Source organism: Pseudarthrobacter sp. NPDC055928 (genome assembly GCF_042270935.1).
GTDB lineage: Bacteria > Actinomycetota > Actinomycetes > Actinomycetales > Micrococcaceae > Arthrobacter.
In genome coordinates this window covers 1-57,671 of the sequence record NZ_JBHJZH010000009.1, presented here as the reverse complement: position 1 = coordinate 57,671, position 57,671 = coordinate 1, and the positions used below count along the sequence as shown (strand labels likewise).

Annotated in this window: 47 protein-coding genes and 1 pseudogene (1 of these 48 running past the window's edge); 17 read left to right on the top strand and 31 right to left on the bottom strand. The window is 64.9% G+C overall.

What is annotated here, in order from left to right; genetic code table 11:
- Window positions 1-896, top strand: the end of a protein-coding gene (locus ACFC25_RS12685; protein WP_376045612.1) for a PKD domain-containing protein. It extends 1,858 nt beyond the left edge of the window; only the last 896 of its 2,754 coding nucleotides appear in the window; its start codon lies off the left edge, out of view; the stop codon is at window positions 894-896.
- A 98-nt stretch (window positions 897-994) separates the two neighbouring features.
- Here the strand turns inward: ACFC25_RS12685 and ACFC25_RS12680 are convergent, their stop codons facing one another.
- The 4 genes from ACFC25_RS12680 to ACFC25_RS12665 form a co-directional block, all read right to left on the bottom strand.
- Window positions 995-2,032, bottom strand: coding sequence for a hypothetical protein (locus ACFC25_RS12680; RefSeq protein ID WP_337346586.1), 1,038 nt, complete (start codon window positions 2,030-2,032; stop codon window positions 995-997).
- A 96-nt stretch (window positions 2,033-2,128) separates the two neighbouring features.
- A complete protein-coding gene (locus ACFC25_RS12675) occupies window positions 2,129-3,385 on the bottom strand; it encodes a hypothetical protein (protein ID WP_337350019.1) in 1,257 nt (418 codons plus the stop codon).
- A gap of 802 nt (window positions 3,386-4,187) precedes the next feature.
- Window positions 4,188-5,729, bottom strand: coding sequence for a lipopolysaccharide biosynthesis protein (locus ACFC25_RS12670; protein WP_376045608.1), 1,542 nt, complete (start codon window positions 5,727-5,729; stop codon window positions 4,188-4,190).
- On the bottom strand, window positions 5,726-6,874 hold the full coding sequence (locus tag ACFC25_RS12665; RefSeq protein ID WP_376045605.1) for a glycosyltransferase: 1,149 nt from the start codon (window positions 6,872-6,874) through the stop codon (window positions 5,726-5,728). The genes ACFC25_RS12670 and ACFC25_RS12665 overlap by 4 nt, the downstream gene beginning before the upstream one ends.
- A gap of 318 nt (window positions 6,875-7,192) precedes the next feature.
- Between ACFC25_RS12665 and ACFC25_RS12660 the strand changes: the two genes are divergently transcribed.
- The 3 genes from ACFC25_RS12660 to ACFC25_RS12650 are packed head-to-tail and all read left to right on the top strand — an operon-like array spanning window position 7,193 to window position 11,538.
- Entirely contained in the window at window positions 7,193-8,659 is a 1,467-nt protein-coding gene (locus tag ACFC25_RS12660; protein ID WP_376045602.1) for a polysaccharide biosynthesis tyrosine autokinase, read from the top strand.
- A gap of 33 nt (window positions 8,660-8,692) precedes the next feature.
- Window positions 8,693-9,973, top strand: coding sequence for a hypothetical protein (locus tag ACFC25_RS12655; protein ID WP_376045599.1), 1,281 nt, complete (start codon window positions 8,693-8,695; stop codon window positions 9,971-9,973).
- On the top strand, window positions 9,973-11,538 hold the full coding sequence (locus tag ACFC25_RS12650; protein ID WP_376045597.1) for a glycerophosphodiester phosphodiesterase family protein: 1,566 nt from the start codon (window positions 9,973-9,975) through the stop codon (window positions 11,536-11,538). Before ACFC25_RS12655 ends, ACFC25_RS12650 begins: the two co-directional genes overlap by 1 nt.
- A 99-nt stretch (window positions 11,539-11,637) precedes the next feature.
- On the opposite strand, the gene ACFC25_RS12645 is transcribed toward ACFC25_RS12650, so the two are convergent.
- The 3 genes from ACFC25_RS12645 to ACFC25_RS12635 are packed head-to-tail and all read right to left on the bottom strand — an operon-like array spanning window position 11,638 to window position 13,933.
- Window positions 11,638-11,859 (bottom strand): SCO4848 family membrane protein, encoded by a 222-nt coding sequence (locus ACFC25_RS12645; RefSeq protein ID WP_337346579.1) that lies wholly within the window; start codon window positions 11,857-11,859, stop codon window positions 11,638-11,640.
- A gap of 4 nt (window positions 11,860-11,863) precedes the next feature.
- Window positions 11,864-12,361 carry a DUF2505 domain-containing protein gene (locus tag ACFC25_RS12640; protein WP_337346578.1) on the bottom strand — a complete coding sequence of 166 codons (498 nt, stop codon included), beginning with the start codon at window positions 12,359-12,361 and terminating at the stop codon, window positions 11,864-11,866.
- A gap of 45 nt (window positions 12,362-12,406) precedes the next feature.
- On the bottom strand, window positions 12,407-13,933 hold the full coding sequence (locus tag ACFC25_RS12635; protein ID WP_337346577.1) for an SDR family oxidoreductase: 1,527 nt from the start codon (window positions 13,931-13,933) through the stop codon (window positions 12,407-12,409).
- Between the two features lie 174 nt (window positions 13,934-14,107).
- On the opposite strand from ACFC25_RS12635, the gene mfd reads away from it, so the two are divergent.
- The gene (gene mfd, locus ACFC25_RS12630) at window positions 14,108-17,788 is read left to right on the top strand and encodes a transcription-repair coupling factor (RefSeq protein WP_337346576.1); all 3,681 of its coding nucleotides are present in this window, start codon (window positions 14,108-14,110) and stop codon (window positions 17,786-17,788) included.
- A gap of 6 nt (window positions 17,789-17,794) precedes the next feature.
- Complete coding sequence (locus ACFC25_RS12625; protein ID WP_376045591.1) at window positions 17,795-18,616, top strand: metal-dependent hydrolase; 822 nt, start codon at window positions 17,795-17,797, stop codon at window positions 18,614-18,616.
- Window positions 18,617-18,695: 79 nt separating this feature from the next.
- Here ACFC25_RS12625 and ACFC25_RS12620 read toward each other — a convergent pair whose 3' ends face one another.
- The 6 genes from ACFC25_RS12620 to nirB all read right to left on the bottom strand — a co-directional run bounded on the left by ACFC25_RS12620 (window position 18,696) and on the right by nirB (window position 25,710).
- A complete protein-coding gene (locus ACFC25_RS12620) occupies window positions 18,696-18,941 on the bottom strand; it encodes a hypothetical protein (protein ID WP_376045588.1) in 246 nt (81 codons plus the stop codon).
- A 53-nt stretch (window positions 18,942-18,994) separates the two neighbouring features.
- Window positions 18,995-19,720, bottom strand: coding sequence for a deoxyribose-phosphate aldolase (deoC, locus tag ACFC25_RS12615; protein WP_337346744.1), 726 nt, complete (start codon window positions 19,718-19,720; stop codon window positions 18,995-18,997).
- Between the two features lie 83 nt (window positions 19,721-19,803).
- Complete coding sequence (locus tag ACFC25_RS12610) at window positions 19,804-20,670, bottom strand: FAD-dependent oxidoreductase (RefSeq protein WP_376045585.1); 867 nt, start codon at window positions 20,668-20,670, stop codon at window positions 19,804-19,806.
- A gap of 206 nt (window positions 20,671-20,876) precedes the next feature.
- Window positions 20,877-22,028, bottom strand: coding sequence for a uroporphyrinogen-III synthase (locus ACFC25_RS12605; RefSeq protein ID WP_376045582.1), 1,152 nt, complete (start codon window positions 22,026-22,028; stop codon window positions 20,877-20,879).
- A gap of 14 nt (window positions 22,029-22,042) precedes the next feature.
- The gene (gene cobA, locus ACFC25_RS12600) at window positions 22,043-23,077 is read right to left on the bottom strand and encodes a uroporphyrinogen-III C-methyltransferase (protein ID WP_337346571.1); all 1,035 of its coding nucleotides are present in this window, start codon (window positions 23,075-23,077) and stop codon (window positions 22,043-22,045) included.
- Between the two features lie 2 nt (window positions 23,078-23,079).
- Window positions 23,080-25,710: a nitrite reductase large subunit NirB gene (gene nirB / locus ACFC25_RS12595; RefSeq protein WP_337346570.1), complete on the bottom strand. Its 2,631-nt coding sequence runs from the start codon at window positions 25,708-25,710 to the stop codon at window positions 23,080-23,082.
- Window positions 25,711-25,958: 248 nt separating this feature from the next.
- Here nirB and nirD point away from each other — a divergent pair, with 248 nt between their 5' ends.
- On the top strand, window positions 25,959-26,330 hold the full coding sequence (gene nirD / locus ACFC25_RS12590; protein WP_337346569.1) for a nitrite reductase small subunit NirD: 372 nt from the start codon (window positions 25,959-25,961) through the stop codon (window positions 26,328-26,330).
- Between the two features lie 7 nt (window positions 26,331-26,337).
- Here nirD and ACFC25_RS12585 read toward each other — a convergent pair whose 3' ends face one another.
- Window positions 26,338-28,077, bottom strand: a complete 1,740-nt coding sequence (locus ACFC25_RS12585; protein ID WP_337346568.1) for a phospho-sugar mutase — start codon at window positions 28,075-28,077, stop codon at window positions 26,338-26,340.
- Window positions 28,078-28,200: 123 nt separating this feature from the next.
- Between ACFC25_RS12585 and ACFC25_RS12580 the strand changes: the two genes are divergently transcribed.
- Window positions 28,201-28,686 carry an Rrf2 family transcriptional regulator gene (locus tag ACFC25_RS12580; protein WP_337346567.1) on the top strand — a complete coding sequence of 162 codons (486 nt, stop codon included), beginning with the start codon at window positions 28,201-28,203 and terminating at the stop codon, window positions 28,684-28,686.
- A gap of 6 nt (window positions 28,687-28,692) precedes the next feature.
- Here the strand turns inward: ACFC25_RS12580 and ACFC25_RS12575 are convergent, their stop codons facing one another.
- Window positions 28,693-29,511, bottom strand: a complete 819-nt coding sequence (locus ACFC25_RS12575; protein ID WP_376045576.1) for a purine-nucleoside phosphorylase — start codon at window positions 29,509-29,511, stop codon at window positions 28,693-28,695.
- A 117-nt stretch (window positions 29,512-29,628) separates the two neighbouring features.
- On the opposite strand from ACFC25_RS12575, the gene ACFC25_RS12570 reads away from it, so the two are divergent.
- Window positions 29,629-31,044: an NAD(P)H-quinone dehydrogenase gene (locus ACFC25_RS12570; protein WP_337346565.1), complete on the top strand. Its 1,416-nt coding sequence runs from the start codon at window positions 29,629-29,631 to the stop codon at window positions 31,042-31,044.
- Between the two features lie 31 nt (window positions 31,045-31,075).
- Here ACFC25_RS12570 and ACFC25_RS12565 read toward each other — a convergent pair whose 3' ends face one another.
- The gene (locus ACFC25_RS12565) at window positions 31,076-31,495 is read right to left on the bottom strand and encodes a hypothetical protein (protein WP_376045573.1); all 420 of its coding nucleotides are present in this window, start codon (window positions 31,493-31,495) and stop codon (window positions 31,076-31,078) included.
- 198 nt (window positions 31,496-31,693) lie between these two features.
- Between ACFC25_RS12565 and ACFC25_RS12560 the strand changes: the two genes are divergently transcribed.
- Window positions 31,694-31,879 (top strand): PspC domain-containing protein, encoded by a 186-nt coding sequence (locus ACFC25_RS12560; protein ID WP_267278308.1) that lies wholly within the window; start codon window positions 31,694-31,696, stop codon window positions 31,877-31,879.
- 68 nt (window positions 31,880-31,947) lie between these two features.
- Here the strand turns inward: ACFC25_RS12560 and ACFC25_RS12555 are convergent, their stop codons facing one another.
- The 4 genes from ACFC25_RS12555 to ACFC25_RS12540 all read right to left on the bottom strand — a co-directional run bounded on the left by ACFC25_RS12555 (window position 31,948) and on the right by ACFC25_RS12540 (window position 37,773).
- Window positions 31,948-32,280: a hypothetical protein gene (locus ACFC25_RS12555; RefSeq protein ID WP_337350005.1), complete on the bottom strand. Its 333-nt coding sequence runs from the start codon at window positions 32,278-32,280 to the stop codon at window positions 31,948-31,950.
- Window positions 32,281-32,499: 219 nt separating this feature from the next.
- On the bottom strand, window positions 32,500-34,062 hold the full coding sequence (locus ACFC25_RS12550) for an FAD-dependent oxidoreductase (protein WP_337350004.1): 1,563 nt from the start codon (window positions 34,060-34,062) through the stop codon (window positions 32,500-32,502).
- Window positions 34,059-36,296 carry a molybdopterin oxidoreductase family protein gene (locus tag ACFC25_RS12545; protein ID WP_337350003.1) on the bottom strand — a complete coding sequence of 746 codons (2,238 nt, stop codon included), beginning with the start codon at window positions 36,294-36,296 and terminating at the stop codon, window positions 34,059-34,061. Before ACFC25_RS12545 ends, ACFC25_RS12550 begins: the two co-directional genes overlap by 4 nt.
- A gap of 1 nt (window position 36,297) precedes the next feature.
- Window positions 36,298-37,773: an MFS transporter gene (locus tag ACFC25_RS12540; RefSeq protein ID WP_337346560.1), complete on the bottom strand. Its 1,476-nt coding sequence runs from the start codon at window positions 37,771-37,773 to the stop codon at window positions 36,298-36,300.
- 265 nt (window positions 37,774-38,038) lie between these two features.
- Between ACFC25_RS12540 and ACFC25_RS12535 the strand changes: the two genes are divergently transcribed.
- On the top strand, window positions 38,039-39,451 hold the full coding sequence (locus tag ACFC25_RS12535; RefSeq protein ID WP_337346559.1) for an MFS transporter: 1,413 nt from the start codon (window positions 38,039-38,041) through the stop codon (window positions 39,449-39,451).
- 128 nt (window positions 39,452-39,579) lie between these two features.
- Here the strand turns inward: ACFC25_RS12535 and ACFC25_RS12530 are convergent, their stop codons facing one another.
- The 7 genes from ACFC25_RS12530 to ACFC25_RS12500 form a co-directional block, all read right to left on the bottom strand.
- Window positions 39,580-40,311, bottom strand: coding sequence for a glutamine amidotransferase (locus tag ACFC25_RS12530; protein WP_376045567.1), 732 nt, complete (start codon window positions 40,309-40,311; stop codon window positions 39,580-39,582).
- Between the two features lie 64 nt (window positions 40,312-40,375).
- Window positions 40,376-40,828, bottom strand: coding sequence for a nuclear transport factor 2 family protein (locus ACFC25_RS12525; RefSeq protein ID WP_337346557.1), 453 nt, complete (start codon window positions 40,826-40,828; stop codon window positions 40,376-40,378).
- 20 nt (window positions 40,829-40,848) lie between these two features.
- Entirely contained in the window at window positions 40,849-42,660 is a 1,812-nt protein-coding gene (locus ACFC25_RS12520) for an acetyl/propionyl/methylcrotonyl-CoA carboxylase subunit alpha (RefSeq protein ID WP_376045563.1), read from the bottom strand.
- Between the two features lie 130 nt (window positions 42,661-42,790).
- A complete protein-coding gene (locus tag ACFC25_RS12515; RefSeq protein WP_337346555.1) occupies window positions 42,791-43,438 on the bottom strand; it encodes a nucleoside triphosphate pyrophosphatase in 648 nt (215 codons plus the stop codon).
- Window positions 43,439-43,447: 9 nt separating this feature from the next.
- Entirely contained in the window at window positions 43,448-45,973 is a 2,526-nt protein-coding gene (locus ACFC25_RS12510) for an MMPL family transporter (RefSeq protein WP_376045560.1), read from the bottom strand.
- Between the two features lies 1 nt (window position 45,974).
- On the bottom strand, window positions 45,975-46,664 hold the full coding sequence (locus ACFC25_RS12505) for a TetR/AcrR family transcriptional regulator (RefSeq protein WP_337346553.1): 690 nt from the start codon (window positions 46,662-46,664) through the stop codon (window positions 45,975-45,977).
- Window positions 46,665-46,730: 66 nt separating this feature from the next.
- A complete protein-coding gene (locus ACFC25_RS12500; protein WP_337349999.1) occupies window positions 46,731-47,105 on the bottom strand; it encodes a YbjQ family protein in 375 nt (124 codons plus the stop codon).
- A 164-nt stretch (window positions 47,106-47,269) separates the two neighbouring features.
- Between ACFC25_RS12500 and ACFC25_RS12495 the strand changes: the two genes are divergently transcribed.
- Window positions 47,270-47,827, top strand: coding sequence for a hypothetical protein (locus ACFC25_RS12495; protein ID WP_337349998.1), 558 nt, complete (start codon window positions 47,270-47,272; stop codon window positions 47,825-47,827).
- An 83-nt stretch (window positions 47,828-47,910) separates the two neighbouring features.
- Here the strand turns inward: ACFC25_RS12495 and ACFC25_RS12490 are convergent, their stop codons facing one another.
- The 4 genes from ACFC25_RS12490 to ACFC25_RS12475 all read right to left on the bottom strand — a co-directional run bounded on the left by ACFC25_RS12490 (window position 47,911) and on the right by ACFC25_RS12475 (window position 53,101).
- Entirely contained in the window at window positions 47,911-49,359 is a 1,449-nt protein-coding gene (locus ACFC25_RS12490) for a dicarboxylate/amino acid:cation symporter (RefSeq protein ID WP_337346550.1), read from the bottom strand.
- Window positions 49,360-49,569: 210 nt separating this feature from the next.
- The gene (locus tag ACFC25_RS12485) at window positions 49,570-51,255 is read right to left on the bottom strand and encodes a DUF885 domain-containing protein (RefSeq protein ID WP_376045555.1); all 1,686 of its coding nucleotides are present in this window, start codon (window positions 51,253-51,255) and stop codon (window positions 49,570-49,572) included.
- A gap of 38 nt (window positions 51,256-51,293) precedes the next feature.
- Window positions 51,294-51,521: an acyl-CoA carboxylase subunit epsilon gene (locus tag ACFC25_RS12480; RefSeq protein ID WP_376045553.1), complete on the bottom strand. Its 228-nt coding sequence runs from the start codon at window positions 51,519-51,521 to the stop codon at window positions 51,294-51,296.
- A complete protein-coding gene (locus ACFC25_RS12475) occupies window positions 51,518-53,101 on the bottom strand; it encodes an acyl-CoA carboxylase subunit beta (RefSeq protein WP_376045550.1) in 1,584 nt (527 codons plus the stop codon). Before ACFC25_RS12475 ends, ACFC25_RS12480 begins: the two co-directional genes overlap by 4 nt.
- 207 nt (window positions 53,102-53,308) lie before the next feature.
- On the opposite strand from ACFC25_RS12475, the gene ACFC25_RS12470 reads away from it, so the two are divergent.
- The 5 genes and pseudogenes from ACFC25_RS12470 to ACFC25_RS12450 all read left to right on the top strand — a co-directional run.
- Window positions 53,309-54,196: an NAD(P)-dependent oxidoreductase gene (locus ACFC25_RS12470; protein WP_337349994.1), complete on the top strand. Its 888-nt coding sequence runs from the start codon at window positions 53,309-53,311 to the stop codon at window positions 54,194-54,196.
- A gap of 50 nt (window positions 54,197-54,246) precedes the next feature.
- On the top strand, window positions 54,247-55,167 hold the full coding sequence (locus ACFC25_RS12465) for a biotin--[acetyl-CoA-carboxylase] ligase (RefSeq protein WP_376045547.1): 921 nt from the start codon (window positions 54,247-54,249) through the stop codon (window positions 55,165-55,167).
- A complete protein-coding gene (locus tag ACFC25_RS12460) occupies window positions 55,160-55,756 on the top strand; it encodes a PH domain-containing protein (protein ID WP_376045544.1) in 597 nt (198 codons plus the stop codon). Before ACFC25_RS12465 ends, ACFC25_RS12460 begins: the two co-directional genes overlap by 8 nt.
- Entirely contained in the window at window positions 55,746-56,870 is a 1,125-nt protein-coding gene (locus ACFC25_RS12455; protein WP_337346543.1) for an adenylate/guanylate cyclase domain-containing protein, read from the top strand. Before ACFC25_RS12460 ends, ACFC25_RS12455 begins: the two co-directional genes overlap by 11 nt.
- A gap of 175 nt (window positions 56,871-57,045) precedes the next feature.
- Window positions 57,046-57,671 (top strand): annotated as a pseudogene (locus ACFC25_RS12450) (hypothetical protein); the annotation flags it as partial.

Sequence of the window (57,671 nt, the reverse complement as noted above, 5' to 3'; positions counted from 1 at the left end):
CCGGCGGAAACCAGTCGCCGTCGGCCTCTTTCACCACGTCGGTGAGCGGGCTCAGCGCGGCCGTCAACGGCTCCGCCTCTTCTGACCCCGACGGCAGCATCAGTTCCTACAATTGGGACTTTGACGACGGCGGCACAGCCACCGGCGCGACAGCGCAGCACACCTATGCTGCTGCAGGAACCTACACCATCACGCTGATAGTGACGGACAACGACGGCGCCACAGCGAGCACCACGCGGACTGTCACCGTGAATTCCACTCCAGGCGGGGCGTTGGCCTCCGATGCTTTCGAGCGGACGCTGTCCACTGGCTGGGGCGCGGCCGACGACGGCGGCACTTGGGCGCTGAACGGATCGTCGTCGTACTTCGCGGTGGGAAATGGCCTGGGTGCCATAAACCTGGCCGCAGGCCGGGGACCCTCGGCCTATCTTCCGGGAGTATCGGTGACAGCAGCCGACACCTCAGCAACGCTCTCGCTCGACAAGATCGGCAATGGCGGCGGGACGTTCCTCGGAGTGACCGGCAGGCGGGTGGCCAGCAACGAATATCGGGCCAAGATCAAGGTGGAATCCAACGGAGCGGTGACGCTGCAAATCACCCGGCTGGCGGGTGGCAGTGAAACCACCCTCAGCCAGACCTCGACGGGTTTCTCCATTACGGCGGGGCAGGCAGTCAGGCTGCGTGTCCAGGCGACGGGAACCTCACCTACCACCATCCGGGCCAAGGCCTGGCGTGCAGGAACGGCCGAGCCAGCGGGCTGGATGCTGACCTCGACCGACACAACGGCCGCGCTGCAAAGCGCCGGTTCGGTGGGTCTGTTGGCCTATCTCTCGAGTGCCGCCACGAATGCTCCGGTGATTGCACGGTTCGACGATTTCACTTCGGTGCCCGGCTAGGCCGAAACGCCGAAGCACTCAGGGAACAGGCCGATGGCCCGTTCCCTGAGTGCTTGCAGCAGATCGTCAGGGGGCCGCATTTTCGCGGCACACCTCCGCTAGCTGTCGTAGCGGATGCCCAGGTCCCTTCCTTCTTTGAGGTAGGTGTTGTTGTCTTCCCACCGGTTGTACATGAGACCGGTGACTTTGCTCCTGGAACGGCTGATAACGCGGATGGGGTATTTGGAACCGTTGCCGAAATCGTACTGGTTGCGGCCCAGGAAGTTGCTCTGGACCGTTACCACAATATCGCTGTACTTGCTGCCCACGGCGATATTGATGCTGGTCTGGCCGTCGTCCACCCAGTTCCGCCTGACCAGAACATTAGCGAGTTTGGCGACGTTTTGCTGGAGCATGATACCGATCCCGGCATGCGTTCCGCGGGGGTTCGGTGCGCTGCCTGAACCGGTCACTGCAGAGGCCACCACGGTATTGCCGACGATGGTGATGTTCTCGCCGCCCTGGACCTGGATGCCGTCATTGTGTGTGCCGTCAGAGTGTGCCGGATCGTTGCTCCAGTAAGTGAGCTCATTGATGAAGTTGCCTTCAATGGTGACGTTTGCCTGCACCGGACCGCCCGGACGGTTGAACACGCCAAGGCCATCGTTGGTCCGTTTGATGCGGTTGCGGCGTGCTGTGTACTCGTGGCCCACGATGCCGTCGCGGTAGTAGCTGGGGCGGTCCGGGATGATGGTGCAGTCTTGGACAAGCAGGTTGTAACAGCTACCGCTGTTGGCATCCACGATGCCTGTATTGGAGCCGGGGATATGCTTGCCGCCGCGGAGCCGGCAGTTGCGAATAACGACGTTGCGGGCGCGGACCTTGATGTCGCCGTAGATATCCAGGTTCTCAAGGACCGTGCCGTCGCTGGTAATGATCAGGTCTGTGCCAGCTGTGTTGTGGGGCGTCAGCGCTGTGCCGGTGATAACGCCCGTGTTGGCATCGGTGGGCTTGTATTCGCCGTATATCAAGCCGTCGCGGCTGGTGGCTGCCGTTGCTGGCTGGGCCACCCCATAACCGGCCAGAACGGTACCGAGGGCGCCGGCGAAGCCGAGCCCCAGGGCACGGCGACGGGTAAGAGTGTTCGTTGAGTTCATAACTATTCCTTTTTAAGAACAGGCGGGCAGGCAGGAAGCATCCGTAACGCGGTTGCGCACATCGGCTTGAGACCCCTGGTCCGCGGTGAAGTGGGACTAGCTGTTGTAACGGATGCCGCCGTCGCGGCCTTCAACGAGCAACGCCAGGGTATCCGCCCAGCGGTTGCTATCCAGACCATATACGGTGCTAGCTGAGCGGCTAATGATTCGGATCGGGTATTTTGAACCGTTTCCGAAGTCGTACTGGTTCCGGCCCAGGTTGTTGTTGCGGACCGTTACCGTGATGTCGGCGTATTTGCCGTTGGCGATGTTGATCGAGGTCTGGCCGTCATCTACCCAGTTGTTCTCCACCACGACGTTGGCCAGCTTGGCCACGTTTTGCTGGAGCATGATGCCGATGCCGGCGTGGTCGCCGCGGGGGTTGGGTCCGGAGCCTTCGCCGAGGACGGCGTTGGCTACGACGGTGTTTCCGGCGAGGCGGATGTTCTCGCCGCCTTGGACCTGGATTCCGTCATTGTGGGTGCCGTCGCTGTGTGCGGGGTCGGAGGACCAGTACGTGAGCGAGTGGATATAGTTGCCTTCGGCGGACACGTTGGCTGCCGCGGGACCTCCCGGCCGGTTGAAAATGCCCAGACCGTCGTTTGTTCGCTGGATGTGGTTCCGCAGGGCCTTGTAGTCATGGCCCACAATCCCGTCACGATAGTAGGAGGGCCGGTCCGGGATGATGGTGTTGTCCTGGACAACCAGGTTGGAGACGGCAGAGCTGTTCGCGTCGATGATGCCCGTATTGCTGCCCGGGATATGGGTGCCGCCGTGCAGACGGCTGTTCTTGATGGTGACATTTGCGGCACGGACCTTGATGTCGCCGTAGATTTCCAGGCCGTCCAGGATGGTGCCGTCCTGGGTGATGACCAGGTCTGCCCCTGAAGTGTTGTGCGGCGTCAGCACGGTGCCGGCAGGTACGCCGGTGGTGTCCGCTGACGGCTGGTAGGTTCCGGTGACGAGACCGGAACGGTCGGCTGCATCAGGCTGTGGCGCCGGAGCGGGTTCAACTTTGCCTTGGGGCATAACGGTCAGGGCGGGCTCGGGCTCTTGAGCCGCCGGAGCAGTTGCTTCAACTGCCGTGCCTGCATCCGGTTCCGGGGCGGCCGGCGTCGCTGGTGCTGCCTTTGCTGACGCGGGAGCGGCGGGGCTGCGGGCCGCCGCCGCGTCAAATTCAGGGTTTGCCAACGAACTGGCGCCCACAAGAGACGGCTGTCCGCAGCCCGTCAGGACGAGCGCTGCCACCGTAAGGACGGCTGCGCTCAGCGAATAACTTCTTCGGGTGCGTATGTTTTGTGTCTGTTTCGCCATAATGCAATAACCTCTACGTCTCGTTCTCCGGGCACGGGGAATCGCACAGGCCAGCGCTATGGGACGGCTAATGCCGAGTCTACCAAGGCGCAAAGCCTAGTTAATTGCTTAATGTGCGGCGCCAACGCAGATGCCGAGGCCTGAGACCTAGGCGGGGGGTAACCCAAACGACAACTGCAGTGACTTTCCCGTTGGCATCCCCGACCACGGCTGATGGGTTTACCGTAGTAGAGTCTGGCTAATGTTGCAAAATGGTAACGGTGGTTTCGAGCCTCAAGTCATGCCTTGGGCGCCGATTCGTTTGGCATAAAAGTCGGCGACACGCCGAGGAAAACCCCGGGTTTTGGCGAAGTTTGCACTAACGTGCCGGAGCTGGGAAAGTTGTGAAAAATTTCACTTGCAGCGGTGCTGCTATAAACGTAACCGAACGCCCCCGACGCCATGCCGAGACCCCGCGCCGCGGTCTTCAAGCCACTTGCCCGGTGAGCTGACCCGGGCAGCTGAGTTGCCGCGTGAATAGTGTGTCCGAGCCGCCGCTCAGGCCGAATCGTGCGTCGAATTCGAGCGGCATGGCCCTGATCTGCGGTAGATGCAACAGGAGGTTGTTCGTTGCCGCCACGCTCAGGGGGAATTCCCGTAGCCAATCGCCGGCGCTGGAAGAAGCGTCCGGCGTTGATCGCCAGAAGATCTTTTGGTGCTGCGGGCCGGGGGAGGGCCAGCTTCAGGTCTTCCGCCTGGCGCTATGTCAGGACCGCGATAATTATCCCGCCAGGAGCTGACCCGTCTTTTCCGTCATGCTCAGTCATGGCATTGCTCCATGTGGTTTGGATGTGGCCGGCTTATGTCTGCCCACGAGCGAGGCGGCGTCACGCAGGTACGCCTTCAGCATCCGGCGATGGAAAAGCCACAGGATAGCCACCGCCGAAACGACGAACACTCCCAAGCCTCCGAATAACATTCCCGCAGGCCCCAGGTCCGTGAGCGAGAGTAAGCCGTAGCCCGCGGCACCCCACGCAGCCGCGTGGGCGCCGGGAAAGATGCTGCCAAGTTGTGACCTCGCCGTTACCCCCGTCAGGGACTTCTGGATGCGCAGCAGGACCGGTGTCAGGACAAAGCCGGCAGCCGCATAGCCAACTGCCACCCCCAAGAGCCCGAATTGAAGTCCTATGACGATACCGCCGACCTGAACCACGGCCGCCAGGATCTCGTAGCGGATGATGAGCCGGCCCTGGCCCAGCCCCTTCATGAGGGAGGGCGTGATGTAAAAAACTGTTTCACGTGCCCCGCCGATCGCGAGAACGCTGACCAGCGCCGCGGCAGGCATCCACTCGGGTCCGAGCACAAGGTTCACCAGGACAGGAGCAGCGCAGGCCACGTAGACCATCAGGGGTATGGCGGAGATTGCAAGGATGCGCGTGGCAGCCACCAGCTTCTCGGCTACGAGTGCGGGTTCCTGGGCGGCGCGCGCAAAGGCGGGGAACATCACCCGGTTCACGGTCTGTCCGATGAGCTGTACGGGCATGACGAGGATCCGGTAGGCCATTCCGTAGAGTGACAGCGCGGCTACGCCCAGGAACCTGCCCACCAGAATGCTGTCGAGGTTGCGGGAGAAATAGGCGAGGCAGTCTGTGGCGAAAACACTGGAGCTGAACTTCAGCAGGGGCACCACGGACCGGAAGCTGAAGTTTGGCCGTGGACCCTTACTGGCAATCATCAGCGCAACGCCGCACACGAGGTCAGTAACCACGACTTGGTACACCATCGACCATGGTCCGGCGCCGGCAAAGGCCGCACCGATGCCGGCGGCGCTTCCGGCAGCGGCTGCTGCAATGTCCGAGGCGCCCACGCGATGAAGCTGGAGGTCACGGGACAGCATGGCCCTCGGTGTGATGGCAAGGGCCTTGATGGGGATGGCGAACGCGAGCACCTGCAGGATGGGTTCCAACTCGGACACGCGGAAAAACCCGGAGACCAACGGCGCCGCGAACCACGTTCCGGCACCGAGTAAGCCCGCGATCAGGAGATTCAGCGTGACAGTGGCCCCGGCCAACCGCCGGGTGACCTCGGGCCTTTGGATCAATGCTGCGGACAGCCCCTGGTCCAGGACCAAAGCGACCAGGCTGATGAAGACGGTGGCGCTGGCGATCACGCCGTAACTTTGGGGCCCCAGGATTCGGGCCAGGATTACGGCCGAGAGGATCTGGAATCCCTGTCGGGCAACCACAGCGCCGAAACTCCACCGGACGCTTCGCGCTGTCTTCCGGGCACCGTTGTCCGGTTCTGATTCTGTTGGCGCCGGTGCAGCAGGTCCCTCTGCCTGTGCATCCGGCCTTTTCCCTGTCACGCCGGTCTGCCAGAGGCCTGGGCAAGATAACTGGCCATTAGTGCACCAAACCGCTCCGGGCTGTGGCGGGTGGCGGCTTCCCGGGCGTCGGCGATCGCGGCGGCGCGGAAGTCGGGCCAGCCCAGCGAGACTGACTTAAGGGCCGCCGCGAGGTCGGCAGATTTCCCGGCGGCCACAAATTGAGCTGACTTGTAGCCAGCCGCCGCCTCCCGAAGCCCGGACGTGTTGCTGACCACCACGGGGCGGGAGGCGAGAACCGCTTCAACCGCTGTGTTCCCAAAGGGTTCATCCAGCCGGGAAGGGACCACGACGACGTCGGAATCGGCAAAGAAGGGCCACACATCATCCTGGAAACCGTGGAAAGTCACGTGTTCCGAGGCACCCGCTGCCTGGACCTTTTCTCGGAGCCCGGCCTCATACGCCTCGTTGCCGTGGAATACGGCCCCTACGATCGACAGGTGCGCCGGCACCCCCTGCTGCAGGAGCTGGAGCAGTGCGTCGACGGCGATGTCCACTCCCTTGCGATGGGAGAGCCGCCCGACATAGAGGATCCGCAGTCCGCCGGAGAGCCCGGTCCGGGGCGGGCGGTCCGTTGGTGGCCCGGGCACCCCATTGTTCAAGACGGTGGAACGGCCGCGCAGGATGCCCAGTGAGCTGTCCAAGGTTTCGGTGCTGAACCTGCTGTTGGTCAGGATCCCGCTGGAGAAGATCAGGGGGAAAGCCAAGGCGGCACGTATGGCGCGGGGGGCGTTGGCCTCAGCCTCATGGACGTGGGTGACCACAGGGATGCCGCATAGCCGGCCGACTGCCGTCCACAAGGGAACAGTGATGGTGTTTGCCAGGATGACATCTGGTCGGACACCGCGGATGACCCCGATGCTGCGGAAGAGGCCGTGGACCACGGCTCCGCTGACATTTAGCAGCCCGAGGGGGGAAAGCATGCTCTTGCGCAGGACGGGAGTGGGACAGAGGATGACACGGGCTCCGCGGCGTACAAGCTCAGGAACGAGCAGGCCCGACGACGGCAGGGTCACCACTACCCGCGCGCCGGAGCGCTCCAAGCCCTCGATCGTTTCCAGGAGCACCCGGTCCGAGCCGTAGAGGTCGGCGCTGGGATGCGCCACCAGGACTTTAAGCGATCGCATTGCTTCATTCATTCGCGCCCCAGGGTACGTGGACGGGCCGGGAACAGCCGGTCTCGAAAGGGGGGCCTCGGGACCTTCCGCATAGCGCCTCTGCCCACCTCCGATGAAGCCGCGTTGCCCCGGATTAGGGACAGACTACGGCTGCGCCGACCGTTTGGCTAGGCGCCCGGGGCCCTGACCGGGGACGGCGTTGGCGAAACTGGAAAATCCCGCCCCCAGAAAGCTTCCTACGGGGTGCATTGCGTTCAATAATGGAGCGATAGTCAGGGGGACTGACTATACGTACCGTGTTGGTGTGGCACGGCATGGAAGCCGCAGATGGGGGTTCCTTTGGATCTGGGAGAGTATGTGCGGGCTATAGCCCGGGGCTGGTGGATAGTCCTGGTATGCGTCGCTGCGGGGTTCGGAGGGGCCACCTATGTCACCTCCAACGCCACGCCGATGTACCAGGGGATGGTCCGCTTCTTCGTGGTGAGCCCGGCTGTCACCGGCCAGTCCGCCCTCCAGTCCTTGGAATTGTCGCGCGGCAAGATGGCCTCCTTTGCCAGCCTGGTCAAGAGCGATTCATTCATCGACAAGGTAGTCCAAGCCAGCGGTAACGGGCTGACCGCCGAGCAGACCGCTGAAAGCATGAGCGCCTCGGCAGACAGTGAAACCCTGATGCTCACCGTGACCGTAACCCAGCCGGATATCGATAAGGTGAGGGCAACCGTGACCGCCGTTGCCGAAAACTTTGGCGCTGCAGTGAATGAGCTCGAAGCCGGCCGGACGCTTCCGGGCGGCGCCACCGTTCTGAACGTCGTTTCGGGCCCGGACGTTCTCCCTGACCCGGTCTCCCCGCGGGTCCCGCTCAACCTCGGACTCGGCGTTCTGCTGGGTTTGGCCGCCGGAGTTGTGATCGCTGTCTCGCGCCGGCTGCTGGACAAGTCCCTGAAAACGCCAGAAGAGGTTGAAGTGGCCTCCGGGCTGCCGCTGCTCGCGAGGTTGCCGTACAGCCACGCCACCTCAGGCCGGGCCGCCCTCCTTCTGGGGAAAGGGGCAGGTTCCCTGCTCGACGAGGCAGCACGGAGGCTCCGGACCAACGTTGACCATCTTCCCTCCCTTCCGTCGGCCGAGGTCATCGCTATCACGTCGGCCCGATCCGGCGAGGGAAAAACCACCGTTGCGCTGATGTTGGCCAAAGCATGGGCGGAAGCCGGAGAGCGAGTACTCCTCGTCGAAGCACACCTCCGCCAGCCGGGACTGGCCGCCGACATCAGCCTGGGAAAAAGCATTGGCTTGTCCGATGTCCTTGCCGGGCACCTGCACGTCAGCAACGCCATCCAGCACACCTCGGTAGACGGACTTCACGCCCTCGCGGCCGGCACAATACCGGCCAACCCCACAGAACTGCTCCGGGGTCCTGCGCTTTATGAGGTGCTTGAAGAAATGCGCACCCAGTACACGCGGGTCATTGTGGACGCACCAGCCCTGCGGCCGTTCAGCGACGCTGCCCTGATCGGAGCCGTGGTTGATGGCACTTTGTTGGTGGTCCGCCATGGCCGGGTGTCGGCCGAATTGCTCAAGGCCGCCCTCAAAAACCTTGAGGCTGTCAACACGCAGGCAACGGGAGTTGTGCTCAACGCGCTGCCAGGCCGATTGGCGGAGGAACGTCGCAGGTTCATTGGGAGGTTCGTGCGCCGTATGAGGGTTCGGCGCTCACGGCGGCGTTCCCGAGCGGCGCAGTGGATGCCGGTCAGCCTGTCCGCGGGGGAGCCTGTCAAGCCCGTGACCCGCCGGAGGTAAACGGTGCAGTTGGCGCTTTGGATTGGACTGTGCGTGGCCGCGTCCGTCCTTCTGCGCTCCCGGCCGCGGGTGCTGCTGGCAGCGGTACTCACGCTTTGGTTTCTGGTCCCGGCAGTGGGAAATTCCGTGGTGACCGGTGAAGCTGGCGGTGCATTGGGCTTCCACGCAGCGTCCTGGCTGGTGATCGCAGTTCTGGCCGGGCAACTCCTTCACGATCCGTGGAGCATTAAGGACGCCCTGGCCCGCCACTTTTTTGTCTTCCTGGTCCTTGCCTTGGTGATCGTGGCAGCGTTCCTTGCCTCCAGGACCTCGTCAGAGGGCGGAGGCATGCTGCTGCTGGTGGACCAGATCCTGGCCCCGGTGCTCTTTTTTCTTCTCCTCATTGCGAACAGTGTCCGCCATCCCGGGCTGATAAAGATGCTTCGATCCCTCCTGCTTTTGCTGGTGGCTGTAGTCTGCGCTATCGCGGTGGCGCAATGGCTCAACGGTGAGGCCCTGTTCTACGGCTCCGGGTTCCGGACGCAGTACTGGTTCAATCCGGAAACCCAGCGGTGGATGGGCACGCTGGACCAGCCACTCGCCCTCTCCCTGGTGGTCTGCGTGACTGCGCCCCTGGTTGCCGGGCTGAAACGCAATTCCGTCCAAGCGGTCCTCCTGGTGCTGATGATTGTTGGGGTCCTCATCACTCAGTCGAGGGTGGGTCTGGCCGTAGTGGGCGTGTCCGTAGTCCTTGTGGTGTTCTTCGCCGACCGCAAGCCGTGGGTCAAAGCAATCATGCTGGCCTTCCTTGCAGGTGTTGCGATGGTCGTCATGTCGTCGCCGCTGGTGGTAGGTGTCTCCGAAAGGCTGGCTGATGACACCGGGTCTGCCCAGGCCCGGGCCTTGGCACTGGAATACTTCCTCACCCGCTGGGCTGACTACGCCGTGGCAGGCCAAGGCATCGGGTCGAGCTACCGCGTGGCAGTCCAGGCCGGCCTGGAGACGAGCTTCGAGAATCCTATCCTCATGTACAGCATCGACTTTGGCATCTTCTTCGCCGTCCTCTATTTCGGCCTGATGCTGGTGCTGCTGTTGCGGAACTCGGCGTGGCACGAATACCGGGGCCTGACCTTAGCAGGGCTCTTTGCAGTCGTGATTCCGCAGACCTACAGCTCCCTTGCCACCCGTTCCGTTGCAGGAATTGTTGTTTGGACCATTCTCGCAATGGTGGTCATTGCCGGCGACGAACAGCGGGCGCTGCGGCGAGCAAGGCGGGCGGAACTGGCCGCCGCTGTGGGCCAGGCCAGGGCGCCCGCCGTACCAATGGGCCGCTAATGAAAGCGTGGCCAGGCACCGAATCCGGGCCTAAGATCGGACGCCGGGGCTTCCTGGGGCTCGTGGCCGCCGCAGGCGTGCTGAACGGTACCGGCTGCGGCGAAACCTGTCCCCAGTCCCCTGTCGGCCAGGCGGCGAGGCCAGTGCCCAACCATGTGTCGGCGTCGGAAGCAACTGCCTCGTTGATCGAAGAAGGGGCATTGGCCGCAGCGGGCGACGTTGGACCGTTCACCATGGCGGGGCTGCTCGCTGCCCCGAGTTTCTTCGTGGCGCACAGGGGATCGGGGGATAACTGGCCGGAGCACACGATGCTTGCCTACACCAAAGCGGCCGCTGCCGGCTTGAAGGCATTGGAGGTTTCGGTGGTATCGACAGGGGACGGCGTGCTGGTGTGCCATCACGATCTCAACACTGAGCGGCTGACCGGGACAGACCTCATTATCGCGCGGGCTAGTTATGCTGCGCTGGAATCGTTGCGGAACGATGCCCGTGCCTGGCTGGGACCGGCCGCACCCCTGGAACCGATACCGCTGTTGGAAGATGTACTCCGGACTTTCCTTCCGTCGAGGGTCATTTTCCTCGAAGACAAGCAGGGCACGAATGCCGATGAACTCCTGGAGCTCCTTGAGGCCTATCCCGGGGCCAGGGATCGTGTGGTCTGGAAGCAGCCGGCTTCGTCACCGGGGCACGCCCTGGCCAGGTCCCGGGGCTACACCACGTGGGGATACGTGACGGCGCCGGACTACGACAATCTCGCTGCCCTGATTCCCCGGGTTGACCTTCTGGGCGTTCACAATTGGGCCCCCTCAGCCGTTGTGCGGGAACTCGTGGCCTCAGGTAAGCCCGTTGCCGCCTGGGAAGTCCGGCGCCGCAGTGACTATGCACGGCTCAAAGCGCTGGGCGTCCGGGGCTTCGTATGTTCGAACGTCGTCCACGTCCTGCACCTAGAGGAACGGAGAGCTGAGGATGGCTTTGACACCGGGTTGCGGTACGCCGGGGACCTGCCCCAGGAGGCAGAAGGGGACTGGCAAGGACAGCCGGCACTCCAGCAGGCTGCTGTCCGAATCTCAAGCGAGGAGCCGGCGTCGTACTTGATGGGGTCGATGGGCGGGCTGTCGGGCCCGCAACGTGAGCTCGCCTTCGAACTGCGCTGGCCGGAGGGCCTTCCCGCCGGGACGGGCAGCGCCGGGGTGGCCTTTGGCCAGGATGATGATGCGCCGTACCGCCCGGACGCTGCGGTTTCAGGCTACGAGCTGGAATTCGGCGCGGACGGCAGGCTGACCCTCAGCCGGAGGGACAAGGGGGCGGGACCGGTAGTGCTGGCCGAAGCAAAGGGCGCGCCACCGGGTGCGGGGGAGTGGACGCGGCTGGTACTGACTGTGACACCTCAAAGGGTCATCGCCCGGCGGCCGGACCAGCAAGGGGCCGACGCCGAAACTGATGACACGGCGTACGGCGGAGGGTGGTTTTCGCTGCTGAAGAATTACGACGCCGGCCCTGCCGTCGAGTTCCGGAATGTTACTTTTCGGGAGGCCACTGCAGCGGACGCTTGCGAGCCACGTTGACGGGATTAGGGCCGGCCCCGTCCCCGGTACGTCCAGCCCCCAAGCGCAGGAAGCCGGACCGGAACAGAGACCCTAGCCTCAGCGCGGGCGGGAAAGGAGCTAGCCGAACAGCCCCATGATCCCAATGATGGCCGTGGCAGCCCCCAGCACCATGGAGATGCTGACGAGCACCAGGTGGACGTTGAGGAACTTCGTGGCCTTGCCTGCGGCGTCCCGCGCCCGGGGATCCTTCATCACCCGGCGCAGGAACTGCGGCCAGACCACCAGTGACCAGACGCCGGAGATGACCAGCAGGACGGCCGCGAAGACGGGGAGTTGCATTACCTTAGTGGCTTTCCAGCCAGGCCTGGGCCTGCTGCGACTGGATGTTCAGGGCCTTGGCCACCATGGGCTCGGCCGCATCGGCGATCTTGCCGCCCAGGAACGGAACGGACGAGGTCACGTTGCCTTCCAGTTCCACGCGGGTGCTGCCGCCCTCAGCAACGAGACGCTGGACCGCCGTCACGTCAAGGGGAGCGCCTGCGATCTTCAAGGTGATGTTGCTCTGGCGGGAACCGTCTGCCGCCGGGGCGTCCCAGTTTTCCACCTGCGTGACCGTGAGCTTGTCACCAACGAACTTGCGGGCGATCTCCGGCAGGCGGGTAGTGGGCAGTGTGCGGACCGAAGTGGTGCTGAAAGCTCCGGCGGTGTCGCCGTCCACCGCGAACGACTCCAGCGTGCCGCCAACGTATTCGCTCGTGTGCCGCTGGAAGTCCTCGTTGATGAAAACAGCAGCAACGGTGTCGACGGCGTGCGGAAGGGTGGTGGATGCACTCAGTGCCATGGGTCCTCCAGGATTGGGGTCAGAACGCTTTTTGCTCCCCACATCCTACGGGGAGTGCCTGCTGTTCCTCGAACCGGCCTCCGCACTGGCAAGTTTCTGGGCGGCGGCTGTGATATTGCGCGACATCGCCGGAAAGATGAGGCTGTGGAAGGGCAGGACGGCCAGCCAGTAAAGCCTTCCGCTCAGCCCCTTCGGGAAGAAAATAGCCCTCTGCCGGTAGCGGCTGCCGGCGCCGTCGGGCTCAACGGACAGTTCAAGCCAGGCGCGTCCGGGGGCGCGCATCTCCGCCCTGAGCCGTAACATTTTTCCGCGGTCGATCCGTTCCACCCGCCACCAGTCCACGACTTCGCCTGATGCGAGGTTGCCGGGGTGCCGGCGTCCGCGCAGGAGCCCCGCGCCGCCGGTGAGCTTGTCCAGCCAGCCCCGCACCTGCCACGCGAGCGGGAGGGAATACCAACCGTTCCGGCCGCCGATTCCCTCGATGATGGTCCACACATGAGCAGGATCGACGTCCCCATGGAACGTCCGCTCGTCGACGAACACCGTGTGGCCGGCCCAATCCGGATCGCTGGGCAGGGGATCGGCGTCGGCCCCTGCATTGGCCCAGGTTGTCTCCACCTGACCGTCGCGCTCCTTGCCGAGGGCCAGGGCCACTGCACGCCGGTACGGAGTCAGGCCGCCCTCCGGGACGGGAATAAAGGAATCAATATCGTGCTCCCTGGACACTGCGTCGTGCTGCAGCGACTGGACGAGTGGCAGCGACATGGACAGCGGGATGGGGGTGGTCAGGGCCACCCACATGCCGGCGAGCTTGGGAGCGGGAATGGGCAGGGCCAACACCACTCGGTGCGGCAGGCCGGTTTCGGCGGCGTACTCCTTCATCATGCCCGCGTAGCTCAGTACCTGCCGGCAGCCGATATCGAACGTGCGGTTGATCGTCCCCTGCAGGGATGCGGCGGCCACGAGGTAGTACAGCACGTCCCGGACGGCGATGGCTTCGATCCTGTTGCGGACCCAGCTGGGGGCCGGCATCAGGGGGAGGGCTTCGGACAGGTGCCGGATCATCTCGAATGAGGCGGATCCAGAACCAATCACCACGCCGGCCTGGAAGACTACTGCATCCACGGGGCTGTCCAGGAACACCTTCCCCACGGCTTCCCGGGAACGCATATGGGTGGACAGCTCCACATTGGACGGGTGCAGGCCGCCCAGGTAAACGATCCGGCTGACCCCTGCCTCAGCGGCCGCGTGCGCGGCGGTCTCAGCCATGGCCTTTTCCTTGGGCTCAAAGCCTGCGCCGGCAGCCATTGAGTGGACGAGGTAGTACAGCACGTCGACGCCGCCCAGCGCCGCCCGTATCGCACCGGCGTCGTCAAGGCTGCTTTGGACCACCTCCACTTCATCCAGCCACGGGACGCCGGCGATCTTGGCCGGCGTCCGGACCAGCACCTTCACGGTGTGGCCCGCTTCAAGAAGCCGCGGGACCAGGCGGCCGCCGATATAGCCTGTGGCGCCCGTTACCAGGACCGTGCGGTTTTCGGTGGGCTGTGATGGATCGGTAGTGCCCGTCATGCAGACTCCTTCTTCTCACCAAACCATTCGAAGCGGCAGGCTGTCCGGACGGCCGTGGGTCCTGAAAGCTTAGTGTGGTTCACGGGGGGTAGGCTGGAACTACCCGGGATTCGAAGCGAATTTCGGGTTTTCGCGTTGCCTGCGATCCCCTTGAACACCACAGGAGTTTCTGCCATGAGCCCGAGCGCCTCCCGCACTGGTACCTCCCATCCCGGTCCGTCGCTTGATGGACTGCGCCGTGTCCTGGCCGAAGACCAGACCTTCGCCCGGGTCAGGGCCGAGGCTGCAAGGGGATTTGAGGTACGTGGCCAGGACTACCAGATCAGCGCACCGGCGGGCCTGCGTGCGGTCCTGCTGGCAGAAATGGCAGACGGCCTGGCCGCCGCGGGCACGGCAGAAGAAACGTCCGACGGCGGGGTCCCGGCCGTGGTGTTGGCAGTCACCGCGACGGGACGCGAAGCCGAGGATCTGACAGCGGCCCTGCGCGCGTACCTCCCCGCCGATTCGGTGGCTGAGTTCCCCAGCTGGGAAACCCTGCCACACGAGCGGCTCTCGCCCCGTTCAGACACCGTGGGCCGGCGGCTCTCTGTCCTGCGCAGGCTGGCGCACCCGGAAACTTCGACGGCGGGACCCCTGCGTGTTGTGGTGGCACCGGTCCGCGCGGTGGTTCAGCCCATCGTGGCCGGATTGGGTGACCTGGTTCCGGTCACCTTGGAGGTGGGCCAGGAAAGGCCGTTCTCCGATGTGGTGCGGAGCCTCGCCGACGCCGCTTACGCCCGCGTGGACATGGTCACGCACCGTGGCGAGTTCGCCGTCCGCGGCGGTATCATCGACGTTTTCCCGCCCACGGAGGACCACCCCATCAGGGTGGAGTTCTTCGGCGACGAGGTGGACCAGATGCGATGGTTCGCCGTCGCAGACCAGCGCTCGCTGTCCTCGCCCGGCCTGCACCACCCCACCGCCCTGCACGCCCCGCCCTGCCGCGAAATCCTCATCACGCCCTCCGTGATGTCGCGGGCGGCCACCCTCAAGCAGCAACTGCCGGCCGCCGCTGACATGCTGGAGAAAATTGCCGGCGGGATCACGGTCGAGGGCATGGAATCCCTGGCGCCGGTACTCGTGGACGCGATGGTCCCCTTTGTGGAGCAGCTGCCTGCCGGTTCCATCTCCGTGGTGATCGAACCGGAAAAGGTCCGCACCCGTGCGCATGATCTTGCCGCCACCAACGAGGAGTTCCTCGAAGCCGCCTGGTCCACGGCGTCCGATGGAGGCACGGCGCCCCTGGATTTGAGCTCGCAGGCGTCAGCAGCCCTGCACTCCGCCAGCTTCCGCTCCCTGACGGACACCCGCAGTTCCGCCCTGGACCACGAGGTCTCCTGGTGGTCCATTACGTCCCTTGCCACAGACGAGGAACTGCTGCCGGAAATCGACGTCCTGAACCTCCACGCACGCGAACCCCGCGGGTACCAGGGCGACGTTGCGGAGATGATGGACTTCATCGGCTCGCACGTCCGGGACCAGTGGCGCATTGTGGTGGCCACCGAAGGACCCGGACCTGCCCAGCGCCTTGCGGAACTGTTCCACGACGCCGACATCCCTTGTGCCAGGGTGGACACCCTTGACCAGGAACCCCAGGCGGGCATCATCGAGGTGACCACGGCCGCCGTCGGACGCGGTTTTGTCCTGGACAGCCTCAAGCTGGGCCTGCTGACCGAGGCCGACCTGCTGGGACGCACGTCCGCCGGCTCCACCAAGGACATGCGGCGCATGCCGTCCAAACGCCGGAACGCCGTGGACCCACTGCAGCTGTTGGGCGGCGACCACGTGGTGCACGAACAGCACGGAATCGGCCGTTTTGTGGAGCTGATCCAGCGCAAGGTTGCGGGCGGCGGAGACGGGGTACGCGAGTACCTGGTCCTGGAATACGCCCCGTCCAAGCGCGGCGCTCCCGGGGACCGGCTGTTTGTGCCCACCGACCAGCTGGACCAGGTGACCCGCTATGTCGGCGGCGATACCCCTGTGCTGAGCAAGATGGGTGGCTCGGACTGGGCCAGCACCAAGTCCAAGGCCCGTAAAGCGGTCAAGGAGATCGCCGGCGAGCTGATCCGGCTGTACTCCGCGCGGATGGCCTCCCGCGGCCACGCCTTCGGGCCGGACACGCCCTGGCAGCGGGAGCTGGAGGAAGCGTTCCCCTACGTGGAGACGCCGGACCAGCTGACCACCATCAACGAGGTCAAGGCGGACATGGAGCGGGAGATCCCCATGGACCGACTGGTGTCCGGAGATGTCGGCTACGGCAAGACGGAGATTGCCGTGCGCGCGGCGTTCAAGGCGGTCCAGGACGGGAAACAGGTAGCCGTCCTGGTGCCCACCACTCTGCTGGCTCAGCAGCACTACGAGACCTTCACCGAGCGGTTCTCCGGATTCCCCTTGCGGGTCAAGGCACTGTCGCGGTTCCAGGGGGCCAAAGAGTCCAAGGAGACCGTGGAGGGTGTCAAGAGCGGTTCCGTGGACGTCGTCATCGGCACGCACCGGCTGTTGTCCAAGGACTTCGCGTTCAAGGACCTTGGTCTGGTGATCGTGGACGAGGAGCAGCGCTTTGGGGTGGAGCACAAGGAAGCGCTGAAGAAGATGCGCACCAATGTGGACGTCCTGGCCATGAGCGCCACGCCGATCCCGCGCACACTGGAGATGTCGCTGACGGGTATCCGGGAAACGTCCACCCTGGCCACCCCGCCGGAGGAGCGCCATCCCGTGCTTACCTACGTTGGTCCTTACACGGACAAGCAGACCTCGGCAGCCATCCGCCGCGAACTGATGCGTGAGGGCCAGGTGTTCCTGGTGCACAACCGCGTGTCCACCATCGAACGGACTGCTGCGAAAGTCCGTGAGCTGGTTCCGGAAGCCCGGGTGGAGGTCGCGCACGGGCAGATGTCCGAGAGCCGGCTCGAGCAGATCATCGTGGACTTCTGGGAGAAGCGGTTCGATGTGCTGGTGTGCACCACCATCATCGAAACCGGCTTGGATATCTCCAACGCCAACACCCTCATCGTCGATGGCGCCGACAAGTACGGCCTCTCCCAGCTGCACCAGCTCCGTGGCCGTGTGGGCCGTGGCCGGGAACGCGCGTACGCCTACTTCCTGTATCCGTCCGAGAAGCCGCTGGGTGAGGTCGCCCTGGAGCGCCTGAAGGCAGTAGCTACTCACAATGAGCTCGGTGCCGGCATGCAGTTGGCCATGAAGGATCTGGAGATCCGCGGTGCCGGCAACCTCCTGGGCGGCGAGCAGTCCGGACATATCCAAGGCGTGGGCTTCGACCTCTACATCCGTCTGGTGGGTGAGGCAGTGGCCGACTTCCGCGGCGACGCCGAGGAGAAGGCCGCCGAGATGAAGATCGAACTGCCGGTGAACGCCCACCTGCCTCACGACTACGTACCGGGGGAGCGGCTGCGTCTGGAAGCGTACCGGAAACTGGCCTCCGCCATCACCAACGAGGCCATTGAGGAGGTCCACGCAGAGCTGGTGGACCGCTATGGGGAGCCCCCGCTGCCCGTCAAGAACCTCATAGCTGTTGCCCGCTTCCGCGTGGGCGCCCGCGAAGCCGGACTCTCCGACGTAGCCCTGCAGGGTAACTTCATCAAGTTCTCTCCGGCGCAGTTGCCGGAGTCAAAGGTGATGCGCCTCGCCAGGATGTACCCCGGCTCGCAGCCCAAGCCTGCGCTGGACGCCGTCCTCATCCCGAAGCCTAAGACCGCGAAGATCGGCGGCAGGGACCTGCAGGACGCGGAAATCCTGGAATGGGCCAACGGTGTCATCCGCAACATCTTCTCGGACGCCCCGCTGGCGGTGGGTTGAGTCTTGATGGGAGGACATCACGCCGCGTCGGGAGCCGCGGCGTGGGTAGCTATTGCTTCGACCGGGCCCTACACCCTCGGCTGGTATCCGCTTGACGCCACTGGCATCCTGATAGGTGGCATGGCGACGGCGGGGACCGCGCTGGTGTGCGACTGGGACCACCGGCACAGTACGGTAGCCAACTCATTGCCACCGCTATCGAACGTGATTGCCGTGGGCATTGAGAACGCCAGCGGGGGCCACAGGCAGGGCACGCACTCGGTGCTGGGGGCGGCATTTTTCGTGCTGCTGGCCATGGTGGCCGGCCAGTTCCAGCTGCAGACGGACTGGGGACTGCTGTCCGTGGGCGCCGGCCTGCTGTGCATGTTCATGATTAACATCGCGGCCAAGGCACTGAAGCTGTTCCCCAAGTCCGGTTTCCTCAGCAACTGGGTGTTCGCCCTGACCATGGCCGGGCTTGTCACGTGGTTCGCCCCGGACCAGTGGACCTGGTTGCCTGTGTCGATGCTGACCGGGGTGGTGGTCCATATCGTGGGTGACATGATCACAACGGGCGGCGTCCCACTTCTCTGGCCGATCGTTATCAAGCCACCCAAGTTCCTGCGGAAACTGCCCGTGATCAACGATGTCTGGAGAGCCAATGGCGCCTTTTCCCTGCCATTGTTGGGCCGTGCCGGGTCCAAGCGGGAATGGCTGGTGCTCATACCGGTGAGCGCCTATGCCATGGTGGGCATGTGCGTGGCAGCTTGGGTTTTGGCGAAATCACACTTCCCCGCTGCCCTGTCACTCGGAACGGGCATGTTCAGCCGCCTTTTCGGCGCGACCTGAGACGACCTCTTAAAAGGCTGGGGCCCCGGAAAATCCGGGGCCCCAGCCTGTGTGTTTTAGCGGATGTTTTAGCGGATGCTTAGTGCTCGCCGGCTGAATCGGAGCGGCCGGTGATAGTCTGCGGGATCCAGAATGCCAAGGCGAAAAGGCCCAGGCAGACGGCCATCGGCCACGGGTTGCCGAGCGTCAGGAATGAGAGCGAGTAGATTGCGCCCAGGAAGAGCGCCATCATGACAGCAAACAGGACGATGCTGGTGACGAGGCTGTTCTCGTTTTCCGGGGTCTGGACAGTGTTGACACTGGACGCTGTGGTCTTGCTGGACATTCATTCCTCCTTGGCCCCGCGGGGCTCAAATTGTGGCGGCTTCCGGATCCGTGTCAGTAGCCGGATGAACCCTGTTCACCCTTGACGATCGCAATTCCGGAGCTGGCACCAATACGTGTTGCACCTGCAGCAATCATAGCCTGAGCGTCGGCGAGGGACCGTACGCCGCCAGAGGCCTTGACGCCCAGTTCCGGGCCGACAGTCCGGCGCATCAAGGCGACGTCCTCGGCGGTGGCTCCGCCACCGTTGAAGCCAGTGGACGTCTTGACGAAGTCAGCGCCGGCCTCCACTGCAGCCTCGCAGGCGAGGACCTTCTGGGCATCGTTGAGGAGGGCCGTTTCGATGATGACCTTCAGGATGGCGCCGCTGGCGTGCACCGCCTGGGCAACTGAGGCGATGTCCTCCACCAGGGCGCCCTTGTCGCCGGCCCGGGCAGCGGCGATGTTGATGACCATGTCGACCTCGTCGGCGCCGTCCAGGACGGCGCCCCGGGCTTCAAAGGTCTTGACGTCGGTGGGAGTGGCTCCCAGCGGGAACCCGACCACTGAGCAGGCCAGGACGCCGGATCCCTTGAGCGCCGTCTTGACCGTTTTCACCCAGATGGGGTTGACGCAGACGGATTTGAACCCATACTCGGCGGCTTCGGCGCAGACCTTGAGGATGTCCGCCTCGCTGGCCTCGGGCTTGAGCAGGGTGTGGTCGATGAAGGAAGCGATGTTGCCCTGCGACTGCTCCGTGCCGGCTGACGTCTGCGCGGCGGGAGTGGCTTCGTTGCTCATCATGATGGTCCTTTCCGGGGCCTCGTGGGCCGCAACATGCCACGGTGTCCATGGCTCTTCCGGTGACCATCTTGCCACAGGCGTCAGGCGGCCACCGGAACCCGGTCTTCCGCTGCTACAGCCGTCATAAGCTGCATGGCGCACGCTCCGGCGGCCGAAGCCGCGGCAACCAGCAAGCCCAGCCGCACGCCGTCGAACGCTGCGGCATCGCCGATGGCCCAGACGCCGGGAACTGAGGTCCTGAACTCCTTGTTGATGGCGATTCCGCCGTTGGGAGCGGTGGCGAGTCCGGCGCTGGCGGCGAGGCCATCGCGGGAGACCCGTTCTTCGGCCAGGACCACCAGGTCACCGTTCATGCTGCTGCCGTCCGCAAAGACGATCCCGGCCGCGGTCAGCCCGGTGCCGGCGCGATCCATGGAGTGCACCACGGCGGTGGGCCGGACTGTGGTGCGGATAGGACTGACGCCCCGGGCACGCAGCACGGCTTCAGCCTGTCCGGCTGCGGCGCCGGTGCCTACCAGGATCCCGAGTGGCCGCCTGCCCAGCTCCCGAGTGACTTCGTTGACGGCGTCGCCGATCCGGGCGGCGTCGTCAATTGTGGAGTAGCTCAGGCAGCGGCCGGCTCCTGCAACCGGAGATGAGACCGGGGCCGATCCGGTGGCGATGACCAGCTCGTCGTAGCTGAATTCCATTCCGTCCGCAGTAGTGACTGTGCGGTTGTCCGGGTCGATGAAGCTGGCAGGCTGACCGAAGCGGACCGAGACCTGGGGCAGTTCTGCAAGATCCAGGAGCTCCGCCGGAGCGTCGTCCCGGTTGCTTAGCACGGTGATGGTTCCGCGGAACCTGGCACCGTCCAACTGGCGGACCAGCGCCTGCGCGGCGGGGCCGGCACCGGCGATGACGATGCGCGGGGCCGGGGAGACGGTGGTGGACGGTGCCGGAGCGGACATGTGCTGGCCCTTTCGCTGGCGGCCGCAGAGCGGCCGGGGAATTCGTTGATGGATCCCAGCGTAGGCGGCCGGCTTTTCCAGCGTGTTTCCCCGCTGTTGCCGTCCTGAGAGTGCTTTTTCGCCAACGTTTACCGCCCGGTAACAGAACCCGTGACGCACCTCTCACCACGGTCCCGATTGACACAAACGGGCCGGAGCCCGCGCCGTTAGACGCGGATCCGGTAACCCCTCTTGACCACGGTCTCCACCAGGCGGCCATCCGGCAACGACGACCGAAGGCGGCTGACCGTCATATCCAGGGCGTGGACTGAGCCCCTGAGCTCAAGCAGCTCCGAGAGCGATTCGCGGGACAGCACGGCCCCGCCGGCACCGAGCAGCGCACGCAGCAGCAGCAGTGGCGCGGGGGCCAGCTCAACCTGCTGCCCGTCGATCCGCAGGCTGCGGCCGCGCAACTCGATATTCCCTGACCTCGTGTCCAGGCGGCGCACATGGTTAAGGGCAAGATGCTCGCACACCAGCCTGATGAGGGCGCCCATCCGGAACCGCTCCGGGATCAGCGGGGTCACCCCGGCGTCGAGCAGCGGCTGCGCGGTGACGGGTCCGACCACAGCGGTAGTCACGTTGGTTTTCAGGCTTTCGATCAGCTGCTTGTAGACACCCATCTCATGGGCGGTGCTCCACATGGCATCCACCGCGGGCGCGCTGGTAAACGTCAGGACGTCCAGGTTGCCGCTGCATGCAGCCTCGATGAGCCGGGGGAGTTTGTCCTCGCCGTCGGGTTTGACCCAGCGGTAGGGCGTCACGGTCAGGACGGTTGCGCCGGACATGCGGAGCCGCTCCAACTGCCGGACATCCGTGTAGCCGTGCAGCTGGACGGCCACAGTCTTGCCACGCACGCCTTCGGCGAGCAGCATGTCCACCAGCGTTGCGGTGGTTTCGTCACTGCTGATTCCGACGTCGGCGAGGCCGGCCGCGCGGACGGCGCCCCGGGCTTTGGGTCCACGGACGAACATTCGGCAGGCTGCCAGGGTGTCCAGCAGGTCCTCGCCGATGCCAAAGGAGTCGGCAGCCTCGCACCAGCGCCGCATGCCGTAGGCAGTGGTGGCGATGCAGAGATCCGGGCGTGCGGCGATGATGGCTTTGGTGTCCTCAATGAGGCGGAAGTCCTCCTGCACGGGGGCGATCTTCAGTGCCGGTGCGTGCAGGACTTCAGCGCCGCGGCGTTCGAGGGCCTCGATGAGGTCCCGGGAGCGCCGGTGCGAGGTTACTCCAATCCGGAAACCCTCCAACGGGGAGTCTGCCGCCTCCTGCCCGGAGGTTTCTTCAGCCTGGGGTTCTGCGGGTGCCAGTGCGTTCATGGGGTTCAATCCTTTCATGAACCGAGCAGCGAGGCCGCCAGCCTGTCCAGGTCGGCGGCGGCCTCGGCATGCCCACGGTTGGCCTCAGCCACGCGAACCACCTCGCCGATGACAAGCACGGCGGGGTTGCTGCAGCCGGCAGCAGCGGAGGTGATGGTGCCAAGGTCCGCGATGGTGGTCCGCTGGCCGGGGCGGTATCCGCGTTCGACGACGGCCATGGGCATGTCTGGACGCATCCCGGCTTTGCGGAGTCCGGCGGCGAGCTGGTGCAGGGTTCCGATGCCCATCAGCACCACGATGGTCCCGCCAAGTCCGGCGAGGTGCTTGTGTTCCTTCTCCGTCAGCGGCGCGTGGCCGGAAACAACGGTGAACATATGGCTGACTTCGCGGTGGGTCACCGGGATTCCGGCAGCTGCCGGTACGGAGATGGCGCTGGTGACACCGGAGATGACCCGGACCTTGACGCCGGCCGCGACGCAGGCGGCGACTTCCTCGCCGCCGCGGCCGAAGACGTACGGATCGCCGCCCTTGAGGCGGACCACGTTGTTCCCGGCAAGGGCGCTTTCCACCATCAGCTTTTCGATATCGGACTGGCCCACCTTGTGGTGGCCCGGCTTCTTCCCAACATCGACCAGTTCGGCCGACGTCATGGACGGCAGTTCCTGGTAGGGAGCCAGCCGGTCGTAGAACACCACATCCGCGTCGCGGAGGGCCTTCATGGCGGCGACGGTCAGCAGTTCGGTGGTTCCAGGTCCGCCACCGACCAGGGTGACATGGCCCACGGGGCCGGCGGACGGCTCTGCTGCTACCGGGATGCCGGTTGCACGGCACCGCTCGAGCAGGGCATCCCAGCCGGGCTGGCCGTCGTCGACCGCTGCGACCAGGAATGGACGCTCGGGCAGCGGGCCGTCATGCCCGGCACCCTGGGGGGTGCTGAGGCGGTAGACGACGGCGCCGGCTGCCTCGTAGCGGCGGACCGCCTGGCGTGCGGCGTGGTCCGAGCCGGTGACCAGGACTTCGCGGCCGGTGAGATCAATGCTGAGCTGCATGCCTATACCTCGTTCTCATCGCGGGGCCTCATGGGGATGGAAGCCCCAATGAGGACTTTCCCCTTTTCTTCCGGGGTGGCCGGGCGCATCTGGCCGCGCTCGTCCGAAACAAAGGTGATGGAGTCGTCCTTCTGGTCCGGGGCGTTGACGAAGGAGCGGAACCGGCGCAGGCGCTCGGGGTCCTTCAGGGTGTCGGCCCACTCGTCGACGTAGGTGTCGACGTGCTTGGCCATGGCGGCCTCGAGGTCCTCGGCGATGCCCAGGGTGTCCTTGACCACCACGTCCTCAACGTGCTTGATGCCGCCGTCGAGCTCCTCCTGCCAGCGCGCGGTGCGCTGCAGGCGGTCTGCGGTGCGGATGTAGTACATGAAGTAGCGGTCGATGTACTTGATCAGGGTCTCGTCGTCGAGGTCCTTGGCCAGGAGCTGGGCGTGGGCCGGGGTAGCACCGCCGTTGCCGCCGACGTACAGGTTCCAGCCGTCGGCGGTGGCGATCACGCCAACATCCTTGCCGCGGGCTTCGGCGCATTCACGGGCACACCCGGAGACGCCCATCTTCAACTTGTGCGGGCTGCGGAGGCCGCGGTAGCGGAGCTCGAGCTGGATGGCCATGGCCACCGAGTCCTGGACGCCGAAGCGGCACCAGGTGGAACCAACGCAGGACTTCACCGTGCGCAGGCTCTTGCCGTAGGCCTGGCCGGACTCGAAGCCGGCGTCCACCAGTTCCTTCCAGATTTCCGGGAGCTCTTCGAGGCGGGCACCGAACATGTCGATGCGCTGGCCGCCGGTGATCTTGGTGTACAGGTTGTACTTCTCGGCTACCGCTGCGATGACGCCGAGCTTCTTCGGGGTGATTTCTCCGCCGGCGATGCGGGGGACCACTGAGTAGGTGCCGTCCTTCTGCATGTTGGCCAGGGCGCGGTCGTTGGTGTCCTGCAGGGTACCGCGGCCGGCGTCCAGCACGTAGGCGCTGTTCTGGCTGGCGAGGATGTTGGCGATGGTCGGCTTGCAGATGTCGCAGCCAGCACCGGTGCCGTACTTGGCCATGATCTCTTCGAAGGAGGTCAGTTCCAGGACGCGGATGGCGTCGAACAGTTCCTGGCGGGACAGCTCGATGTGCTCGCAGAGGGCCTTGGAGACCTCGACGCCGGACTTGGTGAGCTCGGTTTCCAGCAGCTTCTTAAGCATCGGGACACAGGAGCCACAGCTGGTTCCGGCACGCGTGCAGCCCTTGAGTTCGCCGAGTTCCTGGACCGGGGCGTTGCCTTCGCAGGCGCCGCAGCCGTTGACGGTGTCGCGGATGGTTCCGGCGGACACGTTGTTGCACGAGCACAGGATGGCGTCGTCCGGCAGTTCGGTGTCCGGGGCGTCGCCGCCGCCAGCGGCCGAGAGGTACGCGCCGGGCTCGGCGCTCAGTTCCCGGCCCAGGAGCGGACGCAGGCTGGTGTAGGGGGTAGCGTCGCCCACGAAGATGCCACCCAGGAGGGTCTTGGCATCGTCCGTGGTGACAATCTTCTGGTAGACGCCGCGGGCCGGGTCGGCGTAGACGATTTCAAGGGCGTGCTCGGTCTTGGCGAACGCGTCACCGAAGCTGGCGACGTCGACGCCGGACAGCTTGAGCTTGGTGGCGGTGTCGAAGCCCGGGAAAGTGGCTTCCCCGCCGTGCAGGCGGTCGGCGACGATCTCGGCCATGGTGTTGGCGGGGGCAACCAGGCCCAGGCACATGCCGCCGAAGTTGGCCACTTCACCGATGGCCCAGATTCCGTCGATCTCGGTTGCGCAGTAGTCGTTGATGACCACGCCGCCGCGCTGGCCCAGCGAGAAGACCTGCTCCTCTCCTTCGGCCGCGCGGAAGAGTTCGTCACGCGGCCGGACGCCGATCGCGACGATCACAAGGTCAGCATCGATGACGCGGCCGTCAGCCATGAGGACACCGGTGACCTGGCCGTCGTCGTCGGAGAGCACCTCAGAAGGGAACACGCCGCCGTGCACTTCGAAGCCCTTGGACTTAATGAGCCGGCCCATGGCCTGGCCCGCGCCTTCATCCAGCTGTGTAGCCATCAGCCACTGCGAACCGTCGATGACGATCGGGTTGGCGCCCAACTGCTCCGTGCCGGCTGCAGACTCGAGCCCGAGGAGGCCGCCACCGATGGTGACCGCGTTAACCTTGCGGCCGAGCTTCTCGGTGAGTTCGGCAATGGCCTTGTTGATGGCCCAGACGTCCTCGAGCGTGCGGTAGACGTGTGTGTGCTCGGCACCGGGGATCGGCAGGCGGGCGGCATTCGAGCCCGTGGCAACCACGAGGTCGTCGTATTCAAAGACGTTTCCGGCCGCGGTTTCCACGGACTTGGCTTCGTGGTTGATTTTGACGACGCGCTCGCCGGTCTTCAGGGACATGGCCTCGTGGTCCCACATGCTCGCCTCGCCGAGGGTGAGGTCGTAGTCCATTTCCGTCAGGGCCTTGCTGAGCGCCACGCGGTCGTAGGGGAGGTGGGCTTCCTCAGTGAGGACCGTGACGTGCCAGCCTTCGAGGCCGCGGGCATACATTGCGTCCGCAAAACGGTGGGCCGCCGGGCCGCCGCCGGCGACGACGATGCGGCGCGGAGTCTCTGTGCTTGAAGTCTGTTCGGTCACTGTGGGCCTTTCGCATGGGCCGCAGACGGTGCTCTGCAGCTTGTCCATCCAGACTAGGCAGCCGCAGTTTCGCTTCAGTTTCCCAATTGTTTCGTGAACTTAACTTCTGCATCACGAACGCATTTCCGGCCGGGTGAGGTCTCTTTTACGCGCCGGACACATTCAGCGCATGCCCATGAAACACCGGACGCCTAGCTTGTTAGTACGGCCATACAGGTGGCCAAGCAAGCACAGGGAGAGGAGCCGACATGACGGCAACACTGGAACTTGGGGCACTCGCCACAGAAACTGACACCGCCACAGGCTGGCACCGCGTCTGCGCCGTGGAAGAACTGGAGCTGTCCTGGGGCGAGGCCGCACTCATTGCAGGCCGCCAGGTAGCCCTCTTCCGGACCGGCCCCAGCGAGATTTTCGCGGTAGCCCACGAGGACCCCGCCACCGGCGCCCATGTCATGGCCCGAGGCATCCTCGGCTCCCGCGGTACGCGCCCCACCATTGCCTCGCCGCTGCACAAAGAGGTCTACGACCTGGAAACGGGCGAATGCTTCGGTACGGCTGAGCTGCGGCTGGACACCTTCAACACCCGCATCATCGACGGCTTCATCGAAATCGAGCTCTAAGCTCCCGCTAAAGGCCGAGGGCCTCCCGCACGTCGCCGAGCACCTGGTCCAGGGCGGCGCGTGCGGCTTGGCGTGCCTCGGGGAGTTCCGCTGCGGACTCCACATTCTTGATCACTTCCAGGTAGCACTTGAGCTTCGGTTCAGTGCCGCTGGGGCGGATGATCACCCGGGTCTGGTCCCGGGTCAGGTACAAAAGACCGTCCGTGGGCGGCAGGTGTTCGCTGCCTTCGGCGAGGTCCACGAACGTTTCCACGGCGGAGGAACCGAATGAATCGGGCGGGCTGACCCGGAGCCGGTTCATCATGGCATCCAACAGGCCAAGGTCCGCTACCCTGATGCTCAGCTGGTCGCTGGCGTGCAGGCCGTGCTGAAGGTAAAGCTCATCAAGGGTGTCGAAGACTGTTTTGCCGGCTGCCTTGGCGGCAGCAGCGAGCTCCGCGATCAGCACGGCAGCTGAGATGCCGTCCTTGTCACGGACCAGGTCCGGGGCCACGCAGTAGCCCAGGGCTTCTTCGTAGCCGTAGAGCAGACCGGGCACACGGGAAATCCACTTGAATCCCGTCAGCGTTTCCTCGTGTGCATACCCGGCCGCGGCGGCGATGCGTGCGAGCAGCCGTGAGGAAACAACGGAATTGGCGAGGACGCCGTCGGGCTTTTCCTCGCCACTGGCCGCAAGCCGCGTCACGATGTGCGCGCCCAGGAGTGCCCCCACCTCATCACCGCGCAGCATACGCCAGGCATCCGTGTCAGGATCCTTGGCGGCGACTGCCGCCCGGTCCGCGTCGGGATCGTTGGCCAGGACAATATCAGCATCAACACGCACAGCCGTCTCCAGGGCCAGGTCCAGGGCGCCTGGCTCTTCCGGATTCGGGAAACTCACCGTGGGAAACTCCGGGTCCGGGGCAGCCTGTTCAGCCACCAGGGTGACGTCGGCAAAGCCAGCTTCGTTCAGCACAGCCACCGCCGTTTCCCCGCCGACGCCGTGCATGGGCGTTAGGACGATCCGCAGGTCACGGGACGGAAAGTGTGCCGGATCGGCGAGTGCCGCGGCGGCGCGCTGATAGTCGGCGGCGATGGACGGATCCAATACAGTCCAGCCGCCAGCTGCGAGGGGGATGGAGTCCAAAGGGCCCACAGCATTGATCCGCGCTGCGATTCCGGTGTCATACGGAGCCACGATCTGGGCCCCCCGTCCGCTTTCTTCCACGGCATGGCGGCCCAGGTAGACCTTGTAGCCGTTGTCCTGGGGCGGGTTGTGGCTGGCAGTGACCATCACGCCGCCGTCGCAATCCAGCGCCCTCACCGCGTAAGCCAGCAGCGGCGTGGGAAGCGCGGAGGGCATAAGGAAGGTCTCAAATCCCGCGGCGGTGAAGATCGCCGCAGTTTCCTCGGCGAAGATATCGGAGTTGTGGCGGGCATCAAAACCTACGACGGCGCGCGGCCGGGTGCCCGGTGAAGCGGAACTGACCGCGTTGCTGAGGAAGGAAGCCAGGCCCGCCGCTGCACGGCGCACCACCACACGGTTCATCCGGTTCGGCCCGGGGCCAAGAGCCGCGCGGAGGCCAGCTGTGCCGAACTGCAGGGTGCCGTTGAAGCTGTCAGTGAGTTCCTGGCGGGCAGCGCCAACACCGTCTTCCGCCTGCCGGACCAGTTCAGCGAGTGCGGCGGAAGTTTCGGAATCCGGATCCTGGGCGGCCCAGTCGCGGGCTTGGCTGAACAGGCGGGAGTCGGCATCGGTGGACGTCATGGGCATAACGCTATCGTCATTGCTCCGAAGTAAGGTTCCTGAACACCCCTTCCCGCGCAGGGGAGCACACCACACGCCCGATTTCCTTGACAGAAAATTTTCTGGACAAGTAGTGTCTCGAATATGAAGATGGGGCAGGGCGTGGAGTGGGCGTTGCACAGTTGCGTCAACATGTCCTGGACCCCGATGGGGGAGGCAGTGAGCAGTGCGCGCCTGGCCGAGTTCTACAAATTACCCGCTGCCTACCTGAACAAACAGCTCCAGGCCCTTGTCAGGGCAGGCATCCTGGCATCGGTATCAGGTCCGAGGGGCGGCTTCCAGCTGGCGCGCCGGCCGGACCGGATCTCCGTCCTGGACGTGGTCCTGGCCATCGAAGGGGACGAGCATACCTTCAGGTGCGAAGGCATCCTCAAGGACGCACCCGGTGGCGACATGGACGCTGACTATGCGCGGACGTGCCTGATTTCGCAGACCATGCGGCATGCTGAGGTCACCTGGCGTACCGAGCTTTCCCGGCAATCTGTCGCCGGGATAGCCCAAGCCATCGAACGCCGGTTTCCGGACGCCAGGCAGGAAACGGTCAGCAGGCTGACCGGAACCCGCACGTGACACCCCTTACAACCGGGCGATGATCTCCGCGAGGAGCTTGGAGATCCGCGGTCCGGCGGCCTGACCGGACTCAATGACTTCCTGGTGGCTGAGCGGGACCGGGCTGATGCCGGCCGCGAGGTTGGTGACCAGTGAGATGCCGAACACCTCCATCCCCGCATGGCGGCCGGCGATGGCTTCCAGCGCCGTGGACATGCCCACCAGGTCCGCACCGATCCGTTTGGCGTACTGCACCTCAGCCGGGGTTTCATAGTGGGGTCCCGTGAACTGCGCGTAGACGCCCTCCTCCAGCGAAGAGTCGACCTCACGGGCCAGCCCGCGGATGCGCGAGGAGTAAAGATCTGTCAGGTCAACGAAGGTGGCCCCCTCCAACGGGGACGCCGCGGTGAGGTTTATGTGATCTTTGATGAGGACAGGGGTGCCCGGAATCCAGCCTTCATTGAGGCCACCGCACCCGTTGGTGAGGACCAGGGTCCCGCAGCCGGCGGCGGCAGCCGTGCGCACGCCGTGGACTACGGCACGGACACCTTTACCCTCATAAAAATGCGTGCGGGCGCCGAGGACCAGGGCCCGTTTGCCTTCCCTGGTGAGCACCGAACGGATGGTTCCCACGTGGCCTTCCACCGCCGGGGCATGGAAACCGGGGACCTCGTCCGCGGCCAGCGTGGCAGTGGTGGTGCCGATCAGGTCAGCGGCTTCAGCCCACCCTGACCCGAGGACCAGGGCGACGTCGTGGCGCTCCACGCCGGTTTCGGCGGCGATGTAGTCTGCGGCGGCGCGGGCGGCGGCAAAGGGGTCAGTGTTCAGGAAGTCTGTATTACTCACTGGTACAAGTTATCGTGCCGTTGCCGCTGTGCACAGCGTCACGACTGCCCGTGATCCGCACCATGGGCAAGCCTGATTATTGGTGGTGCGGGGCCGCATGCGCGAGAATGGTTGTTTGTGACTACGCACCCTGATTTCAGCTCACCCCGGATCGCAATCCTAGGAGGTGGCCCGGGCGGATACGAAGCCGCTATGGTGGCTGCCTCGCTGGGGGCGCAGGTCACCATCATCGAACGCGCCGGCCTGGGCGGCTCTGCGGTGCTTACCGACGTCGTGCCTTCCAAGACCCTGATCGCCACCGCTGACCTGATGACCCGCGTTGGCGAGGCAGGGGAGCTGGGAGTGAAGTTCGACGTCGATGGCGGCGATTTTGTGCCGGTGATGCGGGCGGACCTGAAGCACATCAACGACCGCCTGCTGGGCCTCGCCCGCCAGCAGTCCCGGGACATCTCGTCCGGACTGGAACACCAGAATGTCCGCATCCTGCTGGGCTCCGGCAAGCTCGTGGACAACCACACGATTGAAGTCCTGACCGCGGACGGCACCGAAATTGTGGAAGCGGACACCATTCTGCTGACCGTGGGAGCGCATCCCCGGGAACTGCCCACTGCCCGGCCGGACGGGGAACGCATCCTGAACTGGGCCCAGATCTATAACCTCGATGAGCTTCCGGAGGAACTCATCGTAGTGGGCTCCGGCGTGACCGGTGCTGAATTCGCCTCCGCCTACAACGGCCTTGGTTCCAAGGTCACCCTCATTTCCAGCCGCGACCGCGTACTTCCGGGTTCCGACACCGACGCCGCCGAGGTGCTGGAGGAAGTCTTCGAGCGCCGCGGCGTCCGGGTCCTGTCCCGTGCGCGCGCAGAGAGCGTGGAACGGACCGACGACGGCGTGGTGGTCACCCTGGGCGATGGCTCCAAGGTCACCGGCAGCCACTGCCTCGTCTGTGTTGGCTCGATTCCCAACACCGCCGGAATCGGCCTCGAAGAAGCCGGCGTGGCGCTCACCGAAAGCGGCCACATCAAGGTCGACGGCGTTTCCCGCACCACTGCTCCGAACATCTACGCCGCGGGCGACTGCACCGGCGTCCTGGCGCTGGCCTCCGTGGCCGCGATGCAGGGCAGGATCGCGATCGCCCATTTCCTCGGCGACAGCGTGACGCCGATCAAGCTGCACCAGGTGGCGTCCAACATCTTTACGTCGCCGGAGATCGCCTCGGTGGGTGTTTCCGAGGACGAAATCCAGTCCGGCAAATACCAAGGCGACATCGTCAAACTGTCGCTCAAGAGCAACGCCCGGGCCAAGATGCGCAACCACAAGGACGGCTTCGTCAAGATCTTCGCGCGCAAGGGCTCCGGGACCGTGATCGGTGGCGTAGTGGTGGGACCGAACGCGTCCGAACTGATCTTCGCCATCTCCATCGCGGTGAAGCAGAAGCTCCACGTCGACGACGTCGCCAGCACGTTTACGGTGTATCCCTCACTCAGCGGATCGATTTCGGAAGCAGCGCGGCGCCTGCACGTCCACATGTAGGGACGCCTGGCTGTTGTGGGCTGGGGGCAATTCAGGCCCGCAACCTGACATCCTTCCATATCTCCACCGTGGGACAGGCTGTGGGATCGGTTTCGCCAGCCTCGCAAAGGTAGATGATCGCCCGCAACTGGGCCTTCCCGGTGGTGAACAGGCCGGTCATCCCCGAAACGAATTGTGTTTCGCGGGTGCCACAGGGTGCGGGCAGGAAGTTTGGTTCATCGTTGAATCCGACCGTTTCACCTTGGAAGACCTGGAATATCTGGAACATGTAGGTCTTGTCAGGGTCACACCTCACCGTTAGTTCGACGCTGACAATGTTGTTCGCCAGCGTGGCCGAAACCTGTGTCAGGGAGACAGGTTTGGGGGCGGCGCTGGCGGGGGCGGCGGTGAGTCCGAAAAGCGCCATCAGAAGGGCCACCACCATGACCGTCAGGCGCGAAGTGAATTTCATATCCTGCTCCAAGGGATGTGTACCGCGTTGTTAAGGGTCCCCCCCGGGCTCATTCGGATCACAGATGCTGAAGGCGCATCCTGATCGAAACGTATGCCCCCACAGCCCCTAAGTCAACGGAACATCGTGACCCAAAAGACGCCGCAGCGGACCGCACCAGGGCTGGTGGGAGTAGGGGGATCGCGGTAGCGTGGCGGCATGACTACAGCTCTGGTACGGCCGCGCAGCGGGAAAATCATCGGCGGCGTCTGCGCTGCCTTGGCAGCCCGGTTCGGGCTTCCCAAGTTCCTGGTGAGGCTCGGCTTTGTGATCTTTGGCCTCGTGGGGATCGGCGAGCTGGTCTACATCGCCTTGTGGATCATGATTCCTAAAGCCCCGGCGTAGCACGTGCCTTAGACTGCGGTTGGCCCCGCTACCGGGGCCAACCTGTTGTCTTGCGGGCTGTCGGCCAATTACGGGGCTGGCGGCTCGAAGGCTTCCGGGTAAGGCATGAGATGGCCATTGCACGCCATGCCCGGGTGTTCATGGATGGACTTGAAGAATGCAGGGTCAAAGTCGGGCAGCTTAATAATCTGGCCGTAGGACTGGACCTGTCCGCCTTCAATGGGATCGTCCGGCTCGTCGTTCAGTCCGGAGAACGAGCAGATTGAATTGGCGTGGTCGGGGCCCATTTCCACCTGGCCGCGGGGAGCATCATCCGGTCGTGCAGCAGAAACGGGACCGGCGCTCAGCCCCACCAACGCCAACGTACAGACCGCAGCACCAAGCAGTGATTTCTTATGCATTGCGTTACCTCAGTTCCTCGAAGTGATGACTCTTCTTGGTGGCAGACGCTGCAGATTGGTGCAAACCATGACACTGCCCAGCGCAGGGTCTGCTACCTACGGGCCGGATGTGGCCCACGGAGACGATCCTAGTGTCGTTCTAAAGACGATGGAAGAACCTGCATCCAAGCATGTGGAAAGCCGCAGGCCGACTCTCAACTGGGCAGACCACCGATTATTTCAGGCGGCGGGAGCCGCCTGGAAGTGTTTTTCGATGAGCCCCTTGATGTCCTCGTGGCAGCCGCCGCAGCCGGTCCCGGCCCTCGTTGCCTTGGACACTTCGGCCACAGTTGAGCAGCCGTCCTCCACGGCACCCTGGATCTTGGCCCCGCTGACTCCGGCGCAACGGCATACGGTGCCCGCCGGATCCGCCGGGCCGGTCGCGGCCAGCTGGTCAGGTCCGTCCAGGCGCAGCAGCAGTGAACGGTCCGCCGGCAGCTCGGAGCCGCGCTCGAACAGCCCCACCAGCTCAGCGGCGGTCCGCGGCATGCCGACCGCCACAAGGCCTTCCAGCACTCCGCCGCGGGTGGTCATCTTGACGTAGCGGCCGTGCTCGGGATCCGCCCACTGAGCGATCTGCAGGCGCGCTCGGCCGTTCACCGCTCCGGCGGTGAGGGCTTCCTCGTCCCACGGTTCGGCACTGTTGTTACCCGCCACGGCCATATTCATGCCGCGGGCCTTGAGGACCACGACGCCGGCCAGTTCCTGGGGCAGCTCCTGCAGCCCGTCAGCCACTTCCTGCGTGCCAGTGGCCAGCAGGGTGAGGTATTCGGCCAGCCATTCCGCCTGCCGCCAGCCCGGGCCTACCAGGCCGGACGGGCCCTTGGCGGTGCGGCATTCGGCGCAGGTGGGATCGGGGCAGCGGACTTCGGCGCAGTCGCCGATCGCAAAGATGTGGGGCTCGTGGTGGGCGCGCAGCCGGTGGTCCACCAGGATTCCGGTTCCGGTGGACAGGCCGCAGCCTTCGGCAAGTTCTGTCCGGGGCCGCACGCCGCACGAGATGACCAGGAGGTCGCCGTCGATCGCGGAACCGTCGTCCAGCAGCAGTGCCGAGAAGCCGCCGTCGGGCGCGTTGTGCTCCACACCCGTGGACCGGGCATTGCCGGCCATCCGGACACCGCACTGGCGAAGGCTGGCCGCGAGGACAGCTCCGCCGCCACGGTCGATGTTTCGTCCCAGGGGATGCGGTCCGTTGTGCACCACAGTCACGGTGGCGCCTTCCTCGGCTGCTGCCAGGGCTGTTTCAAGGCCCAGTACACCGCCGCCCAGCACCACCACGCGCTTGCCGCCGTCCACCGCCTGGCGAAGTACTTCGGCATCCCGCAGGTCCCGAAGTGCCGTAACCCCGGCCGGGAGCACGGGGGAGGTGGGGTCCGGGTTGATACCAATGAGGTTGGGAATGACAGGACGCGAGCCGGTGGCGAAGACCAAGCGCTCGTAGTGGATGGCGCTGCCGTTAGTGAGGATTACCTGCTGCCGGGCGCGGTCAACGCGGCGGACCCGCACGCCGAGGCGGACGTCCACTCCCTCGGCGGCCAAGGCCTGCGCGTCCGAGAGCGCCAACGCATCGGCGGTGGTGCGTCCGACCCCGAGGTCAGCGACCAGGACGCGGTTGTAGGCTGCTTCGGTTTCCTCGCCCACTACGGTCAGGCTGACATGTCCGTCCCGGACCGCCGGCATCAGTTCATCGATCAGCCGAGCGGCCACCGGGCCAAAACCGACAATGACAATCTGCTCACTCATGAGGCCTCCGTCGTCTGCAGAACATTGTTCTGGGGCTGGTTCGCGGCCTGGTCGGCGGCCAGCCGGACCCAGACCTTGTTGAACTTGAATTCGGGCATCCCGGAGATGGGGTCCGTGGCGGCTTCCGTCAGCCGGTTGGCGCTTTCGAGCTCGGGGAAGTGGAACGGGAGGAACACTGTTTCGGGGCGGATCGCCGTACTGAGTTCGGCCCGGCAAACCACCTGGCCGCGTTCGTTGGCTACCGACACGAAGGACCCTTCGGCGATGCCCATTGAAGCGGCGGCGGCAGGATGGATCTGCACTTTCGCCTCCGGCTGGCTCGCCAGCAGTTCCGATACCCTGCGGGTCTGGGCCCCGGACTGGTAGTGCTCCAGGAGGCGCCCGGTGATGAGGGTCATGGTTTTGGCTGCCGGGTCCCTGCCGTCCCCCGTGGGGGGAACGGGGGTACGACGACGGCGGGGCGCCACCGGGGTCATGACCGCCTTGCCGTCAGGGTGCGCGAAAGCGTCAAGGAAGAGCCGTGGCGTGCCGGTGCTGCCTGCAGGGTATGGCCAGTAGGCGGCTTCGCCGCGGTCCAGCATGGCGTAGTCGATGCCAGAGTAGTCGGCAAGGCCGCCGGCGGAAGCCAACCGGAGCTCCTCGAATACCGTCTCGGGGTCCTCGCTGTAGGTGGAGGGAGCCTCAAGGGCTTCCGCCAGGCGCGCCATGATCCATAGTTCGCTGCGGGCACCGGCGGGCGGCTGCAGGGCGCGGCGGCGGCGGAGCACGCGTCCTTCGAGGTTGGTCAGCGTGCCTTCCTCCTCGGCCCACTGCAGGACCGGCAAGATGAGGTCGGCCTCGGCTGCGGTCTCTGACATAAAGAAGTCGCAGACCACCAGGAAATCCAGGCTGCGCAGCCCTGCGATGACCGAGTTCGCATCAGGGGAGGCCACAGCGATGTTGGAGGCGTGCACCAAAAGGCAGCGGACACCGTCGGGCTGTCCGAGTGACTTGAGCAGCTGGACGGCGGGGAGGCCGGGCCCGGGAATGGTCTCTTCCGGGACACCCCAGACACCGGCCACGTGGGCGCGGGCTGCGGGGTCGGTGATCTTCCGGTAGCCGGGGAGCTGGTCGGCCTTCTGGCCGTGTTCCCTGCCGCCTTGGCCGTTGCCCTGGCCGGTGAGGGTGCCGTAGCCGCTGCGGAGCGATCCGGGCAGGCCTAGGAGAAGGCTCAGGTTGATCGCGGCGGTGGCGGTGTCGGTGCCGTCCACGTGCTGTTCGACGCCGCGGCCGGTGAGGATGTAGCTGCCGCCCTTGCGGGCGCCATCGGCGAGCCTGCGGGCGGTTTCGCGGATGAGCTCCGCCGGGACGCCGGTGATCGACTGGACGCGTTCGGGCCAGTATGCGTTGACGCTGCGGACCACGGCGTCGTAGCCGGAGGTGCGCTCCGCGATGAAGGCGGCGTCGGCCAGGCCCTCGTGGATGACCACGTGCGAGAGCCCCAGCAGGAGGGTCAGGTCGGTGCCCGGCAGGGGCTGCAGGTGAAGGCCACCGCCGTCGGCCGTGAATTTAGCCGTCGCGGAACGGCGGGGGTCAACGATGACCAGCCCGCCGGCGTCGCGGACGCCCTTGAGGTGCTGGACGAACGGCGGCATTGTTTCGGCAACGTTGGAGCCCAGCATCATGATGGTGCTGGCGTTGTCCAGGTCTTCGAGCGGGAACGGGAGTCCGCGGTCGACGCCGAAGGCACGCATCCCTGCGGCCGCGGCGGAGGACATGCAGAAACGGCCGTTGTAGTCGATGCGGGAGGTGCCAAGGGCCAGGCGGGCAAACTTGCCCAGCATGTAGGCCTTCTCATTGGTAAGGCCGCCGCCACCGAAGACGCCGACGGCGTCCTTCCCGTAGCGGGCTTGGGTTTCCTTCACGGCCGTGGTCACCAGGCGCAGAGCCTGGTCCCAGCCGATGGGACGGTGGATCCCGTCGTCTCCCTTGAGGAGCGGTTCGGTAACGCGTCCGGGGTGGTTCAGGAGCGTGGCGGAGGTCCAGCCCTTGCGGCACAGGCCTCCCCGATTGGTGGGGAAATCCCGCCCGCTGACTTCCAGCACAGGAGCTGTCGCAGCAGCCGCGGCAGCGGCCTGGGCGGGCACGGGGACTGACCCCGGCTCGGAAGCCGGGGTCAGTTCCGCTGGAGACTTGAGCGTCATGGCGCACTGCAGGGCGCAGTAAGGGCAGTGCGTGTCGGCGCTTTTGGTCATGTTAGACGTGTCCCATCGCATTTCGGTTGGCGTTGCGGATGTAGAAGGCCCAGCAGACAACCAGCATCACAGCGTAGGCCCCGACGAAACCGTAGAAGGCGGGCGTGTAGGAACCGCTGGCGGAGTTGGAGGCGTTCAGTACCTGCGGGATAACGAACCCGCCGTAAGCGCCGATGGCCGAGATCAGGCCGAGGGCAGAGGATGCCAGGCGCTGCGTCTCCACGGTACTGGCTCCTGCCTTCGCGGCCCTGCTGGAGGTGGCGAAGATGATGGGGATCATCCGGTAGGTTGCACCGTTTCCGAATCCGCTGGCGGTGAAGAGCATCAGGAACAGGACCAGGAAGAGCCAGAAGTTCTTCAGGGGAAGGGTCCAGATCATGGTGAGGGTGATCGCTGCCATGGAGGCGAAAGCGGCCACGGTCATCCGGGCGCCGCCCATGCGGTCAGCCATGCGACCGCCGTAGGGGCGGGCGAGGGAACCGACCAGCGGGCCAAGGAAGGCCAGGGAGAGCGCCACGGTGCCGACTCCGATGGAGGAGAAAGCCGGGAAGTAGTCCTTGATGAGCTTCGGGAACACACCGGCGAAGCCGATGAAGGAACCGAAGGTGCCGATGTACAGCAGTGCCATGATCCACAGGTGCGGTTCCTTGAGCGCTGCGACCGAGCCGGCCACGTCTCCCTTGGCGCTGGTGAGGTTGTCCATGTACTTCCAGGCGCCGAACGCGGCGATCAGGATGAACGGGACCCACATCCAGCCGGCCATCGGCAGGTTCACGCTGCCCACGGCGAGCAGGGTGATCGCGATCGGGACGGCGAGCTGTGCGACGGCGGCACCCATGTTGCCGCCGGCAGCGTTCAGGCCCAGTGCCCAGCCCTTTTCACGGGCCGGGTAGAAGAACGTGATGTTGGCCATGGAGCTGGCGAAGTTGCCGCCGCCGAAGCCGGCGAGTGCTGCCACGAGGAGCATGACGCCGAACGGGGTTTCGGGGTTGGAGACGCAGAGTCCCAAGCCGATGGCGGGAATGAGGAGGAGAAGGGCGGACACGATGGTCCAGTTCCTGCCGCCGAAGCGGGGGACCATAAAGGTGTAGGGGATGCGGAGCGTGGCGCCTACCAGGCTGGGCATCGAAATGAGCCAGAAGATTTCCGACGTGGTGAAGGTGAACCCTGCTGCGGGGAGCTGGACCACCACGATGGACCAGAGTTGCCAGACCACAAAACCGAGGAATTCAGCGAAGATGGACCAGTTCAGGTTCCTGCGGGCGATGGCGCGGCCACCGGACTCCCACTGCTCCTTGTTCTCGGCGTTCCAGTTGGCGATCCAGCGGCCGGGGCGGTATTCAAGGGCGGGTGCGTCAGTAGTACGGGTGGAGCCGGGCTGTGCGCTGGCGGATGAAGACACGCCTTCGTGCAACGGGTTGGTGTCTACATCTACGGAATTGCCGGTGCCGGCATCTGCGCTGCGATCAACAGTCACGGTGTACCTCCTCTTGGGGGATGTTGTCCTTCCAAGGTAGAGACGGCTCGTTTCATGGACGGTCGCCGTTTGTTAACGCGCTGTGACATTTGCCTATCTGGCCGCTTTAGGGGGCGTGAGGCCCGGAAAAATGAGACACCTTCCAAGTGTCCGCATACTGGACCTTTTGTCCATTGACTGGACGAGCGGAACTAATATTGAACTCTAACTACTGCACGCCGGGCCTCTCCCCACGTCCGGCCGGTTCTGACGAAAGTGTTCATACATGTCATCAACTGAAACCTCGATGGGTCCCGAATCTGCCAAGGCGGTGAACTCGCGCGGTCGGGTGATCGTAGCCAGCCTGATCGGCACCACCGTTGAGTTCTACGACTTCTACGTTTACGCCACCGCCGCGGTACTCGTATTCCCCGCGCTGTTCTTCCCCAACCAGAACGAAACAACGCAGCTTCTGAGCTCGTTCGCAGTATTCGGCGTCGCGTTCATCGCCCGCCCGCTGGGATCGGTCGTTTTTGGCCACTTCGGCGACAAGTTTGGCCGCAAGGGCACGCTGGTCGCGTCCTTGCTGACCATGGGCATCGCCACGTTCCTGATCGGCTGCCTGCCGACGGCGCTCGTTCCGGGCTGGGGATTCTGGGCCCCGGCCCTCCTCGTGGTCATGCGCTTTGCCCAGGGCCTTGCCCTCGGCGGCGAATGGAGCGGCGCGGCACTGCTTGCCACGGAAAATGCCCCCGCCAACAAACGCGCCATCTACGGCACGTTCCCGCAGCTGGGCGCGCCCATCGGCTTCATCATCGCCAATGTGATCTTCCTCGTCTTCAGCTACGCCCTGACGCCTGCCGACTTCCTGGCCTGGGGCTGGCGGGTGCCGTTCCTGCTGAGCGCCGTTATGGTCATCATCGGCCTCTACGTCCGCCTCAAGCTGATCGAAACTCCCGCCTTCACCAAGGTGATCGAATCCAACGAGGTAGCCAAGCTGCCGATCGGCCGCGTCTTCAAGACCAGCTGGCGTCCGCTGATCCTCGGCACGTTCATCATGCTCGCCACGTACGTGCTGTTCTACCTGATGACCACCTTCACCCTGACCTACGGCACACGTCCGGCCACGCTTGACGCCGCCAAGGCCGCCGCCGAGAAGGCAGGCAAGCCCATGACGGAAGCCGCAGCAGCTGCCTTCGTCCCGGGCCTGGGCTACACCCGCAACGACTTCCTCTGGATGCTGATCGCCGGCGTCGTGTTCTTCGGTATCTTCACCTTGGTCTCCGGCCCGCTGGCAGAAAAATACGGCCGTCGCAAGATGCTGCTGGCCGTGACCGGTGGAATCTTCGTCTTCGGCCTCCTGTTCGTCCCGCTCTTCAGCGGCGGGTTTGTGGGCACCATGGCCTTGCTGGTCATCGGCTTCTCCCTGATGGGGCTGACCTTCGGTCCCATGGGTGCCTTGCTGCCGGAACTGTTCCCCACGAACGTTCGCTACACCGGCTCGGCCGTCAGCTACAACGTCTCCAGCATCCTGGGTGCGGCGGTGGCTCCCTTCATCGCCGTCGCACTCTGGGAGCAGGCGGACGGCAGCCCCGTGCTGGTGGGTGTCTACCTGACCTCCATGGCAGTGCTGACGCTCATCGCGCTGTTCGTAAGCCGGGAAACCCGGGACCTGGACTACGAGAACAACGTGGCCTGACTTCCAGCCCGCTTAGCGCCGTAAATGCCCGGCGTGCTCCTTGCTTTTACTGGGAGCACGCCGGGCATTTCTGTGTCCCGGAACAGTGCAACTGGGCAGGAACGACGGCGGAAGTCCGGTTGCCGCTGTCAGTTACCGTAACGGGCCACGAAGTTCTTCAGGATGTTCATGGGTTCGGTCGCCGTGAAACGGCGGGCGTTGGCCATCAGTTCCTCAGCCGACTCGGGCGGGAAGTATCCGGCGTGGCGGTAAATGTCGATCCGGGTGACCAGACCCTCGGCGTCCAGCTCGGGGTGGAACTGCGTGGCGTAGAGGTTTTCCTTGATCCGGAACATGTGCACCGGGCAGGCCTGGGAAGAAGCCAGCAGGACGGCGTGGGCGGGCAGCGAGGAACAGGCCTCCTTGTGCCCGGTGAAGGCGGTAAACCGGGCGGGCATTCCGCGAAGGAGAGGATCAGCCAGCCCCGCATCGGTGAGTTCTATTTCCACCGCGCCGAGGGGTTCGCCGAAGGTCCTGTCGATCACGGCGCCCTGGTGTCTCCCCAGCGTCCCGACGCCGTAACAGGCACCGAGGAACGGGAAATCCTGTTCCACGATCCGGTCCAGCAGTCCCGCCAGCTCCCGCTCCACGCGGTGTTGCGTGGCGCTTTTGTGCTCATTGGGATCGCTGGACGTGAATGGACTCCCGCCGACGATTACCGCGGAGTAGTCCGCCAGGTCCAGTTCCGGCAGGGGTGCCGCCTCCAGCCTGATCCGCCGCAGCTGCCCGGGAGCCAGCCCGCCGTACCTCAGGTACGCCGCATATTCGTTGTCCGCAGCAGCGTCTTCGGCCCGGGAGGCAAGCAGCAGGAAAGGCTTCACACGCTAAGTGTGCCCGTGGCACCTGCCGGAATCCAGAGGGGCGCGCCGCAGTCAGTGCCCGCCGTCAGTGCCCGGCAGTCCGGTCCGCCGGCTGGGCCAGTGATCGGCGGGACTGTGGCCGGGCGGCAGGGTCGGCGTGCCGGTGGACGAGCTTCCAGTAGCCTTCTTCCCGGCGGAAAACGCTGGTCACCCGGAGCGCGAACTCCTCCGCGACGGCGGCGCCGTCCAAGCGGGCCCGGAAGTGTTCTGTCTCCACGAGGAAGGCGGTGTCGCGGGCGGTGTAGGACGTAATGGTGTCGAACCCCAGCATCTCGCCGTCCTGGAATTGCCGGGAGGCCTGGTCCAGCCGCGCTTCCACCTGGGCCCAGCCGCGGGCAATGCCGCCGAACGGGTTGGCCAGCGTCACGTCCTCCAACCGCGAGTAGAGATCCTTGACGGGCCCGGCGTTTCCCCGCGTGATTTCCGGAACCGCGAGGTGGTAGCGGTCTACTTCTTCTTCAAAACTCGGTGCAAGCATGGGTGCGCCTCCGGCGGTGACTAGTCTTCGATCGTGGCGATGACGGCACCAGCCGACACCGTCTCGCCTGCTGTGGCGCTGAGTCCTGTGATGGTTCCGGAGCGGTGCGCGGTGAGCGGCTGCTCCATCTTCATCGCCTCAAGCACAACAACCAGGTCGCCTTCAGCCACGATGTCGCCGTTGCTGACTGCCACCTTGACGATGGTGCCCTGCATGGGGGAGGCAAGTCCGTTGCCCGAAGCAGCGGCCGCCGCACCGCCTGAACGGGAACGCTTTTTGGACTTCGCGGGCTTGGCTCCGGCAGAGCCGGATCCGAGGGAGCCGAGGGAGGCGGGAAGCACTACCTCGAGGCGCTTGCCGCCTACTTCAACCACCACGCGCTGGCGTTCGCCGGCGTCGTCGGCCTGGGCCTCGGTGCCGGTAGCCGTCCATGCCGGGATTTCACTGACGAAGTCGGTCTCGATCCAGCGCGTGTGGACCTTGAAGGGGCCTTCCGCCGGGGCGAAATCCGGGTTGCTGACCACGGCCAGGTCGAAGGGGATAACGGTGGGAATCCCTTCGACCACCATCTCCTCAAGAGCACGCCGGGAACGCTGCAGCGCCTGGGTGCGGGTGGCACCGGTGACGATCAGCTTGGACAACATCGAGTCGAAGTTGCCGCTGATGACGTCGCCCTGCTCAACACCGGAGTCAATGCGGATGCCGGGGCCCGTGGGATTCTTCAGGGTGGTGATGGTGCCCGGCGCCGGCATGAAGTTGCGGCCCGGATCCTCGCCGGTGATGCGGAATTCGATCGAGTGCCCGCGCACTTCGGGATCCCCGTAGCCAAGTTCCTCCCCGCGTGCCAGCCGGAACTGTTCGCGGACGAGGTCGATTCCGGTGACTTCCTCGGAAACGCAGTGCTCGACCTGGAGACGGGTGTTGACCTCAAGGAAGGAGATGGTGCCATCCTGGCCCACCAGGAATTCGCAGGTACCAGCGCCGAGGTAACCGGCTTCCTTCAGGATCGCCTTGGAAGATTCATAGAGCCTGCGGTTCTGCTCCTCGGTGAGGAACGGGGCCGGGGCTTCTTCCACGAGTTTCTGGTTGCGGCGCTGCAGCGAGCAGTCGCGGGTGGACACCACAACGACGTTGCCGTGGGCATCCGCCAGGCACTGAGTCTCGACGTGGCGCGGGGCGTCCAGGAACCGTTCGATGAAGCACTCACCACGGCCAAAGGCGGCAGTGGCCTCCCGCACGGCGGATTCGAACAGTTCGGGGATTTCCTCGCGGGTGCGGGCCACCTTGATGCCCCTGCCGCCGCCGCCGAAAGCGGCCTTGATGGCGACCGGCAGGCCGAACTTGTCAACGAATTCAAGGATTTCCTCGGCCGATTCCACCGGATCAGCGGTGCCGGGCACCTGGGGTGCGCCGACCTTTTCAGCGATGTGGCGGGCCTGCACCTTGTCACCCAAGGCGGAGATGGCGTCCGGGGAAGGGCCAATCCAGGTGATGCCGGCTTCGATGACCTTCGCGGCGAACTGGGCGTTCTCCGCGAGGAAGCCATAGCCGGGGTGGATGGCGTCCGCGCCGGACTGGCGGGCGACGTCAATGATCTTGTCCATCACCAGGTAGGACTCGGCGGCGGTGTTTCCACCGAGCGAGTAGGCCTCATCGGCAAGCCGCACGTGCAGGGCATCCCGGTCAGGATCGGCATAGACAGCCACAGAGGCGATGCCTTCATCTCGTGCTGCGCGAATGATCCGCACGGCTATTTCGCCACGGTTGGCGATCAGCACCTTAGTGAGGTTCGACTGCACGGGACTTGCGGACTGCTCCAACTTTGCTGACAAGGCGTCTCCTTCTTTCCTTCAGGGAGCCTAGCGCGATTTTGTGGGGTCCGCCGATATTACTTGCGGAATCCGCGCGTAAACGGGCAGAGCTTTGTAGGGAAGCTACAACTCTCCGGCAAATTGGGTCCCTTTATTCCGTTGGCCAAAGCTCGGTGATGCGCACGTTGGCCTGTGCCAGGAGGTTCCGGAGGGTGGAAACGGACAGCCCGACGACGGCGTGCGGGTCTCCGTCCACCTTCCGGATGAACGCCCCGCCCAGGCCATCGATGGTGAACGAGCCGGCGCAGTGCAGCGGCTCCCCGGTGGCGATGTAGGCGTCAATCTCCTCCGGTTCCATCTCCATGAAGTGGACTTCGGCTGACGCGACCGCTCCGAGGGTGGCGCCGGATCCGGGGTCTGTTGTGCCGTCGTCGGGGGCGGTGTCCCGGCAGTCCACCAGCCAGTGCCCCGTGTGCAGCACTCCACTGTTTCCGCTCATCCGGAGCATCCGCTCGCGGGCGACGCCGGCGGTGTACGGCTTGCCGTGCGCCTCGCCGTCGAACTCGAAGACGGAGTCGCAGCCCAGTACCAGCGTGCCGTCCGCTTCAGGCAGCGCGGCCACGGCCTCTGCCTTGGCCCGCGCCAGCAGCAGGGCGGTATCGTGCGGATCCGTGACGCCGTAGCGGGCCTGGACTGCGTCCTCGTCCACGTCGGACACCAGCACCGTGTGTTGGATGCCTGCCTCGGCGAGGAGTTTGGTGCGGGCGGGGGACTGGGAGGCAAGAATGAGGCGGGTCACCATTTCAGCCTAATGGACAGGCTGGCCGGCCCTGGCCGGGCCGCTTTCCAGGCGTTCCAGCTTGGCGCCCTCCACGTCCACGTCCGGCAGGATCCGCTCGAGCCATCCCGGCAGCCACCAGGTTTTTTCGCCCAGCAGGTACATCACCGCCGGGACGATGGTCATGCGCACCACAAAGGCATCCAGCAGCACGCCGAAGGCCATCGCGAAGCCCAGCGGCCGGACCATGGTCAGGTGGCTGAAGATGAAGCCGGCGAAGACGCTGACCATGATGATTGCTGCGGCGGTGACCACGGCTGCGGCGTGGCTGAACCCGATCCGGACGGCGTGCTTGGCAGAGGCACCGTGCATATAGGCCTCGCGCATGCCGGAGGCGATGAACACCTGGTAGTCCATGGCCAGGCCGAACAGTACGCCGATGAGGATGATGGGCAGGAAACTGAGCACGGCACCGGGGTTGGCGACGTCGAACACGCCTCCCAGCCACCCCCACTGGTACACCGCGACCACCAGGCCGAAGGCGGCGGCCAGGGAGAGCAGGAACCCGCCGGTGGCGAGGAGGGGAACCACGATGGAGCGGAATACCAGCAGCAGGAGGATCAGGGACAGCCCGACGACGATGGCCAGGTATGGCGGCAGCGCTTCACCGAGTTTGGTGGAGACGTCGATGTTGCCGGCGGTTTGCCCCGTGAGGCCGATAGTGACCCCGGTTTCAGACTTGATCTCCTCACCCCGTTCCCGCAGTTCGCTCACTACCTGAACGGTGCCCGCTTTGGCAGGACCCTCTTCTGGAATGACCTGGAAGACAGCGGTCCGGCGGTCCTCGCTGAGCGCCACCGGAACGGCTGCCACAACGTTGTCCACCCCGCGGATCAGGTCAGCGACGTCGTATTGCAGGGACTGGGCTTGGGTTTCGTCCAGGCCCGCCGGGAATTCGCCCACCACCACAATGGGTCCAGTGACACCTTCACCAAAACTGCGTGCCGTCAGGTCATAGGCGCGGTAGGCCTCGGAGTCGACCGGCTCGGACCCGCCGTCCGGCAGGGCGAGTTGCAGTTGGGTGGCGGGCAGCGCCAGGGCACCGAGCAGGAGCACGCCAGCCACCAGTGCCACCACGGGATGCCTGGTGACGAGTCCGCCCCAGCCACGGGTGCTCTTTTGCTCGTCCCTGGCTTTGTCTGCCAGTTCATGGCCTGCCTCCGCGTTGTGGGCGTCGGCTTTTGCCCATGCCCGCTTGGAGATGATGCGCCGGCCAATCAGCGAAAGCATTGCCGGGGTCAGGGTGAGGGCCACGAGGACGGCTACCGCAACAGTGCCGGCCGCTGCCAGGCCCATCACGCTCAGGAAGGGGAGCCCGGGAACCACCAGGGCGGCCAGGGCGATGATCACGGTGAGGCCGGCGAAGAGGACGGCATTGCCTGAGGTTCCGGTGGCACGGGCCACGGACTCTTCGGGCTCCATCCCGGACCGGAGCTGGGTTCGGTGGCGGTTGACGATGAACAGGGAGTAATCGATGCCGACGGCCAGCCCCAGCATCAGCGCGAGCATGGGGGAGATGGAGCTCATCTCGAACATTCCGGACAGGGCAAACGTGATGCCGACGCCGACGCCCACGCCGATGATGGCCATCAGCAGTGGAAGGCCGGCGGCGATGAGGGTGCCCAGCATCAGGACCAGGACGAGCGCGGCCACGGCGACGCCAATAATTTCGGCGGCGCCGAAGAGTTCCGAGATGTCCTCGGTGATTTCCTTGCTGGCCAACGCGGTGACGCCGGCGGCAGAGGTCTCGTGGGCGATGTCCTGGACCTGCTGGCGCACGGCCGGGGTCAGGCCGTTGATGGAGGAATTGAACTGGACCTGGGCCACCGCGGCCTGGCCGTCGGAAGACACAAAGCGGAGGCCAGCGGAGGCCTCCGCCTGGCGCTTGCCAAGGTCCAGCTTGGCCTTGGCGGCAGCAAGCTCCTGCGTGCCGGCGTCGAGCTGGGCCTGGCCTTGTGCCATTGCAGCTTTCTGCTGTCCCAGTTGAGCCTCGATCACGGGGGCCGGTGCCCCCGCTGCCGTGAGTTGCTCCTCCGCTGCGGCAAGCTGCGCCTTGCCCGCTTCCAGCTGGCTGCGGGAGGCGTCCAGGCGGGCCTGGCCCTCGGCGACCTGTTGCTCACCCGCGGTGATGGCCGCTGCTGCCTGGTCCACCTGGTCCTGGGTAGCGAACGGGTCCACTGTGGCTTTGACATCAGGCAGTGTTTCAAGCTTTTTGAGCGCTTCCGTCACAGCGGCGCGGCTCTCGGCCGTGAAGCCGCCCGCGGGTGCTTCGAAAACAATGCTGGCTGAGCCGCCTGATGCCGACGGCAGGTCCTGTCGGAGCTTATCGGCGATCCGCTGGGTTTCGGTGCCTGGGATCTGGAAGTTGTTGGATAGGGTGCCGTGGAACGCAGCGGCGGACCCGCCGACTGCCACCAGGACCGCGAGCCAGAGCGAGATGACCAGCCAGCGGTGACGGTAGGAGAACTTGCCGAGCCGGTAGAGCAACAAGGCCATGTCAGAGCCGATCTTTGAGGAGGGTGGGGGAGGAAGAGCGTGCCTGGTTGTCGAAGCCTGCGCCAAGGTGGCCGATGGCATCGATGAGCAGTTGGCGGAGAACGGAAAGGGAGGCTGGGGACAGATCAGCGCCGCACTGGGCGAACCAGACGTCCATCGCAGCCTTGCCGCAGGAGATGACGGAGCCGGCGAGGGCCCGGAGGTAGAGTTCGTCGATGGCCGCCCCGGGCGTCTTGGCCACCCGTTCCTTGGCAGCGGTGATGATCTGCTCTGTGCAGTGATCCCAGGCCTCAAGCTCGGAGCGGACCAGCAAGGAGTTCTGCTGCGTCAAGGTGAAAAGCTCTGCCATGGGGGCGACAGTCATGGGGTCGGCCAGCTGCATGAGCGCTACGCGGGCAGACTCGAGAATGGGCTCCCCGGCGGGGCGCAGCCGGAACTGCTGGAGGGCGTGGTCCAGGAAACCGTTGGTCACCGAAGCCAGGGCCGCCTCGGTGCTGCTGAAGTAGTTGAAGAAGGTGCGCCGCGATATTCCAGCGGCCTCGGCGATGTCCTCAACCGTGAAGTTGCCCGGCCCGCGGCTCCGAAGCAGTTTCAATGCGGCATCGGTGATGGCCTGGCGGGTGGCGGCCTTGTTCTGTTCGCGGCGGGAGGGCGCGGGCGCTGGCCCATCAGTCAGGGAAGAATGGCTCACGTGATTACACTATGTGCAAGTTTGCACTCTGCGCAAGTTGTTGGTTTGGCGAAGACCCGCTGAGCGCTAGCCGGTCTTCGTGAGCTGGATGGACTGGCCGGTAGCCCCCTGCTGGCCCTCCGCGAGCGGGATCGCAAAGACGGCGGTTCCATACGCGCAGACTTCAGTCCAGTTCGTGCCCATCTCGGAGGTGTCAAAGCGCATGGCCACAATGGCGTTGGCGCCGCGCTGCTGGGCCTCCGCCACCATTCGCGCCATGACCTCCTGACGGCTTTCGTACAATGCCCGCGTCATTTCGGGCAGTTCTCCGCCGCCGAGGGAACGGAGGCCGGCCAGCATTTGCGAGCCGATGTCCCGGGAGCGGACGGTTAGCCCCATCACCTCGCCGAACACGGCATCGATCCTGTGGCCCGGAATGTCATTGGTTGTCACGATCAGCATGCTGCCGAGCCTACTCAATTCCGGCCGGGCGTCGGGGGACCTTTCACAGCAGATTGAAAGGTTCCCGACAGCTGCATCCGAACCTTGCGCCGGACACTGGGATTATCTCGCAGGAGACACATCACAAGGAGCCGTCACCGGACGGCAGATCCAGGAGACAGTCAATGTCACGCAGAAAGAGAATTGCCCTTGGCCTTTCGGCCACGGCCCTTGCCGTCGGAGCCGGAATCGGTGTTGCCGGCATGGCGTCGGCAACTACCACGCCCACACCTACGCCCAGCGCCAGTTCCAGCGCCTCACCGGACAGCACGTCGCCCATGGATGGTAAAGGGCGGCACGGCGGCCGCGGAGGCGAGCGCGGGGTAGCGCAGGCCTCGGCGCTCGCGGAAAAACTCGGCGTCGAGGAAGCCAAAGTCACCGAAGCGCTGCAGGCTTTCCGCGAAGCCAACAAACCCACCTCGCCCCCGGCTGACGGCGAAAAACCGGACGCAGCGGCCCGGGAGGCGGCGCTCGCAAAGTCCCTGGCGGAATCTTTGGGGATTGAGGAGGCCAAGGTCACCGCCGCCCTTGAGGAGCTGCGCACCGAGGCCCGGGCCGAGAAGGCCGCTGCGCTCAAGACCAGGCTGGACAAAGCCGTTTCGGACGGCATCCTGACTCAGGAAGAGGCCGATGCGGTCACCAAAGCCGTGGAGAAAGGTGTGATCGGAGGAGGCGGCCGCTAGGAACCGGAGTCCCCGGGCCTTAACGGGAGAAGTCCCCGGGAGAATCCCGGGGACTTCCTCTTCAGGCTATGACTGGTGCATCGTTACGCCTTGGCGTCGGCCAGTTCCCGCCCTGTTGCACCGGAAGAAGCTCCCGTGTCCGACGCGGACGGATCTGCGGCGGGCTCGGCATCGTCATCAACAAACGGGGTGCCGTTGCGCGGCGCGTTGTAGAGGGCTTCATCCAGGATGCCCTGGCGCTTGGCCACAATGGTGGGGACCAGTGCCTGGCCCGCAACGTTAACCGCCGTGCGGCCCATGTCCAGGATCGGGTCGATGGCCAGGAGAAGTCCGACGCCGGCCAAAGGCAGTCCCAGCGTGGACAGCGTCAGGGTGAGCATCACTACGGCGCCGGTGGTGCCCGCTGTTGCAGCTGAACCAAGTACGGAGACGAGGGCGATCAGCAGGTATTGGCTGAAGTCCAGCTGGACGCCGAAGAACTGGGCCACGAAGATCGCGGAGATGGCCGGATAGATAGCGGCGCAACCGTCCATTTTGGTGGTGGCGCCGAGGGGTACGGCGAAGGAAGCGTACGCCCGGGGCACGCCCAGGCTGCGTTCGGTGACGCGCTGGGTCAGTGGCAGCGTGCCCACCGAGGAACGGGACACGAAAGCCAACTGGACGGCAGGCCACACTCCGGAGAAGTACTGCTTGATGGAGAGGCCGTGCGCGCGGACCAGCACCGGGTAGACCACGAACAGTACGAGGGCCAGGCCAACGTAGATGGCGAACGTGAACTTGCCCAGTGAGCCGATGGTGTCCCAGCCGTACACGGCCACGGCGTTGCCGATCAGGCCTACGGTGCCCAGCGGCGCGATACGGATGATCCACCACAGCACCTTCTGAATGACTGCCAGGGCTGAGGCATTGAGGTTGAGGAACGGCTCGGCGGCCTTGCCTACCTTCAGGGCAGCAACGCCGACGGCGATGGCGATCACCAGGATCTGCAGGACGTTGAAGCTGACGGCGGTGGTGACCGCACCTGATTCCGCAACGGTGGAGCTCGCACCCAGGCCCAGGAAGTTCTTCGGGAACAGGCCCACCAGGAAGGACCACCAGTCACCGGACTTACCGCTGTACTTGGCTTCCTCGGTGATGCCGGTGTTGGCACCGGGCTGCAGCAGGACGCCCAGGCCGATGCCGATCAGCACCGCGACCAGTGATGTGATGGCAAACCACAGCAGGGTGTTCCATGCCAGCTTGGCGGCGTTAGAGACCTGGCGGAGGTTGGAAATGGAGCTGACCACGGCCGTGAAGATCAGCGGCACCACGGCCGTCTGCAGCAGGGAAACATAGCTGGAGCCGATGGTCTGCAGCGTGGCGCCCAGGCCGTTGGGGCTGGTTTTGGTGCTGCCGGTGTACTTGGCCAGCAGGCCGAGGCCCAGGCCCACGATAAGGGCGGCGATGATCTGGAAGCCGAACGAGCCAGCCCATTTGGGCAGCTGGAAGCCGGTCTTTCCTGTGGATTCGGGGGTGCGGGTTTGAGTGCTCACCCGAATACGCTAGGCCGGTCCCACATAGCACGACGAACGGATGTTGAGAAATATTACGAGGCCACTTCACCCCCCAGCGGATAAAATCCGCTGAAATCCGGCGTCACATCAGGTAATTATGAAGTTATTCCCGTCCAGAGTGTGGCAAAAGTCTCGCGATCGGAGCGAGCCTAAGCCGCTGGGAGGTGAGGTTCAATTTCACGCCCGGGCTTAGGAAAGCAGCGCCCTCCGGAGGGTATCGAGTCCTACGGAGCCTACGTTCAGCGCCCGCGTATGGAATTCCTTCAGGTCAAAGCCTGGCCGTGCTTCGAGTTCCGCGCGGATCTGTTCCCACAGCCGCTGCCCCACCTTGTAGGAGGGAGCCTGGCCCGGCCAGCCGAGGTAGCGGGTAAATTCAAACTTCAGTTGCCCCTCGCTGATGGGCAGGTTTTTCTTCAGGAAGTCGTAGCCCGCCTCCGGGGTCCAGGTGCCGGTACCCCACCGCTCCGGAACAGCGAGCTCCAGGTGGACGCCGATGTCGAAGACCACCCGGGCGGCGCGCATCCGCTGCATGTCCAGCATGCCCATGTGGTCACCGGGATCGGACAGGTAGCCGAGTTCCTGCATGAGCTTCTCTGCATACAGCGCCCAGCCTTCACCGTGGCCGGACGTCCAGCACACGTTGCGGCGCCAGTTGTTCAGGAGCTCGCGGCGGTAGGTTGCGGTGGCCACTTGCAGGTGGTGGCCAGGGACTCCTTCGTGGAAGACAGTGGTGGTCTCGGCCCAGGTGGTGAAAGTGTCTTCGCCTGCCGGTACGGACCACCACATCCGGCCGGGGCGGCTGAAGTCATCGGACGGTCCGGTGTAGTAAATGCCACCTTCGTCGGTCGGGGCGATGAGGCACTCAAGCTTCTTCATCACGTCCGGGATCTCGAAGTGCACACCGGCCAGGTCCTTGATGGCCTTGTCGGAGAGTTCCTGCATCCAGGCCTTCAGGGCATCGGTGCCTTTGATTTGGCGCGCGGGATCGTTGTTGAGGATTTCCTTGGCTTCGGCGATGCTGGCCCCGGCCTTGATGGTTTCGGCCACTTGTTCCTGCTCGGTAATCAGGCGGTCCAGTTCCTGGACGCCCCAGGCGTACGTTTCTTCAAGGTCAACGGTGGCGCCCAGGAAGGAACGCGAGGCCAGCGCGTAGCGTTCCCTTCCCACGGCATCCTTCTGCGGGGCTGAGGGAAGCAACTCCGTGCGGAGGAATTCGGCGAGGCGGCTGTAGGCGCTGCGGGCGGCGGCAGCACCGGCGTCGAGCCTTTCCTGGACTGCCGCCTCCAGCGGCTCGTCGGCAATCTTGGCCTCCGCAGCCAACTTGGCAAAGAAGCCGTCCTCGGCGGCGTACTTCGTGGTTTGCTCGATGACGATGCTGACCTGGCGTTGCGCCGAAATCCTCCCTGCATCACGGGCCTGGCGGAGGGAAGCGATGTAGCCGTCGATGGCATCGGGAACGTTCAGGGCACGGCCCGCGATGTGCTCCCAGTCCTGCGCCGTGGCCGTGGGCATGAGGTCGAAGATGGCGCGGATGTCCTGCGCCGGGGAGGCAATGTTGTTCAGTTCGGCTTCGTCCCAGCCGGACTCACGGATTTCCAGCTGCAGTCCCAGCCGCTCGCGCATGGCATCCAGCGTTACGGCGTCCACGTCGTCCTGGGCTTCCAGCCCTTCCAGAGCGTCGAGCGTCTTCCTCGCTTCGGCGGCAAACTCCGCAATGCCGGCGGGGGAGTAGTCCTGGTATTCCGTCTCGTGTCCCGGCAGGCCCAGGGTGGTGGCGAAGGACGGATTCAATCGGATGAGCGTGTCGGTGTACTCATCCGCTACGGCGTCGATGGCGGTGCGTGGACGGGCGGAGGGCGCGGTTTCAGTAGTCACTCCACGAGACTAACGGTGCCCCTGGCGGTTAGGGAATGTTAGCCGCGGCTCCGCTTCCAGGCGCCCGGGCCGGGTGTGGGTGCCAGCCGCAGCTGCTGCCGGCGCACCCAATGCCGGACGGTGGGTTTACGGACCTCAGCGGTCTCCTGGCTTTGGAGGGAAAGCACGACGGCGGTCAGCGCGGCGAGCTCCTCGGCCGACGGTTGGCCCTTCACCACGGAAATCAGGGCGTCCGGCGTCTCTGCAACCGGGCTGTCCGCGGTCACAGCGGGATGTTCCCGTGCTTTTTGGTGGGCAGGCTGGCACGTTTGTCGCGGAGCGCCCGCAGGCCCCTGATGATCTGCGGCCGGGTTTCGGACGGCGCGATAACCGCGTCCACGTACCCAAGCTCCGCGGCCTGGTAAGGGTTGAGGAGCTCCTCCTCGTACTGGCGGATGACCTCGGCGCGCCGGGCTTCAACGTCTCCGCCGGCCTCGGCAACGGAAGCGAGATCGCGGCGGTAAAGGATGTTGACGGCACCCTGGGCTCCCATGACGCCGATCTGGGCGGTCGGCCAGGCCAGGTTGAGGTCTGCCCCAAGCTTCTTGGAACCCATCACGATGTACGCGCCGCCGTACGCTTTGCGCGTGATGACGGTCAGCTTGGGGACGGTGGCCTCGGCGTAGGCGTAGAGGAGCTTGGCGCCGCGGCGGATGATGCCTTGGAATTCCTGGTCCTTCCCGGGAAGGAAACCCGGAACGTCAACCAGCGTGATGATGGGGATGTTGAAGGCGTCACAGTGGCGGACAAAGCGGGCAGCCTTCTCAGATGCCGCGATGTCCAGCGTGCCGGCGAACTGCAGGGGCTGGTTGGCCACGATCCCCACAGTGTGCCCTTCGACGCGGCCGTAACCGATCATCACATTGGGGGCGTAGAGCGCCTGCATCTCGAGGAAATGTGCGTCGTCAACGATCTGCTCGATGACGGTGCGCATGTCGTAGGGCTGGTTCGCGGAATCGGGGATGAGCGCATCCAGGGCGAGGTCGTCGTCGTCGACATCCAGCTCCTGCTGGTGCTCCAGGACCGGGGCCTCCGACAGGTTGTTTGACGGCAGGAAGTCCAGGAGCTCGCGGACGAATTCGATGGCATCTGCTTCGTCGGAGGCCAGGTACGTGGAGGTTCCCGTGGTGGCGTTGTGCTGCCGGGCACCGCCCAGGGTTTCCATATCCACGTCCTCGCCGGTGACGGTCTTGATGACGTCGGGGCCGGTGATGAACATGTGGGAGGTCTTGTCCACCATGACCACGTAGTCGGTCAGTGCCGGGGAGTAGGCCGCTCCGCCGGCGGAGGGGCCCATGATGAGGGAGATCTGCGGGACCACGCCGGAGGCATGGACGTTGTTGCGGAAGATGTCCGCGAACATGGCAAGCGACGCGACACCTTCCTGGATGCGGGCGCCGCCGCCGTCGAGGATTCCCACTATGGGGCAGCCGTTGCGCAGCGCGAACTCCTGGACCTTGACAATCTTCTCGCCGTTGACCTGGCTAAGGGATCCGCCGTAGACGGAGAAGTCCTGGCTGTAGACGGCCACGGGGCGGCCGTCGACGGTGCCGTACCCGGATACCAGGCCGTCACCGAGCGGCTTCTTCTTTTCCATGCCAAAAGCGGTGGAGCGGTGCACGGCGAGCGCATCAAATTCGATGAACGATCCCTCATCGACGAGCAGTTCAATCCGTTCGCGCGCGGTGTTCTTGCCGCGGGCGTGCTGCTTCTCTATGGCTTCGGGGCCGGAGGGCTGTTCTGCACGGGCCTGGCGGTCGCGGAAATCGGCGATCTTTCCCGCTGTCGTTGTCAGATCGTGGCTCATGAAGTGTCTCCGGCTCTGTAGCTGATGGTGGCTGGTCCTGGGATGCTGCGGCGCATTAAGTAGCTTCCGCACAAAAACAGGACCCTGCTGGCTAGTCTAGTGACGCTATTCGTCGGGACCGCTGTAGAAAACCTACAATTTTCTGCGCTCGAGTGACGCCGAGACGCTTGTTACTCGCCAGTAACATACTTGGGTTACAGTGGAGCCATGACTTCGAGCAATGATGCTTCGGGTGCCGCTGCAGTGCCGTACCAGGCCGCCGGTTCCCTACAGGGCCGGACCCTGCTGATCTCGGGAGGCAGCCGCGGGATCGGGCTGGCCATAGCTACCCGGGCCGCGCAGGACGGCGCCAATATTGTACTGATGGCCAAGACCGGCAAGCCGCACGCGAAGCTGGCAGGGACCGTTTATACCGCCGCGGAACAGATCGAGGCAGCGGGCGGCCAGGCATTGCCTCTGGTGGGTGATGTGCGCAACGACGACGACGTTGCCGGCGCCGTTGCAGCAGCAGTGGAAATGTTCGGGGGCATCGACGCCGTCATCAACAACGCCTCAGCCATTGACCTGTCCCGGACTGACGAAGTGGACATGAAGCGCTACGACCTCATGCAGGACATTAACGTCAGGGGCACCTTCCTGCTGTCCAAGCTGGCGCTTCCGGCCCTGCGGAAGTCGGAGGCTGGTCAGATCCTGACGCTATCCCCGCCGCTGAACCTGGACCCCAAGTGGGCCGGGAAACACCTGGCCTACACCATGGCCAAATATGGCATGAGCCTGACCACTTTGGGGCTGGCGGAGGAACTCAAGGCGGACGGGATCAACGTCAACTCCCTTTGGCCGTGCACCCTGATTGATACCGCTGCTATCCGCAACATGCCCGGCGGGTCCAGCATGGTCCAGGCCGCCAGGGGCCCCCAGATTATGGCCGACGCCGCGCACGCCGTCCTAACCGGCGGCGTCCTGGCTGCCGGGGGGCCATCCACCGGCAACTTCTACACTGACGAGCAGGTGCTCGCCGCAGCCGGGGTGACGGACTTCCGGCCCTACAGCCTGGGCGCAGACGAAGACCGGTTGGTTCCTGACATCTTCCTCTGAACCTGCTGGTCGCGGGAGCCCGCGCGTGGGCAAGTCGATAGGATTCAAGCATGGATGATGCACACGCCCCGGGCATACCGTTGAACCGCGGAGCCTTGGCAGACCAGGATTTTCTGTCCGCCACAGGCATCGCGAAGCTCGTGGTGGTGGACTCCACCGGTTCCACCAACGCCGACCTCCTGCGGTCAGTCGCTGTGGAGCCGAAGTCCTGGCCGGATCTTTCTGTCCTGACTGCTGAGTACCAGACAGCAGCCCGGGGCCGCCTTGACCGCCGGTGGGAGGCCCCTCCCTTAAGTTCGGTATCTGTCTCGATCGTGCTCAGGCCCGTCAACGCCGAGGGGCGGCCGCTGCCGGCGCAGTGCTACTCCTGGTTGTCCCTGCTGGCCGCCTTGGCGCTGCGGGAAACCCTGTTGGAGACTGCCGGCATCCCTGCGGAGCTCAAGTGGCCCAACGACGTCCTGGTACGCGGCCGGAAAATCGCCGGAATCCTCGCCCAGCTTGGCCCCATGGTGGAGGGCTCCGCGCCGCCGGTCATCCTGGGCACCGGCCTGAACGTCAGCCTCAGTTCCGCCGAACTTCCCGTCCCTACGGCCACCTCGGTAGCACTGGAGCAGCCCGTGACGGTGGACAGGACGCTGCTGCTCAAGAGCTATCTCTCCCATTTCGCCGTGCTCTACCGCAGTTTCTGCAACGCCGACGGCGATCCCGCCGCCGGGATGGCCGGCGGCCCGTCACTGCACAAGCGGGTGGAAGCCGTCCTGGTGACACTGGGCAAGCAGGTCAAAGCCCAGTTGCCCGGTGACCACGAGATCATCGGGCACGCAACGCGTTTGGACGATTACGGCTCCCTGCTGGTTGTCGACGGTTCCGCTCATGAACATGTGGTGACAGCCGGCGACGTCGTGCACCTCCGCCCCTGGACCCCGCCGGGCCAAGCGCCGCGGCAGGGGACCGAAAGCGGTTATGCGTAGAGACCTCGTGCCGGGTGAACAGGTGATAGTCACCACGCGCCCCCAGCCGAGGAAGCTGATTGTGCCAGCCGCAGCCTTCATCGCCGCTCCCGCGGCGGCGGCGTTCGCCAGCGCCTGGATCATCCGGGGGGAAGCGGAACGGCTGGTCCCCGCGCTCTCCCGGGAATGGTCTCCCTGGCTGGTCACAGGATGCATCCTCGGCGCCGCATGGATATGGTTGGCCTACTGCCTCCCACGCCTGCTGAAATGGCAGGGGACCCGTTACACACTCACCAGCCGCAGGATAGTTGCCAGATACGGCATGCTGAAGCGGCGGGACCAGCAGGTGAACCTGGCAGCGGTCCGCAACCTGATGCTTACCCAGACAATGGGGCAGCGCATATTGCGGTCAGGGAATATATCCTTGGAAACCGGATACCAGGGGATAGTCACAGTTGTTGATGTGCCGGAAGTTGCCAGATTCCGGGACTTTGTCCTGGATGCCATCGACGAGTTGCCCGGGGACGTGGCATTTGGGGCAGCCGACCCTGCGGAGGAACGCGGGACGCTGCCATGGGAGTTGAGAGAAGGTGGGACAGATGAACGATGACGAGCAGCAGGAGCAGCCGGCTCCTGGTGTCGACGCCCGGCCTGCCATCGTGCACCCCGCCACCGGAACTCTTTCCGCGGAACGACTGGCTGCCAAGGCACTTGAAGCCCGGCTCCTGGGTGGCGACCGCAAACTGCGGCGCCGCGAAGTCGCAGCCGGCGCAGGGCTGTCCCTCCTCTCGGCACGCAAACTGTGGCGGGCGCTCGGCTTTCCGAATTTCGGCGATGAGGACGTGGCGTTCACGGAACGCGACCAGGCAGCCCTGTCCACCGTGGTGGACCTGGTCCGCACCGGGAAGCTGACCGAAGAGGCAGCGATCTCCGTGACCCGCGCCATTGGGCAGATGACCGACCGGATGGTGGTCTGGCAGATCGAAGCCCTGGTCGAGGACATGGTCCATGAACAGGGGGTCACCGATGCCGTGGCACGCAAGAGGCTGGTGAACGAACTTCCGGCGCTGGTGGACGCCCTTGAGGAGATGCTGGTCTATAGCTGGCGGCGCCAACTCAATGCCGGTGTCCAGCGGCTCGCCGTTCGGGCGGAAGCCGGCCTGCAGGCCAGCGAGGAGGGCCGCGAAGGCGACGAGGATGACGCTCCGCTGCCTCTGGCGCGCGCCGTCGGATTCGCTGACCTGGTGTCCTACACCAGCCTGTCACGGCGCATGAATGAGAAGACCCTCGCCAGGCTGGTCCAGAGGTTCGAGAACAAATGCGCTGAAATCATCTCCGTAGGCGGTGGCCGCCTGGTCAAGACCGTCGGCGACGAAGTGCTCTACATTGCCGAGACTCCCGCCGCCGGGGCCGAGATCTCCCTTGCCCTCGCCCAGGCATTCACCGAGGACGAGATCCTGCCCGAGGCCCGCGTGGCGATGGTCTGGGGCCGGATCCTGTCCCGGCTCGGAGACATCTATGGCCCTACCGTGAATCTTGCCGCCCGGCTCACCACTCTGGCGGACCCGGGAACCGTGCTGGTGGATTCCATGACAGCCTCCGCCCTGGACCAGGACGAGCGTTTCGTCTTGCTCCCGCAGCCAGCCGAGAACGTCCGTGGCTTCGGGGAAATCCACCCCGTCCGCCTTGCCAGGGGACTGGGCAAGGGCCTGGTCCTGGACTGAGCCTGCAACCGGAAGCAGCGATTTTATCCATTTGATGGTGAATAGCGCTATAGTCGTGAATGCCCGGCGATAGCTGGCCGGAGACCGGCCCTGCCGGAGGCTTACCTGGGGGAACCGAACCTTGAATTTTCGCCGATCTGCGCGCGCTACGGGAGCGACAGCAGCCGGACCGCGCATCCGCCCGCCCCGCTGGTTTGCAGCCACCGCCTTTAGCGCTGCGGTAGTGGTGTTGGTCACGGGTGCGGTGTTGTATCCGGGGTTTAAGACCACTGAGGTGGAGTTGAACGACGGCGGTGTGTGGGTGGTGTCGAAGTCGAAGAATGCTGTGGGGCGGTTGAATTATCCGTCGCGGGTTCTTGATGGTGCGGTGACTCCGGCGAGTACGACGTTTGATATTTTGCAGCATGCCGGGGATGTGTTTGTCGATGATGAGACGGGTTCGACGCTGAACCAGGTTTCTCCTGCGAATATGCGCCTGGGTGGGGATAAGCAGTTGCCGGGTTCGGCCGATGTGAGTTTCGGTTCCGCTGTCATCTCTGTTACGGATGCGGCGAAGGGCAAGGTTTGGGCGGTGTCACCGTCCACCGTGAACGGGTTTGATGAGGAATCGTCGGAGCCGGTGATGGTGGGTTCCGAGGGGTTGGTGTCCGCTGTGGGCGCTGATGACCGGATTTATTCTGCGGATCCGAAGACTGGCACGGTCACCGTCACGGCCGTGGATGTTAACGGTGAGGTGACGTCGTCGGACGCCAGCACGTGGGGTGAGCTGAAGGGTTCCGGTGATCTGCAGATCACGGTGGT

Bases quoted from the DNA above. Each gene is read 5' to 3' on its own strand.
- ACFC25_RS12555 (WP_337350005.1), bottom strand. From the start codon at position 32,280: ATGCATAAGAAATCACTGCTTGGTGCTGCGGTCTGTACGTTGGCGTTG.
- ACFC25_RS12495 (WP_337349998.1), top strand. From the start codon at position 47,270: ATGTCACGCAGAAAGAGAATTGCCCTTGGCCTTTCGGCCACGGCCCTT.
- ACFC25_RS12470 (WP_337349994.1), top strand. From the start codon at position 53,309: ATGACTTCGAGCAATGATGCTTCGGGTGCCGCTGCAGTGCCGTACCAG.
- ACFC25_RS12625 (WP_376045591.1), top strand. From the start codon at position 17,795: ATGGGAGGACATCACGCCGCGTCGGGAGCCGCGGCGTGGGTAGCTATT.
- ACFC25_RS12535 (WP_337346559.1), top strand. From the start codon at position 38,039: ATGTCATCAACTGAAACCTCGATGGGTCCCGAATCTGCCAAGGCGGTG.
- ACFC25_RS12465 (WP_376045547.1), top strand. From the start codon at position 54,247: ATGGATGATGCACACGCCCCGGGCATACCGTTGAACCGCGGAGCCTTG.
- deoC (WP_337346744.1), bottom strand. From the start codon at position 19,720: ATGAGCAACGAAGCCACTCCCGCCGCGCAGACGTCAGCCGGCACGGAG.
- ACFC25_RS12565 (WP_376045573.1), bottom strand. From the start codon at position 31,495: ATGAAATTCACTTCGCGCCTGACGGTCATGGTGGTGGCCCTTCTGATG.
- ACFC25_RS12550 (WP_337350004.1), bottom strand. From the start codon at position 34,062: ATGAGTGAGCAGATTGTCATTGTCGGTTTTGGCCCGGTGGCCGCTCGG.
- ACFC25_RS12510 (WP_376045560.1), bottom strand. From the start codon at position 45,973: ATGGCCTTGTTGCTCTACCGGCTCGGCAAGTTCTCCTACCGTCACCGC.
- ACFC25_RS12640 (WP_337346578.1), bottom strand. From the start codon at position 12,361: ATGGCACTGAGTGCATCCACCACCCTTCCGCACGCCGTCGACACCGTT.
- mfd (WP_337346576.1), top strand. From the start codon at position 14,108: ATGAGCCCGAGCGCCTCCCGCACTGGTACCTCCCATCCCGGTCCGTCG.
- ACFC25_RS12665 (WP_376045605.1), bottom strand. From the start codon at position 6,874: ATGCGATCGCTTAAAGTCCTGGTGGCGCATCCCAGCGCCGACCTCTAC.
- ACFC25_RS12635 (WP_337346577.1), bottom strand. From the start codon at position 13,933: ATGACGGGCACTACCGATCCATCACAGCCCACCGAAAACCGCACGGTC.
- ACFC25_RS12455 (WP_337346543.1), top strand. From the start codon at position 55,746: ATGAACGATGACGAGCAGCAGGAGCAGCCGGCTCCTGGTGTCGACGCC.
- ACFC25_RS12460 (WP_376045544.1), top strand. From the start codon at position 55,160: ATGCGTAGAGACCTCGTGCCGGGTGAACAGGTGATAGTCACCACGCGC.
- ACFC25_RS12560 (WP_267278308.1), top strand. From the start codon at position 31,694: ATGACTACAGCTCTGGTACGGCCGCGCAGCGGGAAAATCATCGGCGGC.
- ACFC25_RS12500 (WP_337349999.1), bottom strand. From the start codon at position 47,105: ATGCTGATCGTGACAACCAATGACATTCCGGGCCACAGGATCGATGCC.
- ACFC25_RS12660 (WP_376045602.1), top strand. From the start codon at position 7,193: ATGGGGGTTCCTTTGGATCTGGGAGAGTATGTGCGGGCTATAGCCCGG.
- ACFC25_RS12525 (WP_337346557.1), bottom strand. From the start codon at position 40,828: ATGCTTGCACCGAGTTTTGAAGAAGAAGTAGACCGCTACCACCTCGCG.
- ACFC25_RS12650 (WP_376045597.1), top strand. From the start codon at position 9,973: ATGAAAGCGTGGCCAGGCACCGAATCCGGGCCTAAGATCGGACGCCGG.
- cobA (WP_337346571.1), bottom strand. From the start codon at position 23,077: ATGCAGCTCAGCATTGATCTCACCGGCCGCGAAGTCCTGGTCACCGGC.
- ACFC25_RS12620 (WP_376045588.1), bottom strand. From the start codon at position 18,941: ATGTCCAGCAAGACCACAGCGTCCAGTGTCAACACTGTCCAGACCCCG.
- ACFC25_RS12545 (WP_337350003.1), bottom strand. From the start codon at position 36,296: ATGACCAAAAGCGCCGACACGCACTGCCCTTACTGCGCCCTGCAGTGC.
- nirD (WP_337346569.1), top strand. From the start codon at position 25,959: ATGACGGCAACACTGGAACTTGGGGCACTCGCCACAGAAACTGACACC.
- ACFC25_RS12610 (WP_376045585.1), bottom strand. From the start codon at position 20,670: ATGTCCGCTCCGGCACCGTCCACCACCGTCTCCCCGGCCCCGCGCATC.
- ACFC25_RS12645 (WP_337346579.1), bottom strand. From the start codon at position 11,859: ATGCAACTCCCCGTCTTCGCGGCCGTCCTGCTGGTCATCTCCGGCGTC.
- ACFC25_RS12585 (WP_337346568.1), bottom strand. From the start codon at position 28,077: ATGACGTCCACCGATGCCGACTCCCGCCTGTTCAGCCAAGCCCGCGAC.
- ACFC25_RS12680 (WP_337346586.1), bottom strand. From the start codon at position 2,032: ATGAACTCAACGAACACTCTTACCCGTCGCCGTGCCCTGGGGCTCGGC.
- ACFC25_RS12675 (WP_337350019.1), bottom strand. From the start codon at position 3,385: ATGGCGAAACAGACACAAAACATACGCACCCGAAGAAGTTATTCGCTG.
- ACFC25_RS12605 (WP_376045582.1), bottom strand. From the start codon at position 22,028: ATGAACGCACTGGCACCCGCAGAACCCCAGGCTGAAGAAACCTCCGGG.
- ACFC25_RS12580 (WP_337346567.1), top strand. From the start codon at position 28,201: ATGAAGATGGGGCAGGGCGTGGAGTGGGCGTTGCACAGTTGCGTCAAC.
- ACFC25_RS12475 (WP_376045550.1), bottom strand. From the start codon at position 53,101: ATGAGCCACGATCTGACAACGACAGCGGGAAAGATCGCCGATTTCCGC.